Origin of the sequence: Cytobacillus sp. FSL R5-0569, from assembly GCF_038007265.1 — a bacterium.
GTDB classification, from domain to species: domain Bacteria; phylum Bacillota; class Bacilli; order Bacillales; family Cytobacillaceae; genus Cytobacillus; species Cytobacillus kochii.
The window spans coordinates 3863147-3918990 of the sequence record NZ_JBBOWW010000001.1 but is presented as its reverse complement, the minus strand read 5'-3'; the positions used below and the strand labels follow the sequence as shown (position 1 = coordinate 3918990).

At 37.7% G+C, this 55844-nt stretch carries 65 protein-coding genes, 24 tRNA genes, 2 rRNA genes, 1 pseudogene and 2 riboswitches (2 of these 94 running past the window's edge); of the genes and pseudogenes, 81 read left to right on the top strand and 11 right to left on the bottom strand.

Going from position 1 to position 55844, the window contains the following annotated elements; genetic code table 11:
• From MKX78_RS20040 to rodA, 29 genes are all read left to right on the top strand, one after another.
• Positions 1 to 2609: ribosomal RNA gene (locus MKX78_RS20040) — 23S ribosomal RNA — on the top strand; it begins 324 nt to the left of the window's first position.
• A gap of 270 nt (positions 2610 to 2879) precedes the next feature.
• Positions 2880 to 2996 (top strand): 5S ribosomal RNA (rrf, locus tag MKX78_RS20035).
• A gap of 30 nt (positions 2997 to 3026) precedes the next feature.
• Positions 3027 to 3101, top strand: a tRNA-Glu gene (locus MKX78_RS20030).
• 4 nt (positions 3102 to 3105) lie between these two features.
• A tRNA-Val gene (locus MKX78_RS20025) sits at positions 3106 to 3181 on the top strand.
• Positions 3182 to 3196: 15 nt separating this feature from the next.
• Positions 3197 to 3272 (top strand) — tRNA-Thr (locus tag MKX78_RS20020).
• A gap of 14 nt (positions 3273 to 3286) precedes the next feature.
• Positions 3287 to 3362, top strand: a tRNA-Lys gene (locus tag MKX78_RS20015).
• 9 nt (positions 3363 to 3371) lie between these two features.
• Positions 3372 to 3453, top strand: a tRNA-Leu gene (locus tag MKX78_RS20010).
• Positions 3454 to 3476: 23 nt separating this feature from the next.
• Positions 3477 to 3551, top strand: a tRNA-Gly gene (locus tag MKX78_RS20005).
• 3 nt (positions 3552 to 3554) lie between these two features.
• Positions 3555 to 3628: transfer RNA gene (locus MKX78_RS20000), tRNA-Arg, on the top strand.
• 8 nt (positions 3629 to 3636) lie between these two features.
• Positions 3637 to 3713 (top strand) — tRNA-Pro (locus MKX78_RS19995).
• A 13-nt stretch (positions 3714 to 3726) separates the two neighbouring features.
• Positions 3727 to 3802: transfer RNA gene (locus tag MKX78_RS19990), tRNA-Ala, on the top strand.
• Between the two features lie 26 nt (positions 3803 to 3828).
• Positions 3829 to 3902: transfer RNA gene (locus MKX78_RS19985), tRNA-Met, on the top strand.
• A 16-nt stretch (positions 3903 to 3918) separates the two neighbouring features.
• Positions 3919 to 4011: transfer RNA gene (locus MKX78_RS19980), tRNA-Ser, on the top strand.
• Between the two features lie 14 nt (positions 4012 to 4025).
• A tRNA-Met gene (locus tag MKX78_RS19975) sits at positions 4026 to 4099 on the top strand.
• 3 nt (positions 4100 to 4102) lie between these two features.
• A tRNA-Asp gene (locus MKX78_RS19970) sits at positions 4103 to 4179 on the top strand.
• 19 nt (positions 4180 to 4198) lie between these two features.
• A tRNA-Phe gene (locus MKX78_RS19965) sits at positions 4199 to 4274 on the top strand.
• A gap of 13 nt (positions 4275 to 4287) precedes the next feature.
• Positions 4288 to 4371, top strand: a tRNA-Tyr gene (locus MKX78_RS19960).
• Between the two features lie 3 nt (positions 4372 to 4374).
• A tRNA-Trp gene (locus MKX78_RS19955) sits at positions 4375 to 4448 on the top strand.
• A gap of 6 nt (positions 4449 to 4454) precedes the next feature.
• Positions 4455 to 4530, top strand: a tRNA-His gene (locus MKX78_RS19950).
• A 16-nt stretch (positions 4531 to 4546) separates the two neighbouring features.
• Positions 4547 to 4618 (top strand) — tRNA-Gln (locus tag MKX78_RS19945).
• A gap of 4 nt (positions 4619 to 4622) precedes the next feature.
• Positions 4623 to 4693, top strand: a tRNA-Cys gene (locus MKX78_RS19940).
• 4 nt (positions 4694 to 4697) lie between these two features.
• Positions 4698 to 4779, top strand: a tRNA-Leu gene (locus tag MKX78_RS19935).
• Between the two features lie 17 nt (positions 4780 to 4796).
• Positions 4797 to 4867 (top strand) — tRNA-Gly (locus MKX78_RS19930).
• A 7-nt stretch (positions 4868 to 4874) separates the two neighbouring features.
• Positions 4875 to 4951 (top strand) — tRNA-Ile (locus MKX78_RS19925).
• Between the two features lie 10 nt (positions 4952 to 4961).
• Positions 4962 to 5036 (top strand) — tRNA-Asn (locus tag MKX78_RS19920).
• A 15-nt stretch (positions 5037 to 5051) separates the two neighbouring features.
• Positions 5052 to 5125 (top strand) — tRNA-Arg (locus MKX78_RS19915).
• A gap of 303 nt (positions 5126 to 5428) precedes the next feature.
• The gene (locus tag MKX78_RS19910; RefSeq protein WP_180316934.1) at positions 5429 to 6184 is read left to right on the top strand and encodes a FixH family protein; all 756 of its coding nucleotides are present in this window, start codon (positions 5429 to 5431) and stop codon (positions 6182 to 6184) included.
• A gap of 196 nt (positions 6185 to 6380) precedes the next feature.
• Entirely contained in the window at positions 6381 to 7145 is a 765-nt protein-coding gene (locus MKX78_RS19905) for a DUF4931 domain-containing protein (protein ID WP_307318426.1), read from the top strand.
• A 131-nt stretch (positions 7146 to 7276) separates the two neighbouring features.
• The gene (gene rodA / locus MKX78_RS19900) at positions 7277 to 8449 is read left to right on the top strand and encodes a rod shape-determining protein RodA (RefSeq protein WP_095371977.1); all 1173 of its coding nucleotides are present in this window, start codon (positions 7277 to 7279) and stop codon (positions 8447 to 8449) included.
• Between the two features lie 42 nt (positions 8450 to 8491).
• Here the strand turns inward: rodA and MKX78_RS19895 are convergent, their stop codons facing one another.
• The 3 genes from MKX78_RS19895 to MKX78_RS19885 are packed head-to-tail and all read right to left on the bottom strand — an operon-like array spanning position 8492 to position 12158.
• Positions 8492 to 9562 (bottom strand): Ger(x)C family spore germination protein, encoded by a 1071-nt coding sequence (locus MKX78_RS19895; RefSeq protein WP_341052090.1) that lies wholly within the window; start codon positions 9560 to 9562, stop codon positions 8492 to 8494.
• On the bottom strand, positions 9559 to 10650 hold the full coding sequence (locus MKX78_RS19890) for a GerAB/ArcD/ProY family transporter (protein WP_307318418.1): 1092 nt from the start codon (positions 10648 to 10650) through the stop codon (positions 9559 to 9561). Before MKX78_RS19890 ends, MKX78_RS19895 begins: the two co-directional genes overlap by 4 nt.
• Before the next feature lie 26 nt (positions 10651 to 10676).
• Complete coding sequence (locus tag MKX78_RS19885; protein WP_307318415.1) at positions 10677 to 12158, bottom strand: spore germination protein; 1482 nt, start codon at positions 12156 to 12158, stop codon at positions 10677 to 10679.
• 106 nt (positions 12159 to 12264) lie between these two features.
• Between MKX78_RS19885 and MKX78_RS19880 the strand changes: the two genes are divergently transcribed.
• Entirely contained in the window at positions 12265 to 12531 is a 267-nt protein-coding gene (locus MKX78_RS19880) for a DUF2573 family protein (protein WP_224938102.1), read from the top strand.
• A gap of 65 nt (positions 12532 to 12596) precedes the next feature.
• Here the strand turns inward: MKX78_RS19880 and MKX78_RS19875 are convergent, their stop codons facing one another.
• Together MKX78_RS19875 and MKX78_RS19870 are read right to left on the bottom strand one after the other, a co-directional pair.
• Positions 12597 to 12881: a spore coat protein gene (locus tag MKX78_RS19875; protein WP_095373606.1), complete on the bottom strand. Its 285-nt coding sequence runs from the start codon at positions 12879 to 12881 to the stop codon at positions 12597 to 12599.
• A 70-nt stretch (positions 12882 to 12951) separates the two neighbouring features.
• Complete coding sequence (locus tag MKX78_RS19870) at positions 12952 to 13218, bottom strand: hypothetical protein (protein ID WP_095371981.1); 267 nt, start codon at positions 13216 to 13218, stop codon at positions 12952 to 12954.
• 221 nt (positions 13219 to 13439) lie between these two features.
• Here MKX78_RS19870 and MKX78_RS19865 point away from each other — a divergent pair, with 221 nt between their 5' ends.
• The 18 genes from MKX78_RS19865 to sufB all read left to right on the top strand — a co-directional run bounded on the left by MKX78_RS19865 (position 13440) and on the right by sufB (position 32495).
• Entirely contained in the window at positions 13440 to 15824 is a 2385-nt protein-coding gene (locus MKX78_RS19865) for a 3-hydroxyacyl-CoA dehydrogenase/enoyl-CoA hydratase family protein (RefSeq protein ID WP_341052084.1), read from the top strand.
• A gap of 57 nt (positions 15825 to 15881) precedes the next feature.
• Complete coding sequence (locus MKX78_RS19860) at positions 15882 to 17057, top strand: acetyl-CoA C-acetyltransferase (protein WP_095371983.1); 1176 nt, start codon at positions 15882 to 15884, stop codon at positions 17055 to 17057.
• A 213-nt stretch (positions 17058 to 17270) separates the two neighbouring features.
• A complete protein-coding gene (locus tag MKX78_RS19855; RefSeq protein WP_095371984.1) occupies positions 17271 to 19055 on the top strand; it encodes an acyl-CoA dehydrogenase family protein in 1785 nt (594 codons plus the stop codon).
• Positions 19056 to 19271: 216 nt separating this feature from the next.
• Positions 19272 to 19628: an arsenate reductase family protein gene (locus tag MKX78_RS19850; RefSeq protein WP_095371985.1), complete on the top strand. Its 357-nt coding sequence runs from the start codon at positions 19272 to 19274 to the stop codon at positions 19626 to 19628.
• 86 nt (positions 19629 to 19714) lie between these two features.
• Positions 19715 to 20098 carry a glycine cleavage system protein GcvH gene (gene gcvH / locus MKX78_RS19845; protein ID WP_095371986.1) on the top strand — a complete coding sequence of 128 codons (384 nt, stop codon included), beginning with the start codon at positions 19715 to 19717 and terminating at the stop codon, positions 20096 to 20098.
• 145 nt (positions 20099 to 20243) lie between these two features.
• Positions 20244 to 20606, top strand: coding sequence for a toprim domain-containing protein (locus tag MKX78_RS19840; RefSeq protein ID WP_411675025.1), 363 nt, complete (start codon positions 20244 to 20246; stop codon positions 20604 to 20606).
• A 4-nt stretch (positions 20607 to 20610) separates the two neighbouring features.
• On the top strand, positions 20611 to 20934 hold the full coding sequence (locus tag MKX78_RS19835) for a thioredoxin family protein (protein WP_095371988.1): 324 nt from the start codon (positions 20611 to 20613) through the stop codon (positions 20932 to 20934).
• A 271-nt stretch (positions 20935 to 21205) separates the two neighbouring features.
• Complete coding sequence (locus MKX78_RS19830) at positions 21206 to 21541, top strand: hypothetical protein (protein ID WP_095371989.1); 336 nt, start codon at positions 21206 to 21208, stop codon at positions 21539 to 21541.
• A gap of 88 nt (positions 21542 to 21629) precedes the next feature.
• A riboswitch (SAM riboswitch) is annotated at positions 21630 to 21735 on the top strand.
• 80 nt (positions 21736 to 21815) lie between these two features.
• Complete coding sequence (locus tag MKX78_RS19825) at positions 21816 to 23132, top strand: O-acetylhomoserine aminocarboxypropyltransferase/cysteine synthase family protein (RefSeq protein WP_095371990.1); 1317 nt, start codon at positions 21816 to 21818, stop codon at positions 23130 to 23132.
• An 87-nt stretch (positions 23133 to 23219) separates the two neighbouring features.
• Positions 23220 to 23324, top strand: a riboswitch (SAM riboswitch).
• A 113-nt stretch (positions 23325 to 23437) separates the two neighbouring features.
• A complete protein-coding gene (locus tag MKX78_RS19820; protein ID WP_095371991.1) occupies positions 23438 to 24463 on the top strand; it encodes a methionine ABC transporter ATP-binding protein in 1026 nt (341 codons plus the stop codon).
• The gene (locus tag MKX78_RS19815) at positions 24456 to 25124 is read left to right on the top strand and encodes a methionine ABC transporter permease (RefSeq protein ID WP_095371992.1); all 669 of its coding nucleotides are present in this window, start codon (positions 24456 to 24458) and stop codon (positions 25122 to 25124) included. The genes MKX78_RS19820 and MKX78_RS19815 overlap by 8 nt, the downstream gene beginning before the upstream one ends.
• A 12-nt stretch (positions 25125 to 25136) precedes the next feature.
• On the top strand, positions 25137 to 25970 hold the full coding sequence (locus MKX78_RS19810) for a MetQ/NlpA family ABC transporter substrate-binding protein (protein WP_341052082.1): 834 nt from the start codon (positions 25137 to 25139) through the stop codon (positions 25968 to 25970).
• Positions 25971 to 26677: 707 nt separating this feature from the next.
• The gene (locus tag MKX78_RS19805) at positions 26678 to 26818 is read left to right on the top strand and encodes a hypothetical protein (RefSeq protein ID WP_180316907.1); all 141 of its coding nucleotides are present in this window, start codon (positions 26678 to 26680) and stop codon (positions 26816 to 26818) included.
• A gap of 435 nt (positions 26819 to 27253) precedes the next feature.
• A complete protein-coding gene (gene sufC / locus MKX78_RS19800) occupies positions 27254 to 28036 on the top strand; it encodes a Fe-S cluster assembly ATPase SufC (RefSeq protein ID WP_095371994.1) in 783 nt (260 codons plus the stop codon).
• Positions 28037 to 28053: 17 nt separating this feature from the next.
• A complete protein-coding gene (gene sufD, locus MKX78_RS19795; protein WP_095371995.1) occupies positions 28054 to 29364 on the top strand; it encodes a Fe-S cluster assembly protein SufD in 1311 nt (436 codons plus the stop codon).
• Positions 29364 to 30593 carry a cysteine desulfurase gene (locus MKX78_RS19790; RefSeq protein ID WP_341052079.1) on the top strand — a complete coding sequence of 410 codons (1230 nt, stop codon included), beginning with the start codon at positions 29364 to 29366 and terminating at the stop codon, positions 30591 to 30593. The genes sufD and MKX78_RS19790 overlap by 1 nt, the downstream gene beginning before the upstream one ends.
• Entirely contained in the window at positions 30583 to 31026 is a 444-nt protein-coding gene (gene sufU / locus MKX78_RS19785; RefSeq protein WP_341052077.1) for a Fe-S cluster assembly sulfur transfer protein SufU, read from the top strand. The genes MKX78_RS19790 and sufU overlap by 11 nt, the downstream gene beginning before the upstream one ends.
• Positions 31027 to 31097: 71 nt before the next feature.
• Positions 31098 to 32495, top strand: a complete 1398-nt coding sequence (gene sufB / locus MKX78_RS19780; protein WP_095371998.1) for a Fe-S cluster assembly protein SufB — start codon at positions 31098 to 31100, stop codon at positions 32493 to 32495.
• 81 nt (positions 32496 to 32576) lie between these two features.
• Here sufB and MKX78_RS19775 read toward each other — a convergent pair whose 3' ends face one another.
• The 5 genes from MKX78_RS19775 to MKX78_RS19755 form a co-directional block, all read right to left on the bottom strand.
• Entirely contained in the window at positions 32577 to 33746 is a 1170-nt protein-coding gene (locus MKX78_RS19775; protein ID WP_341052074.1) for a tyrosine-type recombinase/integrase, read from the bottom strand.
• Between the two features lie 72 nt (positions 33747 to 33818).
• A complete protein-coding gene (locus MKX78_RS19770) occupies positions 33819 to 34202 on the bottom strand; it encodes a hypothetical protein (RefSeq protein ID WP_341052072.1) in 384 nt (127 codons plus the stop codon).
• Positions 34195 to 34809, bottom strand: a complete 615-nt coding sequence (locus tag MKX78_RS19765; RefSeq protein WP_341052069.1) for an ImmA/IrrE family metallo-endopeptidase — start codon at positions 34807 to 34809, stop codon at positions 34195 to 34197. Before MKX78_RS19765 ends, MKX78_RS19770 begins: the two co-directional genes overlap by 8 nt.
• A 70-nt stretch (positions 34810 to 34879) precedes the next feature.
• Positions 34880 to 35533: a hypothetical protein gene (locus tag MKX78_RS19760; protein ID WP_341052066.1), complete on the bottom strand. Its 654-nt coding sequence runs from the start codon at positions 35531 to 35533 to the stop codon at positions 34880 to 34882.
• Between the two features lie 135 nt (positions 35534 to 35668).
• Positions 35669 to 36022 (bottom strand): helix-turn-helix domain-containing protein, encoded by a 354-nt coding sequence (locus MKX78_RS19755; RefSeq protein ID WP_341052064.1) that lies wholly within the window; start codon positions 36020 to 36022, stop codon positions 35669 to 35671.
• A gap of 171 nt (positions 36023 to 36193) precedes the next feature.
• On the opposite strand from MKX78_RS19755, the gene MKX78_RS19750 reads away from it, so the two are divergent.
• From MKX78_RS19750 to MKX78_RS19670, 17 genes and pseudogenes are all read left to right on the top strand, one after another.
• Positions 36194 to 36418: a helix-turn-helix domain-containing protein gene (locus MKX78_RS19750; protein WP_341052062.1), complete on the top strand. Its 225-nt coding sequence runs from the start codon at positions 36194 to 36196 to the stop codon at positions 36416 to 36418.
• Between the two features lie 35 nt (positions 36419 to 36453).
• Entirely contained in the window at positions 36454 to 36750 is a 297-nt protein-coding gene (locus MKX78_RS19745; RefSeq protein ID WP_341052060.1) for a group-specific protein, read from the top strand.
• Positions 36750 to 37430, top strand: a complete 681-nt coding sequence (locus MKX78_RS19740; protein ID WP_341052058.1) for an ORF6C domain-containing protein — start codon at positions 36750 to 36752, stop codon at positions 37428 to 37430. Before MKX78_RS19745 ends, MKX78_RS19740 begins: the two co-directional genes overlap by 1 nt.
• 160 nt (positions 37431 to 37590) lie before the next feature.
• Entirely contained in the window at positions 37591 to 37857 is a 267-nt protein-coding gene (locus MKX78_RS19735; protein ID WP_340977565.1) for a helix-turn-helix domain-containing protein, read from the top strand.
• Positions 37858 to 38254: 397 nt separating this feature from the next.
• Complete coding sequence (locus tag MKX78_RS19730; protein WP_341052056.1) at positions 38255 to 38458, top strand: YqaI family protein; 204 nt, start codon at positions 38255 to 38257, stop codon at positions 38456 to 38458.
• A 95-nt stretch (positions 38459 to 38553) separates the two neighbouring features.
• Positions 38554 to 39498 carry a YqaJ viral recombinase family nuclease gene (locus MKX78_RS19725; protein ID WP_341052054.1) on the top strand — a complete coding sequence of 315 codons (945 nt, stop codon included), beginning with the start codon at positions 38554 to 38556 and terminating at the stop codon, positions 39496 to 39498.
• Between the two features lie 2 nt (positions 39499 to 39500).
• Positions 39501 to 40316: a recombinase RecT gene (locus MKX78_RS19720; protein WP_341052053.1), complete on the top strand. Its 816-nt coding sequence runs from the start codon at positions 39501 to 39503 to the stop codon at positions 40314 to 40316.
• Positions 40317 to 40487: 171 nt separating this feature from the next.
• Positions 40488 to 41393 carry a DnaD domain-containing protein gene (locus tag MKX78_RS19715; protein WP_341052051.1) on the top strand — a complete coding sequence of 302 codons (906 nt, stop codon included), beginning with the start codon at positions 40488 to 40490 and terminating at the stop codon, positions 41391 to 41393.
• A 4-nt stretch (positions 41394 to 41397) separates the two neighbouring features.
• Positions 41398 to 41601, top strand: coding sequence for a hypothetical protein (locus tag MKX78_RS19710; RefSeq protein ID WP_341052048.1), 204 nt, complete (start codon positions 41398 to 41400; stop codon positions 41599 to 41601).
• A 237-nt stretch (positions 41602 to 41838) separates the two neighbouring features.
• Positions 41839 to 42072: a hypothetical protein gene (locus tag MKX78_RS19705; protein WP_341052047.1), complete on the top strand. Its 234-nt coding sequence runs from the start codon at positions 41839 to 41841 to the stop codon at positions 42070 to 42072.
• Positions 42062 to 42304 (top strand): hypothetical protein, encoded by a 243-nt coding sequence (locus MKX78_RS19700; RefSeq protein WP_341052046.1) that lies wholly within the window; start codon positions 42062 to 42064, stop codon positions 42302 to 42304. Before MKX78_RS19705 ends, MKX78_RS19700 begins: the two co-directional genes overlap by 11 nt.
• An 89-nt stretch (positions 42305 to 42393) precedes the next feature.
• Entirely contained in the window at positions 42394 to 42606 is a 213-nt protein-coding gene (locus MKX78_RS19695) for a hypothetical protein (protein WP_328199942.1), read from the top strand.
• A complete protein-coding gene (locus MKX78_RS19690; protein WP_341052043.1) occupies positions 42606 to 43094 on the top strand; it encodes a dUTP diphosphatase in 489 nt (162 codons plus the stop codon). Before MKX78_RS19695 ends, MKX78_RS19690 begins: the two co-directional genes overlap by 1 nt.
• Positions 43094 to 43465 (top strand): annotated as a pseudogene (locus MKX78_RS19685) (DUF1064 domain-containing protein); the annotation flags it as partial. The gene MKX78_RS19690 and the pseudogene MKX78_RS19685, both read left to right, overlap by 1 nt.
• Before the next feature lie 5 nt (positions 43466 to 43470).
• Positions 43471 to 43653 (top strand): hypothetical protein, encoded by a 183-nt coding sequence (locus MKX78_RS19680; protein ID WP_328199940.1) that lies wholly within the window; start codon positions 43471 to 43473, stop codon positions 43651 to 43653.
• Between the two features lie 36 nt (positions 43654 to 43689).
• Positions 43690 to 44034, top strand: a complete 345-nt coding sequence (locus MKX78_RS19675; RefSeq protein ID WP_341052040.1) for a YopX family protein — start codon at positions 43690 to 43692, stop codon at positions 44032 to 44034.
• Between the two features lie 1145 nt (positions 44035 to 45179).
• Positions 45180 to 45416 carry a hypothetical protein gene (locus MKX78_RS19670; protein ID WP_322910557.1) on the top strand — a complete coding sequence of 79 codons (237 nt, stop codon included), beginning with the start codon at positions 45180 to 45182 and terminating at the stop codon, positions 45414 to 45416.
• Positions 45417 to 45524: 108 nt separating this feature from the next.
• Here MKX78_RS19670 and MKX78_RS19665 read toward each other — a convergent pair whose 3' ends face one another.
• Complete coding sequence (locus MKX78_RS19665) at positions 45525 to 45674, bottom strand: hypothetical protein (protein WP_322910556.1); 150 nt, start codon at positions 45672 to 45674, stop codon at positions 45525 to 45527.
• Positions 45675 to 46074: 400 nt separating this feature from the next.
• Between MKX78_RS19665 and MKX78_RS19660 the strand changes: the two genes are divergently transcribed.
• From MKX78_RS19660 to MKX78_RS19585, 16 genes are all read left to right on the top strand, one after another.
• The gene (locus MKX78_RS19660; protein WP_322910555.1) at positions 46075 to 46374 is read left to right on the top strand and encodes a hypothetical protein; all 300 of its coding nucleotides are present in this window, start codon (positions 46075 to 46077) and stop codon (positions 46372 to 46374) included.
• 215 nt (positions 46375 to 46589) lie between these two features.
• Positions 46590 to 47108: a hypothetical protein gene (locus MKX78_RS19655; RefSeq protein ID WP_322910554.1), complete on the top strand. Its 519-nt coding sequence runs from the start codon at positions 46590 to 46592 to the stop codon at positions 47106 to 47108.
• A gap of 73 nt (positions 47109 to 47181) precedes the next feature.
• A complete protein-coding gene (locus MKX78_RS19650; RefSeq protein ID WP_095371164.1) occupies positions 47182 to 47649 on the top strand; it encodes a sigma-70 family RNA polymerase sigma factor in 468 nt (155 codons plus the stop codon).
• Between the two features lie 137 nt (positions 47650 to 47786).
• Positions 47787 to 47930, top strand: a complete 144-nt coding sequence (locus tag MKX78_RS19645) for a hypothetical protein (protein ID WP_157733841.1) — start codon at positions 47787 to 47789, stop codon at positions 47928 to 47930.
• A 109-nt stretch (positions 47931 to 48039) separates the two neighbouring features.
• Positions 48040 to 48228, top strand: a complete 189-nt coding sequence (locus MKX78_RS19640; RefSeq protein ID WP_341050571.1) for a hypothetical protein — start codon at positions 48040 to 48042, stop codon at positions 48226 to 48228.
• A gap of 70 nt (positions 48229 to 48298) precedes the next feature.
• Positions 48299 to 48547 carry a hypothetical protein gene (locus MKX78_RS19635; RefSeq protein ID WP_341050573.1) on the top strand — a complete coding sequence of 83 codons (249 nt, stop codon included), beginning with the start codon at positions 48299 to 48301 and terminating at the stop codon, positions 48545 to 48547.
• 64 nt (positions 48548 to 48611) lie between these two features.
• A complete protein-coding gene (gene terS / locus MKX78_RS19630; RefSeq protein ID WP_341052037.1) occupies positions 48612 to 49331 on the top strand; it encodes a phage terminase small subunit in 720 nt (239 codons plus the stop codon).
• The gene (locus tag MKX78_RS19625; protein ID WP_341052035.1) at positions 49328 to 50632 is read left to right on the top strand and encodes a PBSX family phage terminase large subunit; all 1305 of its coding nucleotides are present in this window, start codon (positions 49328 to 49330) and stop codon (positions 50630 to 50632) included. Before terS ends, MKX78_RS19625 begins: the two co-directional genes overlap by 4 nt.
• Before the next feature lie 12 nt (positions 50633 to 50644).
• Positions 50645 to 52108 (top strand): phage portal protein, encoded by a 1464-nt coding sequence (locus MKX78_RS19620; protein ID WP_341052032.1) that lies wholly within the window; start codon positions 50645 to 50647, stop codon positions 52106 to 52108.
• Positions 52101 to 53018 (top strand): minor capsid protein, encoded by a 918-nt coding sequence (locus MKX78_RS19615; RefSeq protein WP_341052030.1) that lies wholly within the window; start codon positions 52101 to 52103, stop codon positions 53016 to 53018. Before MKX78_RS19620 ends, MKX78_RS19615 begins: the two co-directional genes overlap by 8 nt.
• A gap of 186 nt (positions 53019 to 53204) precedes the next feature.
• The gene (locus tag MKX78_RS19610; RefSeq protein ID WP_341052028.1) at positions 53205 to 53813 is read left to right on the top strand and encodes a DUF4355 domain-containing protein; all 609 of its coding nucleotides are present in this window, start codon (positions 53205 to 53207) and stop codon (positions 53811 to 53813) included.
• A gap of 16 nt (positions 53814 to 53829) precedes the next feature.
• Positions 53830 to 54750, top strand: a complete 921-nt coding sequence (locus MKX78_RS19605; RefSeq protein ID WP_341052027.1) for a phage major capsid protein — start codon at positions 53830 to 53832, stop codon at positions 54748 to 54750.
• A gap of 3 nt (positions 54751 to 54753) precedes the next feature.
• The gene (locus tag MKX78_RS19600; RefSeq protein WP_341052025.1) at positions 54754 to 54933 is read left to right on the top strand and encodes a hypothetical protein; all 180 of its coding nucleotides are present in this window, start codon (positions 54754 to 54756) and stop codon (positions 54931 to 54933) included.
• A 1-nt stretch (position 54934) separates the two neighbouring features.
• Positions 54935 to 55258, top strand: a complete 324-nt coding sequence (locus MKX78_RS19595; protein ID WP_341052022.1) for a phage head-tail connector protein — start codon at positions 54935 to 54937, stop codon at positions 55256 to 55258.
• Positions 55255 to 55560 carry a hypothetical protein gene (locus MKX78_RS19590; RefSeq protein ID WP_341052019.1) on the top strand — a complete coding sequence of 102 codons (306 nt, stop codon included), beginning with the start codon at positions 55255 to 55257 and terminating at the stop codon, positions 55558 to 55560. Before MKX78_RS19595 ends, MKX78_RS19590 begins: the two co-directional genes overlap by 4 nt.
• Positions 55553 to 55844: the 5' portion of an HK97-gp10 family putative phage morphogenesis protein gene (locus tag MKX78_RS19585; protein WP_341052018.1), read on the top strand. 65 nt of this gene lie beyond the right edge of the window; the window shows 292 of its 357 coding nt (coding positions 1-292); the start codon lies at positions 55553 to 55555; its stop codon lies beyond the right edge, outside the window. The genes MKX78_RS19590 and MKX78_RS19585 overlap by 8 nt, the downstream gene beginning before the upstream one ends.

Below are 55844 nucleotides of genomic sequence, written 5' to 3'. Positions count from 1 at the left end.
AGGAACGAGATAGACGAAGAGGTCTGGAAAGGCCCGCCATAGGAGGTAAAAGCCCTGTAGTTGAAACTTCGTTCCCTCCAGAGTGGATCCTGAGTACGGCGGGACACGAGAAATCCCGTCGGAAGCAGGGAGGACCATCTCCCAAGGCTAAATACTCCCTAGTGACCGATAGTGAACCAGTACCGTGAGGGAAAGGTGAAAAGCACCCCGGAAGGGGAGTGAAAGAGATCCTGAAACCGTGTGCCTACAAGTAGTTAGAGCCCGTTAATGGGTGATAGCGTGCCTTTTGTAGAATGAACCGGCGAGTTACGATTACATGCGAGGTTAAGTTGGACAGACGGAGCCGTAGCGAAAGCGAGTCTGAATAGGGCGAATGAGTATGTGGTCGTAGACCCGAAACCAGGTGATCTACCCATGTCCAGGGTGAAGTCCAGGTAACACTGGATGGAGGCCCGAACCCACGTACGTTGAAAAGTGCGGGGATGAGGTGTGGGTAGCGGAGAAATTCCAATCGAACTTGGAGATAGCTGGTTCTCTCCGAAATAGCTTTAGGGCTAGCCTCATGCGTAAGAATCTTGGAGGTAGAGCACTGTTTGGACTAGGGGCCCTCATCGGGTTACCGAATTCAGACAAACTCCGAATGCCAAAGATTTATCCATGGGAGTCAGACTGCGAGTGATAAGATCCGTAGTCAAGAGGGAAACAGCCCAGACCACCAGCTAAGGTCCCAAAGTATACGTTAAGTGGAAAAGGATGTGGAGTTGCTTAGACAACCAGGATGTTGGCTTAGAAGCAGCCACCATTTAAAGAGTGCGTAATAGCTCACTGGTCGAGTGACTCCGCGCCGAAAATGTACCGGGGCTAAACGTATCACCGAAGCTGTGGATTGAACATCGTTGATGTTCAGTGGTAGGAGAGCGTTCTAAGGGCGTTGAAGCTAGACCGTAAGGACTGGTGGAGCGCTTAGAAGTGAGAATGCCGGTATGAGTAGCGAAAGATGGGTGAGAATCCCATCCACCGAATGCCTAAGGTTTCCTGAGGAAGGCTCGTCCGCTCAGGGTTAGTCGGGACCTAAGCCGAGGCTGAAAAGCGTAGGCGATGGACAACAGGTTGATATTCCTGTACCACCGTATTCTGTTTGAGTGATGGGGGGACGCAGGAGGATAGGGTAAGCGCACTATTGGATGTGCGTCTAAGCAGTTAGAGGGACCATGAGGCAAATCCCATGGTCACATACCTTGAGCTGTGATAGCGAGGGAAATTTAGTACCGAAGTTCTTGATTCCACACTGCCAAGAAAAGCCTCTAGCGAGGAATAAGGTGCCCGTACCGCAAACCGACACAGGTAGGCGAGGAGAGAATCCTAAGGTGAGCGAGAGAACTCTCGTTAAGGAACTCGGCAAAATGACCCCGTAACTTCGGGAGAAGGGGTGCTCATTAGGGTGTTAAAGCCTTGATGAGCCGCAGTGAATAGGCCCAGGCGACTGTTTAGCAAAAACACAGGTCTCTGCGAAGCCGCAAGGCGAAGTATAGGGGCTGACGCCTGCCCGGTGCTGGAAGGTTAAGAGGAGAGGTTAGCTCACGCGAAGCTTTGAATCGAAGCCCCAGTAAACGGCGGCCGTAACTATAACGGTCCTAAGGTAGCGAAATTCCTTGTCGGGTAAGTTCCGACCCGCACGAAAGGCGTAACGATCTGGGCACTGTCTCAACGAGAGACTCGGTGAAATTATAGTACCTGTGAAGATGCAGGTTACCCGCGACAGGACGGAAAGACCCCGTGGAGCTTTACTGTAGCCTGATATTGAATTTTGGTACAGCTTGTACAGGATAGGTAGGAGCCTTAGAAGCCGGAGCGCTAGCTTCGGTGGAGGCGTCGGTGGGATACTACCCTGGCTGTATTGAAATTCTAACCCACATCCCTTATCGGGATGGGAGACAGTGTCAGGTGGGCAGTTTGACTGGGGCGGTCGCCTCCTAAAGAGTAACGGAGGCGCCCAAAGGTTCCCTCAGAATGGTTGGAAATCATTCGTAGAGTGTAAAGGCACAAGGGAGCTTGACTGCGAGACCTACAAGTCGAGCAGGGACGAAAGTCGGGCTTAGTGATCCGGTGGTTCCGCATGGAAGGGCCATCGCTCAACGGATAAAAGCTACCCCGGGGATAACAGGCTTATCTCCCCCAAGAGTCCACATCGACGGGGAGGTTTGGCACCTCGATGTCGGCTCATCGCATCCTGGGGCTGTAGTCGGTCCCAAGGGTTGGGCTGTTCGCCCATTAAAGCGGTACGCGAGCTGGGTTCAGAACGTCGTGAGACAGTTCGGTCCCTATCCGTCGTGGGCGCAGGAAATTTGAGAGGAGCTGTCCTTAGTACGAGAGGACCGGGATGGACGCACCGCTGGTGTACCAGTTGTCTTGCCAAAGGCATCGCTGGGTAGCTATGTGCGGAAGGGATAAGTGCTGAAAGCATCTAAGCATGAAGCCCCCCTCGAGATGAGATTTCCCATAGCGCAAGCTAGTAAGATCCCTGAAAGATGATCAGGTTGATAGGTTAGAGGTGGAAGTGTGGCGACACATGTAGCTGACTAATACTAATCGATCGAGGACTTAACCAAAAACGAAAAGCGAAAGCGCCTTGCACAGGTGCGACAAGCATAAGACAGATTTGACAGGAGGTTGTTCTTTAACCTCATGACAAATTTGACTTATGACCTCGAGCACCTAGGCGCTGTAGCTGGACAATACGAAATGCGGGCGGCTCCAAGCCGCCGCAGCTAGACAGCACTACGTAAGTAGTCGCATCAGCAACGCATAGGCGATTACTCATAAATATCTTCTTCAACATTACCTAGTTTTGAGGGAACGATTCCCTTACAATTTCATAGTCCGGTGGCGATAGCGAGAAGGTCACACCCGTTCCCATACCGAACACGGAAGTTAAGCTTCTCAGCGCCGATGGTAGTTAGGGGCTGTCCCCTTGTGAGAGTAGGACGCTGCCGGGCAAACTACCCCAATTTTTGGGGTTATTTTTTGGCCCCTTGGTCAAGCGGTTAAGACACCGCCCCTTCACGGCGGTAACACGGGTTCGAATCCCGTAGGGGTCACCATTTTGGAGGATTAGCTCAGCTGGGAGAGCATCTGCCTTACAAGCAGAGGGTCGGCGGTTCGATCCCGTCATCCTCCACCATTTTTGTGTTTATTTGCCGGCCTAGCTCAATTGGTAGAGCAACTGACTTGTAATCAGTAGGTTGGGGGTTCAAGTCCTCTGGCCGGCACCACTCGTCCTTTGTACGAGCCATTAGCTCAGTTGGTAGAGCATCTGACTTTTAATCAGAGGGTCGAAGGTTCGAGTCCTTCATGGCTCACCATTTATATTTGCGGGTGTGGCGGAATTGGCAGACGCACCAGACTTAGGATCTGGCGCCGCAAGGCGTGGGGGTTCGACTCCCTTCACCCGCATTAGTATTTTATAATGGATATTTGCGGAAGTAGTTCAGTGGTAGAACATCACCTTGCCAAGGTGAGGGTCGCGGGTTCGAATCCCGTCTTCCGCTCCATATGCGCCCGTAGCTCAATTGGATAGAGCGTTTGACTACGGATCAAAAGGTTAGGGGTTCGACTCCTCTCGGGCGCGTTTTATTTCGGGAAGTAGCTCAGCTTGGTAGAGCACTTGGTTTGGGACCAAGGGGTCGCAGGTTCGAATCCTGTCTTCCCGACCACGAATACTTTTTAGGGGCCTTAGCTCAGCTGGGAGAGCGCCTGCTTTGCACGCAGGAGGTCAGCGGTTCGATCCCGCTAGGCTCCACCAATTTAATTTTTAACAATATATTTTATGGCGGTGTAGCTCAGCTGGCTAGAGCGTACGGTTCATACCCGTGAGGTCGGGGGTTCGATCCCCTCCGCCGCTATTGCTTTTTTATTAATGGAGGAATACCCAAGTCTGGCTGAAGGGATCGGTCTTGAAAACCGACAGGGGTGTTAAAGCCCGCGGGGGTTCGAATCCCTCTTCCTCCGCCATTAATATTTATTATCGCGGGGTGGAGCAGTCCGGTAGCTCGTCGGGCTCATAACCCGAAGGTCGCAGGTTCAAATCCTGCCCCCGCAATCTGGTCCGGTAGTTCAGTTGGTTAGAATGCCTGCCTGTCACGCAGGAGGTCGCGGGTTCGAGTCCCGTCCGGACCGCCATTTACATATTTATTATTTTGGCTCAGTAGCTCAGTCGGTAGAGCAAAGGACTGAAAATCCTTGTGTCGGCGGTTCGATTCCGTCCTGAGCCACCATTTAGTCTTTTTTGGAGGGGTAGCGAAGTGGCTAAACGCGGCGGACTGTAAATCCGCTCCTTCGGGTTCGGCAGTTCGAATCTGCCCCCCTCCACCATCTAGGGGTATAGTTTAATGGTAAAACGAAGGTCTCCAAAACCTTTGATGTGGGTTCGATTCCTACTACCCCTGCCAATTATGGCGGTTGTGGCGAAGTGGTTAACGCATCGGATTGTGGTTCCGACATTCGTGGGTTCGATTCCCATCAGCCGCCCCATTTTTAAACATTTTATTGGGCTATAGCCAAGTGGTAAGGCAACGGATTTTGATTCCGTCATTCGTAGGTTCGAACCCTACTAGCCCAGTTATGGCAGCATAGCCAAGTGGTAAGGCAGAGGTCTGCAAAACCTTTATCCCCGGTTCAAATCCGGGTGTTGCCTTTATGCCGGTGTGGCGGAATTGGCAGACGCGCACGACTCAAAATCGTGTTCCTTCGGGAGTGTCGGTTCGACCCCGACCACCGGTATGTTGAAGTTCTTAAATGCGGGTGTAGTTTAGTGGTAAAACCTCAGCCTTCCAAGCTGATGATGAGGGTTCGATTCCCTTCACCCGCTTAAATAGGGGCCTATAGCTCAGCTGGTTAGAGCGCACGCCTGATAAGCGTGAGGTCGATGGTTCGAGTCCATTTAGGCCCACCATTTATATTATTCCGCAGTAGCTCAGTGGTAGAGCATTCGGCTGTTAACCGAACGGTCGTAGGTTCGAATCCTACCTGCGGAGCCATACATATTTTAGTTTGCGCCTTTAGCTCAGCTGGATAGAGCAACAGCCTTCTAAGCTGTGGGTCAGAGGTTCGAATCCTCTAAGGCGCGTCAAAGCTCTTAAATCTTCTATAAGGTTTATGAGCTTTTTTTGTATGATTAATTTTAAATTAAGCTTCTAGGCATCTAGTTGAAAGCTTTGTAGATAAGTACAAAAAAAAAGCTTCCATGAATGGAAGCTAAAAAGGGGGATTTACACTTGTAATAGAAGTTTCTCCAAATAAATCTTTTTTTATACCTATATTTTCTTTATTTTACATATTTCTCTCATTAACAAATTATTTCACTTTTCTAACACATATTATTAGTAATATAGATGAGAAAGATTAGATGTTTAAGAAAGAGGGGCTTTTTATGAAGAAGTGGATATCAACCTTTTCTGTAATTATGATTATTTTTCTTGCTGCTTGTGGAAATGCAGAGAATGATGCAAACTCTAGTGGTGGGGAAGGATCAGTTCCTGCTGCAATCGATGCCAGTATCTCGATACCAAGTCAGATTAAAAGGAACGAAGAAGTACGCTTGGAAGTTACTGTTACTCAGGGAGACGAGTCTGTGGAAGATGCAGATGAAGTAAAATTTGAATTGTGGGAAGATGGGAAAAAGGATAATGGTGAATTAATAGAAGCAGAACACGAGAATGATGGCAAGTACGTTGCATCCTATACATTTGAAAAAGATGCTATCTATCATATTCAGTCACATGTCACCGCAAGAAGTATGCACACTATGCCTAAAGTTAAAGTGGCGGTAGGCAGTGCTGAAATAGATAACGAAGAAGAAAATCAAGGCCACAGCGCACATGAGCATGATGGAAATGTAGCGATACATATAAGTCCTACTGCTGATATTAAGACGAATGAGGAAACTCCATTTGATATTCATATTACTAAAGAAGAACAAGGACTTGAAGAGGCAAATGTGAGGTTAGAAATCGTTCAGTCAATTGATGATCATCAGGTGGCATGGGTAGATGCAGTAGAGGAAACTAGTGGGATGTATACAGCAGCACATGCATTTACTGATAATGGAACATACAAGATTGTCGTTCATGTAGAAAATGATGAAGGATTACATGAACATAGTGAATTTGAGGTCATAGTAAATTAACAGTAGAAGAAAGATATTTGCATATGCAAATATCTTTTTTATCTTATTTAATAATGTACTTTTGTTTTCATGTTACGCAAGTGAAGTTGCCTTTAATATTGATGAATTTTATACTAATCATAATCAAACTTTCACACTATAAAGAAGAAGCCCTTTATAATAGAAGTAAGTAATTGAAATCAGGAGAGAATAACAAATGAAAAATACTCATTTATTTTTTAATACAAGCATTGGTAAACAGAAACCTAATAGTATAAGGAATAAAGAACAAGTGTGTCCGTTCTGTCAGAGAGAACAATTGACGAAGATTATAGCGGAGGATGGTCCGATCATTTGGTTGGAGAATAAATATCCCGTATTAGAAAATGCTCATCAAACGGTCTTAATCGAGACAGATCAGTGTGACACGGAACTTTCACAGTATGATGACAACCATTTAGTCAGATTGATTACATTTGGTTTAGACAATTGGTTAAGTATGGAGAAAAGTGATAAATATAAATCTGTGATTTTTTTCAAGAATCATGGTCCTCATTCAGGTGGAAGCATTGCTCATCCTCATATGCAAATTGTTGGTTTATATGATGTCGTGTATCAAAATAAGGTGCAGGCTGACGATTTTGTAGGAGAATTGATTGATCAACATGGTGATACTGAATTTTCTTTATCGAATAAACCTCGTATTGGTTTTTATGAATTTAATGTTAAATTAGGACAGAAAAAGGATATTGCAGCGTTTGCTAAATATATTCAAATGGCAACCAAATATATTCTGAGGGATTTTCCTTTTACATGTAACAGCTATAATCTATTTTTTTATCATTTCGAGAATGAAATATATGCAAAAATCGTCCCTCGATATGTAACAAGCCCTCTTTTTATCGGATATTTCTTGCCACAAGTACCTAATAACATCATGTGGATGGTAAAGGATATTCAAAGTAAATATGTACAATTATAATATGCATTTTTCTTTGTTACAAAAAAGAAATATACGTAGCTGTTGTGATTTTCATCTAAAAAAAATATAATGAAGTATTGTACACAGATTATTTTTAATGAAGAGCCTTTGTTTCATAAGGAGATTGATTAATGACTTCTAAACGAACGACAACATCGAGAATTGATTATACTTTAGTTCTTATTTTATTTTTATTGTTTTTAGTGAGCTGTATTTCTATATATAGTGCACAAACGACTGAACAATACGGTGAGAATTTTTTACTTAAACAAATTGTATGGTATGTAGTGGGAATAGGGATTATACTAGCTGTCATTACATTAGATGCTGAGCAATTAAAGAAAATTTCTTGGTATGCTTACGGTTTTGGACTATTGCTACTTGGATTTCTTGTTGTCGCACCTGAAAGTATTGCTCCTGTAATTAATGGAGCTAAATCATGGATACGGTTGCCTGGTCTTGGACAAATACAGCCCGCTGAGTTAGTAAAGGTTTTTCTCATATTAGCTCTAGCCAGGGTCATCGATGACCATCATCAAAAGACACAATTAAAAACTGTGAAAACAGATTTTTTCCTATTATTTAAAATGCTAATTGTTACTGGCTTCCCCTTGTTGCTCATCATGCAACAACCAGATTTGGGGACTTCCTTGGTAATTTTAGCGATTTTGCTCGGAATGGTTTTTATCTCAGGTATCACTTGGAAAATACTCGCGCCTATTGTAAGTGTAGGTGTAACTTTAGTTGTTGGTATTTTTTATTTTGTATTGTGGCATCCAGAGTTGTTGGAAAAATATTTGGGCGTGAAGGAATACCAATTGGGGCGAATTTATTCTTGGATCGATCCTTATAATTATCAAAGTTCTACAGGTTTTCAACTAACGCGCTCCTTACTTGCCATCGGTTCTGGTGAAACAACAGGAAAGGGCTACGGCACAAGGGAAGTTTACTTACCAGAAAGTCACACAGACTTTATTTTTAGTATCATAGGAGAAGAGTTCGGTTTTATTGGGGCAAGTGTGGTTGTTAGTTTATTTTTCTTATTGATTTATCATTTAACTAAAATAGGCATCAGTACAAGAACGCCATTCTATACATATGTTTGTGTAGGGGTAATTAGTTTAATAACTTTCCATGTCTTTCAAAATATCGGAATGACAATTGGTGTTTTACCGATTACAGGAATCCCACTACCGTTCATTAGTTATGGAGGAAGCTCACTAATGGGTAATATGCTTGCCATGGGACTAATTTTTTCAATTGGTTTTCATAGTAAACGGTATATGTTTTCCAGATCTTCCTAAGAAAGAGAAACCCGAGAATTTAAAATTCTCGGGTTAATGCTGTTAGATAGATGCACCAGTATCCAGTATGATCACCTTCGGATCAACTTTAATATTTAAGTCAGGATATCCCTCTTTCCATTCTTTATAATCAAAATTCCTTATTTTTGTGCTATAAACCTTACCTAGTCCGATTGGGTCGGCATCATCTTCTTGAAAAGACTTAATAAGCGCTGAACATTCATTTTTTATTTTTTTATTGATAAAATTCGTTATCTCTTTTATTTTTTTATCATCCATATTTTTTCCGGAATATTCTTTTATATTACCTTGGACTTTAATTTTGATAGTGATGTTTGTTGGATCTTTTTTATCTAATTTATATTTATGATTGGAATGTATACTTTTAATAGCCACTTTTTCACCATCCGGCAAGTCGATAGAGAAGTCACCTTTACTATAACGATCAACGAGTAATTTAAAATAAAATAATTTATCACTTGGGAGAATTCTATATGCAGCATGATCTTTAAATAATGATATGCCCGCAAGTTCGATTTCCTGTTCATTGATTTGTTTGATATGTGGTAAGAAGATATCCTTCCCTTCCTGATAAAAATCTCTCATAAATAAGGTTAAGTTCGTTTTAGGTAAATCTCCATAGTCAATATTATGTTCAATTAAGTCAGAAATAAAGGTTCCATTTCCTTGGGGGCCATATTCTCCTGTTAAAATTTCCTCCGTACTACTATCAGTGGTTGCGAAGTAGATACGTTTGCCAATGGAAGCATCTCGTTGATAGGCGTCCACATAAACAGTTAATCCACGTTCGGCAATGGCAATATTATATAATGTAAGCCTTAAACCTCCGACTACAATTGGATTGGGTGATTGCCGGTTTGCTTTATAGAGTGTCTCTCTCCTAAGATCACCGGTTGTTGTAACAGTTTTGTTCTCTACACTCATTTCTTTGTTGAATACTTCCATAAGAAAGGTTGTCTTTAACAAATGCTCATCACTCGTATCAGGGTCAAAGCCAGTTGCGACTGCGATATTGAGTTCATCTATAATTCTTTTCTGTACACATCCAGTTAGTAAGAACAGGCAGCATATTATACATATCCATTTCTTCATGTTTTCTTCACCTTCTTTATAATAAGGGATAAACAGTACAAAAAGGGAATATAAACAAATACAAAAGCAACAGACATCACTTCAACCACTTGATTAAACCTTTCAATGTCTAAGCCCTTCTCAAAAAAAGTAACGATAATGACAGAGATGACTGAAATCAGTATGGATCCTTTTCTTTGTTTTAATTTAGTGGCTCTTTTAAGTAACCTTGATGCGATCCAAAGGGAGAGACATATATTCGGTAGTAGTATTAAACACCAATTGGCGACACCAATATACTCGAACCGTTCAACAAATGGAAATTGCACCATTTGCCACATAGAAAGTGTAGCCCAAATCGTATTTTCTAATTGCTTTTTTGAGAAATAAGCAAAAGCAACTATCGCTAATATCGTATAAAATATTGTCGTGGTGGCGACTCCGATATGTGCCCACTTTTTCGACTTCTGCGGTTGGTTAATAAAAGGATAGATAAATAAAATTGCTTCAAATCCAACAGAAGTTAGTGACATATGATAGGAAGCTTGTAATAATTCGGTGATTTTATGTTGCCAAATCGGTAATAAGTGGGTGAAGTCAGCGTACTTTAGCGTAAAGGTGAATGTGAATACTAAATAGGCTGGTAAAATGGTTCCAAAAAAACAAACACCCACAACTGTCCTAAGTCCACCGTATACAATATATATTGATAGAAGTAAGAACAATACCGAGAACGCAAAATTATTTATATCCGGAAACATCCATATTTGAATAACTTCGATAAAATTCAATATAAAGGAAAGAAGGTAAGTGATATAAAATAAAACAAAGGCGAAGCTTGCCACTTTACTAATGAATCGCCCAAAAAGAAACTCATGAACGGTAATAATATCTCCATTAACCATTTCACATAATTTGTACATCATCCATAATACAATATGAATATAAACACCTAAAATGAGAATGGAAATCCATGCATCATATCCAGCATAGTCGGCAATAATTCTTTGATATCCTAGAATGCCAATGCCAATTTGCATAGAAATCATCACATAAAAAACGAGATAGGGAGATATTTTTAAGTTATTGGGAATCGTTTGGCTTTGCATATTAATCACCTCTACTAAGGCTAGGGTTATTCATCAATGTCTTTTGGGTTTTCAGCTTTCTTCTTATTGAATCGTTTCGGTTTTTGCGTTCTTAAAACATGTGGACGCCTGTACATTTTTTGTAAGGGTGCGCGAATAAGTGTATCCTTCATATCTGCTAATCTAAGCGGGTATATTGGCGCCAAAAAAGGTCTTCCTAGTGAGGTCAGGCGTAATAAGTGGGCAATGAGAATACAGAAACAAAAAAGAATTCCTAATACACCCCAAAATTGTGCAAACAGAAGAAAGGGAAAGCGTAAAACCCTAATTGTATTACCCATTTTATAAACAGGTGTTGTAAAGGAACCTAATGCACCTAATGCGACAAAGATTAACAGTACGTTACTAGTAAGACCGGCTTCAACAGATGCTGTACCAATAACAATACCGCCTACGATACCAATGGTTTGGCCGACTTTAGTAGGGAGCCGTGCCCCTGCCTCACGCAATAATTCAATCGTCAGCTCAAGAAATAATGCTTCGAGAATGGGGGGGAGCGGAATGGTTCTTCTTGATGTTACTAATATCCCTAATAAGTCTGGCGGTATGAGCTCGTATTGATATGTCATAGCTGCAACGTAAATCGGTGTAACCAGTACTGAAAAAACAACAGCAAAAAATCGCACTAAGCGAAAAAATGTAGCGACAATCCAATTGAGAAAATAGTCTTCGAAAGCGCTAAAAAATTCAATTAACGTCGTGGGCGCTATTAACACATGTGGTGAACCATCAACGATTATGGCGATTTTTCCTTCAGCAAGAATAGCAGCTACTCGATCAGGCCTCTCGGTGTCTAGTAATTGTGGAAATAGGGAATTGGAATTATCACTTAATAATTCAACAATATTAGAGCTATCAGAAATCGTGTCAATCTCAATATTTTTTATACGTTGTTTCACAGTATCAACATTGTCTTTATTAGTAATTCCTTCTATGTGTAAGACAGCTACTTTTGTTTTCGAAAGTTTACCAACAGTGTATTCTTGTGAAATTAATTCTTTGATAGGTAATCTCTTCCTAATCAAATTTAAGTTTTGACCAATAGCCTCAACAAACGCTTCCTTAGGTCCTATTACAGAAAACTCAATTTCAGGTTGACTGAGAGATCGAACAATTTCTTTCTGAGCGGCAATAAACCCAAAACGATTTTTATCAGAATCTAGTGTGACAAGTACATATCCATTTAATAACTTTTGTTCTATATCCCTTGGATTTTTTAAAATATGAATATCTGCAATGGGAACTATTCTATGCAAATCATCCAGTGATTCAAATTTTTTTGTTAAAAGTGCTGGTAAAGCACTTTCCTGGATAATTTGTTCATCTACTAAAGTCGCATAAAAATGAAAACCAAACCGTTCATTCGTTTTTTCATTAAAATAATAGGTAGACTGAAAATCAGTTGACTGCTTTAATAAAGATTTCCAATCATCATTTTTGATTTTTTTAAACTTATCCCATATGCTCAAAGGTATCACCGTCAATCAGAAGTATTAAATGCATCTAATCAGTATTGTTACCAAATTTGGTTGTGTTATGAATGATGATTAAAAAATGGTAAAGGAGAGATACAAGTTGGCTCACGATTTGGATCAGAAGATAGAAGCGCTAGTGGAAAAATACACGGAATTGTTATTAGGAGAAAGTGACGAAACATTGCAAGAAGAAGTAAAATCATGGATTATTTATTCATTTATTGCTAAACAAATGCCACCTTTAGTAAAACATTGGAATCAATTGTACCCTGAAGGTAAACAAGAAATGATGGAGCTAATTACAAAGATTAAAGATTTAAATGAAAAACAGCGGCTTCAACAAAAGCCTGATGAAAAAAAGGGATAAAAAATAAGAACAGATGATGACTGTCGGTCAACATCTGTTCCTATTTTATTCCTCACTTATCTTAGCTATTGGATGTTACCGTTTGTTCCATAGGGAAATTGTGTAGAGTAACCTTGGAATTGTTGGTAAGATTGTTGCAGATTTTGTTGATCTGCTGCATCAAGACTGTACCAACCTCTTTCAAACATGAGGTTATAAAGATGACGTTGTTCATTCTTTGTTTCAGTAAAAATACGCATAAAATCTTCATAAAGTGTTTGATTACTAACTTCATTTAAATAAATGCTATAAGAATCACTCATGTACTTTTCCATTGCGAGTAGGTCGTTTGTAAAATCACGATCATTCATTTGTGGTGTTTTGGCTATCTGTTTTTCAGGATTTTGTACTTTTTTTGAATTAGTCAACTGAGTTTCCTCCTTATTGCATATTATTAAACGGTTGTGTCGTATTAAGATGTTTCAAAACCTGCTCATAATGGCGTTGATGCATTTGTCCACATTGTTCAAAAACAGTTTTTAAAGCAGGGTCTTGACAATGTTCCGCATAGAAATGAGCTTTTTTCATTGCTAATAAATTCCAAGAAAGAATGTCATTAAAGTAAAGTGCATCTTTTGTTGATACCATAACTGGGGGTTGTTGCATAATTCCTTGTTGATTCGAGAAGTTTGTATTTTGTTGTTGCATCCCAATACCTCCATTTTGATGATTTTCTTCTAAAATAGTTTGTCAAATGCTGAAAAATTTATGCAGAAAGAAAAAAGTGAAAAAGAAATAAAAAATCTATAAGGAAAATGATTGATTAAATTTTGCAAATATTTTATTATTATAAGTATCAAAGGAATTTCCAAAATTTTTTACAGAAAAAATGAATGAGCATTCATTCAAAATCGAAGGAGGAAGAACAGTTGACCAAACAGATTAGAAAGGCTGCTGTTTTAGGCTCAGGTGTTATGGGCTCTGGAATAGCCGCACATTTAGCGAATATTGGTATACCAACACTTTTATTAGATATTGTTCCTCGCGAATTAAGTAAAGAAGAAGAGGTAAAGGGGATTACCCTTAAGGATAAACAGTTCAAAAATAAAATTGCCGAAAGTGGTAAGCAAAAACTATTAAAGCAAAAACCTGCACCGTTAACAGCGAAGAAAAATATTCATCTTATTGAGGCCGGTAACTTCGATGATGATATGGAGCGCTTGAAAGAAGTGGATTGGATTATTGAGGTGGTGGTAGAAAATCTCAGTGTGAAAAAAGACGTGTTTGCCCAAGTAGACAAATATCGTCGTCCTGGAACAATTGTCAGTTCTAATACATCTGGTATTTCCATCGAAGCAATGGCTGAAGGACGTTCTGAAGACTTTAAGAAGCATTTCCTAGGCACTCATTTCTTCAATCCACCACGTTACTTAAAACTATTGGAAGTGATTCCAACTAAGGAAACATCGCCTGAGGTACTTTCTTTTATGCAAACTTTTGGTGAGGATGTTTTAGGAAAAGGTGTTGTTATCGCAAAGGATACACCTAATTTTATTGCCAATAGAATCGGCACATACGGTCTCCTTGTAACAGTACAAGAAATGTTAAAGGGTGGGTTTACTGTTGGTGAAGTAGATTCAATTACGGGACCACTTATTGGTAGACCGAAAAGTGCGACTTTCCGTACATTGGACGTTGTTGGTTTAGATACGTTTGCCCATGTAGCTAAAAATGTCTATGACCAAGTAGAAGGTGAAGAAAAACAAGTATTCGATGTACCAGATTTTATTAATAAGATGTTAGACAAAGGCTGGTTAGGCAGTAAGACAGGACAAGGTTTTTTCTTAAAACAGGGGAAAGAAATTTTAGAGTTAAATCCTAAAACCTTGGAATACGGTCCTCGTAAAAAGTTGAAAACGGCAGCGGTAGAAATAGCTAAACAACAAAAAGGGACAGCAAACAAAATGAAAGCGCTTGTATACGCAGATGATCGCGCTGGAGAATTATTATGGAAGGTGTTATCACCAGCATTAGTTTATTCTGCGCAACTCCTAGGGGAAATTGCCGATGATATTCAATCCATTGATGATGCAATGAAATGGGGATTTGGTTGGAATATGGGCCCATTTGAAACATGGGATGCCATTGGTTTGGAACAATCAGTTAACAAAATGAAAGCGGAAGGATTAGACATTCCAGAATGGGTTGAGAAAATGATCGCTGATGGGCATACACAGTTCTATAAGGAAGAGAACGCGACAACTTATGTGTATGAAAATGGTGAGTATCAGCCGATTAAGTTAAATGCAAAAGTAATAAACTTAAAGCAATTAAAACAAAAACAAGGTGTGATTAAGAAAAATACTGGAGCAAGCTTAATCGACTTAGGCGATGGCGTCGCTATCTTAGAGTTCCATTCAAAGAGTAATGCGATTGGTTTAGACATTATTCAAATGATTAATTTCGCTATTGATGAAGTAGAGAAAAATTATAAAGGTCTTGTTATCTCCAATCAAGGAAAGAACTTCTGTGTCGGTGCAAATATCGGAATGATGTTAATGGAAGCTCAAGATGATAATTACTTCGAATTAGATATGGTTATCAAACAATTCCAAAATGCGATGACGAAAATCAAGTATAGTGCAAAACCAGTCGTAGTGGCCCCATTCGGTATGACACTTGGCGGAGGAGCGGAAGTAGCTTTAAGTGCGGCACATGTTCAAGCATCAAGTGAAACTTATATGGGCTTGGTGGAAGCAGGAGTTGGATTAATTCCAGGTGGTGCAGGGAACAAGTCACTATATTTGAAACATTTAGCAAGCATGCCTAAAGGAGTTCAGTTTGATCTACAGAACGTGGCCAATAAAGTCTTTGAAACAATTGCGATGGCAAAGGTATCTACATCAGGAGAAGAGGCGAGAGAAAATAACTTTTTGAATGCTTCGGATGCAATTAGTGTGAATGGAGATCACCTCATTTATGATGCTAAACAAGCGGTATTAGCATTGGCAAATGCAGGTTACCTTCCACCAGCAAAAGTGAAATTCCCAGTAGTTGGTGAAACAGGGTATGCCGCATTACTTTTAGGTGCTAATTCTATGCATTTATCTGGTTATATTTCAGAACATGATTTGAAAATCGCCAAAGCACTGGCATATGTCATTGCTGGGGGCAAAGTGCCTTTTGGTACAGAAGTGGATGAGCAATATATGTTAGACCTTGAAAGAGAAGCATTTTTAAAACTTATTGCAGAGCCAAAATCTCAACAACGAATGCAACACATGCTCTTAAAGGGTAAACCACTCCGTAACTAATTATAGATTGCTAGAGAGAATAAAAGATACCGAGAGTAGAAGGAGAGGGAAAAAGCAATGAAAGAAGCTGTAATTGTTGCAGGTGCTAGAACACCTGTCGGTAAAGCAAAAAAAGGCTCACTTGCCACTGTACGGCCAGATGATTTAGGTGCACTTGTTGTAAAAGAAACGTTGAAACGAGCTGGAAATTATGAAGGTAGTATAGATGATTTAATTATTGGTTGTGCCATGCCAGAAGCAGAGCAAGGTTTGAATATGGCCAGAAATATCGGTGCATTAGCTGGGCTTCCAGACTCGGTACCAGCAATCACAGTCAATCGCTATTGCTCATCAGGGTTGCAATCAATCGCTTATGGTGCCGAAAAAATCATGCTTGGTCACGCAGATACAGTGATCGCCGGTGGAGCTGAATCCATGAGTCTTGTACCTATGATGGGTCATGTTGTCCGTCCTAATTTAACTTTAGCCGAGACAGCTCCTGAATATTATATGAGTATGGGGCATACAGCAGAGCAAGTTGCTGGGAAATACGGCATTTCAAGAGAAGAACAAGATGCATTCGCTGTGCGTAGTCATCAAAAAGCAGCGAAAGCAATAAGTGAAGGTAAATTTGCTGATGAAATTACTCCGGTTGATGTAACACTCCGTCAAATTGGATCGGATAATAAAGTGAAAGAACGCACCTTCCAGTTTTTACAAGATGAAGGTGTACGGAGCGATTCAACAGTTGCAACTTTAGGGAAACTGAGACCAGCTTTTAATGTGAAAGGCTCAGTCACAGCGGGGAATTCATCACAAACAAGTGATGGTGCAGCAGCTGTAATGATTATGGACAGAGAGAAAGCAGATGCACAAGGACTGCAGCCTTTAGTGAAGTTTCGTTCTTTTGCTGTCGGAGGCGTGCCGCCAGAGGTTATGGGGATTGGGCCAATTGTAGCAATTCCTAAAGCTTTAAAACTAGCGGGGTTAGAGCTATCAGATGTCGGATTATTCGAACTAAATGAAGCTTTTGCTTCTCAATCCATTCAAGTCATTAGAGAATTAGGGTTGGATGAAGAAAAAGTGAATGTTAACGGGGGAGCTATTGCTTTAGGGCATCCACTTGGGTGTACTGGGGCTAAGCTAACACTATCATTAATTCATGAAATGAAGCGTAGAAACGAGCAATTTGGTGTTGTAACGATGTGCATTGGTGGCGGAATGGGTGCCGCAGGTGTGTTTGAACTTCTTTAAAAACGACTAAGTTCGTTTTTTAAACCAATAGTGTTATAGAGTGGAAGACACTCGACTCCTGCGGTTAATAGATCAAAGAAATCTGAGCCCTGAAAAAAGTGAGTGTCTGATGCGCAATGAACCGAAGTGAAAGTTCTATTTAACTACCTTTGAAAAAACAATGTTAACAAAAACTGCAAAAAGCATAAAGAATGAAGATGGAGGATGATGAACGTGTCAAATCAAACTGAAAAATTTATTAAAGGTGGAAGCTTTTTAATTGAAGATATTTCTTATGAAAATATGTACACACCAGAGGATTTTAGCGAAGAACAAATCATGATTGCGAAAACAACAGAAGATTATGTGACAAATGAAGTGGTCCCTCAAGTGGATTATTTAGAACAGCATGAATTCGATCGCTCTGTAAAACTATTGAAAAAAGCTGGTGACTTGGGCTTACTTGGTACAGATGTGCCAGAGGAATACGGTGGACTCGGTTTAGATAAGGTAAGTTCAGCACTTATCGCTGAAAAAATGTCACGTGTCGGTGGTTTCTCTATCTCACACGGTGCCCATGTAGGTATTGGTTCTCTTCCAATTGTATTGTTCGGGAATGAAGAGCAAAAGCAAAAATACTTACCGGTGCTTGCGACAGGCGAAAAATTAGCTGCCTATGCACTAACAGAACCAAGTTCAGGATCTGATGCATTAGGAGCAAAAACAACTGCTAAATTAAACGCAGAAGGCACACATTATTTATTAAATGGGGAAAAACAATGGATTACGAATGCTGGGTTTGCCGATGTGTTCGTTGTTTATGCCAAAATAAACGGTGACCAATTCACAGCTTTTATTGTTGAAAGAGAATATCCGGGTGTATCAACAGGTGCTGAAGAAAAGAAAATGGGTATTAAGAGCTCGTCTACAAGAACACTTATTTTAGAAGATGCACAAGTACCAGTTGAAAATGTACTAGGTGAAATTGGTCGTGGTCATGTCATTGCCTTTAACATTTTGAATATTGGTCGTTACAAACTTGGTGTAGGTGCAGTAGGTGGTTCTAAGCATGCCTTTAAATTAGGGGTAACTTACGCTAACCAACGTCAACAATTCAGTACGCCTATTTCTTCTTTTAATTTAACGAAGGAAAAATTCGGAACAATGGCAAGTAAAATTTATGCAGCTGAAAGCTCCGTTTACCGTACAGTGGGTCTATTTGATGACAGAATGAGTCAATTGAGTGATGAAGAAGTCAAAGACGGTAAAGAAGTAGCGAAGTCTATTGCTGAATATGCAATAGAATGCTCACTTAATAAGTTCTTCTCTACCGAAGTTCTAGATTATGTAGTTGATGAGGCAGTTCAATTACATGGTGGTTATGGCTTTATGGCAGAATATGAAGTAGAAAGAGCTTACCGTGATTCTAGAATCAATCGAATCTTCGAAGGAACAAACGAAATCAACCGTCTTTTAGTACCAGGAACGTATGTTAGAAAAGCAATGAAAGGTGAACTGCCTTTATTCGAAAAAGCAATGGCACTTCAAGAGGAATTGATGATGATGATGCCAGAAGAGCCAGGTTCTGAAGCATTAGAGCAAGAGAAATATCTTGTAAAGAACGCTAAGAAAATCGCATTACTTGCAGCAGGTTTATGTGCACAAAAATACGGAAAAGCTTTGGATAAAGAGCAAGAAGTTCTTGTGAATATTGCTGATCTGGTTTCTTACGCCTATTCTATGGAATCTACTGTTCTTCGTACTGAAAAAGCCATTGTAAAAGACGGAGTAGCAAAAGCTGAGCAAAAGCTATTATACACACAAATTTTCTGCCAAGAAGCATTTAATCAAATTGAGTTGATTGCGAAAGAAACTTTAGTAGGTGTGGAAGAAGGCGATACATTACGAATGATGCTTTCAGCGCTTAAGAAGTTTACGAGACATACTCCAACAAATGTAATTGCGAAAAAACGTCAAGCGGCTGAGAAAATTATTGAAGCTGAAAGGTTTGTAGTATAATATTTATCTTGAATAAAGTGAAGGAAAGTAACCTATTTACTTCCTCCATTTGCGAAGTTTATGACTTGAGGCTCAAGAACAAATTTGGGCCTCTTTGTTTTGTTTTTAATATGATAATAATTACAATTCTTCGTTATGAAAATAAAAAGAAATATGTTATGCTAATGAAACGATAGTATTCATGAATATAGGTATGATAAAATAGGTGGTGAAAACATGGCACTTACTTTCTATTGGTATCCTAAATGTGGTACTTGCCGAAAAGCGAAAAAATGGCTAGATGAACATGAAATAGCCTATGATGCAATACATATAGTGGAAAATCCTCCATCCCGCAAGGAATTAGAAGATCTTTACAAAAAGAGTGGGTTAGAGCTAAAAAAATTTTTCAACACAAGCGGTCAAAAGTATCGTGAGTTAGGATTAAAAGACCGAGTGAAAACGGCCTCAGAGTCGGAACTGTTAGATTTATTAGCATCGGATGGAATGTTAATTAAACGTCCATTAACAACGGATGGTACGAAAGTAACAGTCGGATTTAAAGAGCTAGAATTTGAACAAAATTGGCTGTAAATGGTGGATGCGCTTTATACGTTTTAAACGATCGTTTATTCGGTCATTAAAATAAACAATTTCCTAAATTAATGGAGGTATGAAACATGAGCACACCTAAAGAATTACGTTATTCAGAAGAACACGAGTGGGTAAAAACAGAAGGAGATAAAGTTCGTATTGGTATTACATACTTTGCTCAATCAGAACTTGGAGATATCGTATTTGTTGAGCTTCCAGAAGTAGGAGATGAAGTAACTGCTGATGAACCGTTTGGTAGCGTAGAATCTGTTAAAACAGTTTCTGAGTTATATGCACCAATTAGTGGTAAAATCGTTGAGATTAACGAAGAACTTAGCGATAGTCCAGAATTTGTGAATGAATCTCCTTACGAGAAAGCATGGATGATTGTTGTTGAGCCATCCGATGCAAGTGAAATTGACAAGCTAATGACAGCTGAACAATATGAAGAAATGACAAAAGAAGATTAATTGTAGTTAAATAAAGAAGGTCAAATCATTAAATGGTTTGACCTTTTTCTAAATTTCTATATAGACATACCAGATGAGTGCTGAAAAGTTTTCAAATGTAAAAAGGCTTACTATTATAAAATATATAAATGATATATATTAGGTGATGAGCATGCATATAGAACATGGCAATAAAGTGATTATTGTTGAAGGTAAATCTGACAAACGAAAAGTGAAAGGACTAATCAGAGAACCTGTAGAGATCTTATGTACAAATGGAACGATTGGCACTTCGAAGTTGGATGAATTAATTGATTATTTAATTGGGAAGGAAGTCTATATATTAGTCGATGCTGACGCATCAGGAGAAAAACTTCGTAAACAATTTAAGAGAGAGTTACCAGAGGCAGAGCATATCTATATTGATAAAATGTATCGTGAAGTCGAGGCGGCACCTGCGCATCATTTAGCTACAGCCTTAATAAGTGCAAATATAGATATATATACCGAGTATTTAGATAAAGGATGATAACATGATTGACTGGTCAAACAATGACTTAAATGATTTGATCGCAAGGAAGCAATCCGGCTTATTTTATTTATTTACTCCTATGTGTGGGACATGTCAAGTTGCCGGGAAAATGCTAACAATTACTGAGCAACTGTTGCAGAACCTTCCTATAGGTAAAGCCGACCTGAATTTTTTGCCAGCAGTGGCAGAAAAGTATGAAATTGAAAGTGTACCGTGTTTACTTGTGTTTAAAAAAGGAGAGTTAGTTGATAAGCTTTATGCTTTCCATTCAGTACCTTATTTACTTGAACAAATTCAATCATATGAATTACAGTCTCAATTTTAAAACCACTTATTGTTTAGGAATAAGTGGTTTTCTTATGCTTTTAATCAAGGGGGGTTGCGTAAATGTTTAATTACACCCCTCACTCATTCTAGGAAGATGAATCGATGGGATATTTCTTTTTTCTGTCGATAAGTCTAGCTTTTGACATATTTCTCGGGAAATAGGTTGTGAACATTGTTGGAAATAAATGTTCTGTCAGTTAAAGTCGATAGTTAGGAGAAGGAAATCATTTCTTGGAACAGAATTATAGAATATAAGACGCGGGCTGGGGGTGGTTTCAATAGAGGAACTCATTTATCATTTTAATCAATCTTTAAGAGTAAATGATCATATTTTAATGATGTTAAAGGAACCTATAAGGATTCGAGTAGAATTAGAACAAAATCTAATGTATTTGACATTAGACCGTAAAAGGCTGCTAATTAAACATACTCGCCCATTGAAAAATTATCATATAAACATTCAAACTACTGCTGACCACTTTCATTCTTTGCTTCAAGGGCGTACGAGTCTAAAGAAACAAGTGGATGAAAAGCATATCATCCTTAAGTCGACTTTTAGACAATTATTAAAATTAGATGCCATTTTCGTATTAAATCAAAAATAATCATAAATACATCAAATGTCCTAAAAAAAGATTGACTTCCCAAAAAAAGGTTGTTATTCTATCCTTAGAATAATTAGAAAATTAAATATTCTTATCGAGAGTGGTGGAGGGACTGGCCCTATGAAACCCGGCAACCGGTTGTTTGATACACGGTGCTAATTCCAGCAGAGCATAAAAGCTCTGGTAGATAAGAAGAGATGATAAACCCTCTTCTTTGTGAAGAGGGTTTTTGGTCGTCTTTTCTTTCCAATTTAAAAAAGAGGAGAGATGTAAAATGGCAGAAAAAGAAAAGCAACTTCGATTTGAAACAATTGGTGTTCATGGTGGGCTAAAACCTGATCCAGTAACAGGGGCAAGAGCGGTCCCAATCTATCAAAATAATGCTTATCAATTCCAGAATACAGAGCATGCGCAAGACTTATTTGGCTTAAAAGAAACAGGATATATTTATTCTCGTATTCATAATCCAACGGTTACTGTGTTTGAGGAAAGAGTTGCATTGTTAGAAGGGGGAACAGGCGCATTAGCATTAGCAAGCGGGCAAGCAGCCATTTACTTAGCTCTTCTTAATATTGTTCAAGCGGGTGATGAAATTGTAGCTGCCTCTAATTTATATGGAGGTACATATAATTTATTTACAGTCACTTTACCAAAGTACGGCATCAACGTTAGGCTTATCGATATTAATAATGAAGAGGAACTACGAGCAGCAATCAATGAGAAGACACGAGCTGTATTTGCCGAAACCATTGGTAACCCGAGTTTACAAGTACTAGATATTGAAACAGTTTCAAATATCGCCCATGAACATGGTGTGCCGTTAGTGGTTGATAACACATTTGCAACTCCTTATCTATGTCGGCCGATTGAGCATGGCGCAGATATTGTTGTTCATTCTGCTACGAAATGGTTACTTGGGAATGGGACGACAATGGGGGGGATCATTGTTGACGGTGGTAAATTTGATTGGAACTCAGAGAAGTATCCAGGATTAAGTCAGCCGGATACAAGCTATAACGATATAGTATATAGTGAGGCACTGGGCCCTGTAGCATATATTACTAAAGCGAGAGTGCAGCTTCTAAGAGATTTAGGTCCAGCACTAAGTGCACAAAGCGCCTTCCAATTTACGTTAGGTTTAGAAACGTTAACGGTTCGAATGAAAGAACATATTGCTAATACGAAAAAAATTGTGCAATATTTAAATAATCATCCTGCTGTTAATTGGGTACTTTATCCGGGCGATGACAACCATCCTAATAAAGAATTAGCAGACAAATATTTATCTAAAGGTGCAGGGGCAGTTGTCGTTTTTGGCATATCTGGTGGGCGTGAAGCAGGTGCGAAGGTTATTAATTCGGTTGAGCTGTTCGCACATGTAGCGAATGTAGGTGATGCAAAAAGTCTTATTATACATCCAGCAAGCACAACGCATCAACAACTTAATCAGGATGGGTTAAAACAAGCAGGTGTACCTGAAGACTTAATCCGATTATCAATTGGAATTGAAAATGTAGAAGATTTGATCGATGATCTTGAATCTGCTATTGAAGCGGCAACCGGTATTGCTTCATTAAATATAAGGGTCTAACAACTATTATTTCAGATTTGACACCTACTTCAATGACATGATACTATTACACAGGTACACAAAAAAATTCAATATATTCATAGTTTGCTCTTATTTAGAGAGGTGGAGGGAAGTGCCCTTTGAAGCCCGGCAACCGTCATTTAATTGAAATGGTGCCAATTCACTCAAAGCATTAGCTTTGAAAGATGAGAGAAAGGAATTTTCATAACAAGCCTTTCTGCTCATAAGCAGGAAGGCTTTTTTTATAAACAATGGATATGCTATAAATGTGTTGGTTTTTCTGGATTGAAGAGGTGAAGTATAAAATGATTTCAATAAAAGATGTAAAAAAGATTTTCTCAACGAAAAACGGGAAAGTAAATGCAGTAGACAATGTTAACCTCGAAATTAACGAGGGTGAAATATTCGGTGTAATCGGGTACAGTGGTGCGGGTAAAAGTACATTGATTCGTATGTTAAATGGACTTGAAATCCCGACTGAAGGCGTTGTATCTGTAGCTGGGAATGAAGTTTCTCGCATAAAAGGTGCTAGCTTAAGAAAGGCTAGACAAGAAATAAGCATGATTTTCCAACATTTTAATTTATTGTGGTCTCGAACAGTACGAGAAAACATTGCGTTTCCATTAGAAATTGCTGGTGTACCTAAGAAAGCGCGACTAGAGAGAGTTAATGAATTAATTAAATTGGTTGGACTAGATGGTCGAGAGGATGCCTATCCCTCGCAATTAAGCGGTGGACAAAAACAGCGAGTAGGTATTGCTAGAGCACTTGCCAATAATCCTAAAGTACTGTTATGTGATGAGGCGACAAGTGCTCTAGATCCGCAAACAACTGATAGTATTCTCGACTTACTTGTTGATATTAATGAACGTTTAGGGTTAACTATTGTGTTAATTACGCATGAAATGCATGTCATTCGCAAGATTTGCCACCGTGTGGCTGTCATGGAAGGTGGAAGAATTGTTGAAATTGGCGAAGTGCTAGATGTGTTCCAAAAGCCAAAAGAACCTATTACGAAGCGATTTGTTCAACAAGTGACCGAACCGGAAGAAACGAAGGAAACGATTACACATTTACTGAGTGCTTATCCAAATGGCCAAATTGTTCAACTTGGATTTGTAGGTGGTTCAGCGGAACAACCATTAATCACAAACTTAATTCGCCACTACAATGTAACAGTGAATGTATTACAAGGAAAGATATCCCAAACACAAAGTGGCTCTTACGGTACCTTATTTATTCATATAGATGGAGAGTCGGATGAGGTTACCCGCGCGATTGAATATATTCATTCGCAGAAGGTTGGCGTGGAGGTGATTTCCCATGCTTAATGAATGGCTACCAAATGTGGATTGGGAAAGAATGTGGGAAGCAACAAAAGAAACTTTATATATGACAAGTATTTCTGTTATAGCCACGTTTATTTTAGGAATTATTCTTGGATTACTTTTGTTCTTAACCTCTAAAGGTAATATATGGCAAAATCAGCTAGTTAATAAGATCATTGCGGCATTCGTCAATGTCTTTCGATCCATTCCGTTTTTAATCTTGATTGTGTTATTAATCCCTTTCACAAAAATGATTTTAGGGACAATGATTGGTGAAAATGCAGCATTACCAGCACTCATTATTGGTGCAGCACCTTTCTATGCAAGAATGGTGGAAATTGGCTTACGTGAAATTGATAAAGGTGTCATTGAAGCCTCTAAATCGATGGGTGCAAAAACAAGTACAATTATATGGAAAGTACTCATCCCTGAATCTATGCCAGCGCTTGTTTCGGGTATTACCGTTACAGCGATTGCGCTAGTCGGATATACGGCAATGGCAGGTGTCATAGGTGCAGGAGGATTAGGTAACCTTGCCTACTTAGAAGGTTTCCAAAGAAGTAGATATGACGTTGTATGGATTGCAACGATTATTATCTTAATTATCGTGTTTATCATCCAAATGATTGGTGATTTGATTACTTCCAAACTAGACAAACGATAGGAGAGCTAAAAAATGAAAAAATGGTTATCTGTTTTAATGATTGCAGCTGTTGCATTATTTATTGCTGCCTGTGGATCTTCAGATGAAGGTAGCGAAGGATCTGATGAAGGAACAAAAACATTAAAAATTGGGGCATCTAACGTACCGCATGCTGAAATCCTTAATGAAGCAAAACCTTTATTAGAAGAAAAAGGAATTGAGCTGGATATCACAACGTTCCAAGATTATATTGTACCGAACCAAGCGTTAGAGGGTGGCGATATTGATGCGAACTATTTCCAACATATCCCTTATTTAGAATCTCAAATGGCTGAAAATGATTATGATTTTGTTAATGCTGGTGGTGTTCATATCGAGCCAATTGGTGTTTATTCACAAGAATATGATAGCTTAGATGATCTTCCAGAAGGAGCAACAGTTATTATGAGTAGCTCTGTACCTGACCATGGTCGTATTTTGACAATGTTAGAAAAGGAAGGTTTGATTACACTAAAAGCTGATGTCGATAAAACGACAGCGACAATTGATGATATTGAGGAAAATACGAAAAATCTAAAGTTTGATACGGAGTATGAAGCAGCACTTCTTCCACAAATATATAATAATGGAGAAGGTGACGCAATTCTAATTAACTCTAACTATGCAATTGATGCTGGCTTAAATCCAGTGGAAGATGCAATTGCACTTGAAGAAAGTGATTCTCCATATGTGAATGTAATCGCAGTTAGAGCTGGGGATGAAGACAAAGAAGAAATAAAAGCACTACTAGAAGTATTACACTCTGAAGAAATCCAAAATTTCATTGAAGAACAATATGAAGGTGCAGTTGTACCTGTTACTGAATAATAGAAATTTATTAAAGAAGTCTACTTAGTTGTAGGCTTCTTTTTTTGGTAAGGCGATGTATAGGGGCTAACTAGTACAATTGATGCAAATAAAGGTAGATTAGACGGCTTTTGGAGAATCCTAAATTCGGTTTGATAGAAACAAGTAGTGAGGGAAATTCGTATTATTAAGAAAGAAAATAATAAATCAAGTGTACAAGCTTTTCCCCCATGATCGGGTTTCCGCGTTCATTAAGGTTAAGGATACGAAAAATTGCTAATAAAAGCGGCTTGCGCACGAGAGAGAAAAATGCAAAGATAGCAGAACAAAAACCGATTAGATCGTATATCAGAAGTGAAAATAGAAATCTTAATAAAAAACAAATAATAATTCTCTGTATATTGCTTAATCTTACAAAGGTGACCTTAACTGTTGATTAGAGGTGTTTTGCACAGACAAAATAGTCATTCCTAACTTTTGTATGAGTAAAGGTGAATATTTGTAAGTATTGACCCATGAATTTATGAATAAAAGAGGTGGATAAAACCAATCACGATAAATTCAGTAAAAAAGCGTATTTTCGTGTTTTATCGTGTTTGAGTCGGGTAAGTTTATAGTGTAGTATTTTTATTGTAATCATTATAACGCTTTAAACGGCGAAAATTTGAAAGGATTGATTCATTATTAGTCAGCTACAGCTGAATTACACAAGCGAAATGGAAAAGGCCATGCACGGAGCATATGGAGTAGGTTATGAAACGTATTGCCAAAGACAGGATGTAAGGATGCGCGTAGAAAAACAGCGTGAAAAAGATTACTTAAAGAGTCAAAGAATTGTTGCCGATATCGAACGTAAAGCACATGCTTAAATAAAGAGGAGAGCTGTCAGTTAGACGGCTCTTTTTGTATATAATAAATGAAAAATGAGATTTAATTACGTCAATGTTAAGTTGGCGTGAAACCATATATTGTGTAAAAATCTGGTTTCTTTTGTTTATATAATTGCTTATGAACAAGATGATTATGCCGATTTTAATTTGGACATAAATGCAAGTAGAAAAGAACTTAACAATAAGTCATATATAAATAGAAGAAAAATGAGTTATTTTCGCTAAATTTAGTGTAGAATAATGGATGGTGATAGGTTTACAACATATACATAGTGGAAATATCGTCTAATATGTGCAAAGAGTTGATATCACATTTAATTTGTTATAAGATTGTAATGAGAATAAAGTGAGAATTAAACTAGAAATGAGATTTGACTTAACAGTGCAAATCTTTTTTATTACGGAGGTATAAACATGGCATCTACATTAACAATTAAAGACCTTCATGTTGAAATTGAAGGAAAAGAGATTTTAAAAGGTGTTAACCTTGAGATAAAGGGTGGAGAAATCCACGCAATTATGGGTCCTAACGGAACAGGTAAATCAACATTATCTTCCGCAATTATGGGACATCCGAAATATGAAGTAACAAAAGGAAGTATTATTTTAGATGGTGAAGATGTACTTGAAATGGAAGTAGATGAGCGCGCGCGCGCAGGTCTATTCCTAGCAATGCAGTACCCAAGTGAAATCAGTGGCGTAACTAATGCAGATTTTTTACGTTCCGCAATTAATAGCCGTCGAGAAGAAGGCGAAGAGATTTCTCTAATGAAATTCATTCGTAAAATGGATAAAAACATGGAGTATCTTGAAATGGATACAGATATGGCCCAACGTTACTTAAACGAAGGCTTCTCTGGTGGGGAGAAAAAACGTAATGAAATCCTACAGATGATGATGATTGAGCCTAAAATTGCGATTCTTGATGAAATTGATTCTGGATTAGATATCGATGCATTGAAAGTCGTTTCTAAAGGGATTAATGAAATGCGCGGTGAGGAATTTGGTTGCTTAATTATTACTCACTATCAACGTCTATTAAACTACATCACGCCTGATCACGTGCATGTAATGATGCAAGGTCGTGTCGTTAAGTCTGGTGGACCAGAATTAGCACAAAGACTAGAAGCTGAAGGTTATGACTGGATTAAAAAAGAATTAGGTATTGAAGACGAATCAGTTGAGCAAGAAGCGTAAGAGTTAGGAGGATCACTATGTCAACAGAAATAAAGTTACCATTTGATAAAGAATACGTACATTCTTTTTCAAAAGATATGGGCGAGCCTGCATGGATGACAGATCTCCGTGTAAACGCACTGGAGAAAGCTGAAGATCTTCCAATGCCTAAGCCTGATAAAACAAATATTTCAAAATGGAATTTCACTCAATTTGATAAGCATATCGTGGGAAGTGAAGATTACTCTTCATTAACTGACTTGCCAGAAGAAGTAAGAAGCTTAATCAATTTAGAATCAGCTGACCAAAATTTATATATTCAGCGTAATAATCGTCCGGCATATATCTCTTTATCAAAGACAGTTCTAGATCAAGGTGTTATTTTCACCGACATCTTTACTGCTGCTAGAGAGCACGGAGATCTGTTACAAAAATATTATATGACAGATGGGGTAAAGGTTGACGAACATAAGTTAACAGCTTTACATGCTGCACTGATGAATGGTGGCGTATTTGTCTATATTCCTAAAAATGTAGAAATCAAAGAGCCACTACACTCTGTATTTATTCACGACGATCAAGAAGCAAACCTATTCAATCATGTATTATTGGTTGCTGAAGATAATAGTTCTGTTACTTATGTAGAAAACTACATTTCAACAATGGAAGAAAGCAAAGGCATTTTTAACATCATTTCCGAAGTTGTTGCTAATACAAATGCAAAAGTAACTTATGGAGCGGTAGACACTTTATCTGCTGGAACTACTGTATATGTGAATCGTCGCGGAGTTGCTGGCCGAGATGCACGTATTGAATGGGCATTAGGCTTAATGAATGATGGCGATACAGTATCTGATAATAAAACGAATTTAATCGGCGATGGTTCATATGGAGATATGAAAACAGTCGTTGTAGGTCGCGGGAAACAAACGCAAAACTTTACAACAAACATCGTACACTTTGGTAAAGCATCTGAAGGTTACATCTTAAAACATGGTGTAATGAAGGATGCAGCTACTTCCATCTTTAATGGAATTGGTAAAATTGAGCACGGAGCGACAAAGGCAAATGCAGAACAAGAATCTCGTGTATTAATGCTAAGCGAAAAAGCACGTGGAGATGCGAATCCAATTCTATTGATTGATGAAGATGATGTAACAGCTGGTCACGCAGCTTCTGTTGGTCGTGTCGACCCGTTACAATTATATTATTTGATGAGTCGTGGTATTTCACAAAAAGAAGCAGAACGCCTTGTTATTCATGGCTTCCTTGCTCCAGTAGTTAATGCTCTTCCTATCGAAGGGGTTAAAAAGCAATTAACAGCTGTGATCGAAGGGAAAGTTCAATAATGAATGCAAAAGAGATTCGCGAGCTATTTCCAATACTAAATCAAGAAGTCAATGGCCATCCATTAGTGTATTTAGATAGCGGTGCTACATCACAAAAACCAATTCAAGTGATTGAAGCGGTACAAAAATATTATCATAACGATAATTCAAATGTTCATAGAGGTGTACACACTTTAGGTACAAGGGCTACTGACGGCTATGAAGGCGCCAGAGAAAAAGTCCGCAAGTTTATCAGGGCAAGATCCACTGAAGAAATTATCTTTACTAGAGGAACAACGACTAGTATAAATAAAGTGGCTGCAAGCTATGCGAGAGCGAATCTTTCAGAAGGGGATGAGATTGTTATCTCCTATATGGAGCACCATAGTAATATTATTCCTTGGCAACAAGTGGCTAAGGAAACTGGTGCAACATTAAAATATTTACCATTACAAGAAGATGGAACAATTGCTCTGAGTGATGTTTCCGCTACAATTACAGACCAAACGAAAATTGTTTCTGTTACACTTGTATCTAACGTATTGGGTGTAATCAATCCTATTAAAGATATTGCCAAAATTGCTCATCAGCATGGAGCTGTAATGGTTGTTGATGCTGCACAAGGGGCACCGCATTTAAAAATTGATGTGCAAGATCTAGATTGTGATTTTCTTGCTTTTTCAGGACATAAAATGTGTGGACCTACTGGTATTGGTGTTCTTTATGGAAAGAAACAACTTTTAGAAAATATGGAGCCAGTTGAATTTGGTGGCGAAATGATTGATTTTGTCGGCTTATATGAGTCTACATGGAAAGAACTTCCGTGGAAGTTTGAAGGTGGCACACCAATCATTGCTGGAGCGATTGGACTAGGTGCAGCGATTGATTTCTTGGAAGAAATTGGTTTAGATCAAATTGAGGCTCATGAACATAAGCTTGCTGCTTATGCTTTAGAGAGACTTTCTGAAGTAGAAGGCATGAAAATTTTCGGTCCAAAAACAGCAGCAAATCGTGCAGGGATTGTTACATTTAATTTAGATGATGTTCACCCGCATGATGTGGCAACGGTATTAGACGCTGAAGGAATCGCTATTAGAGCGGGACATCATTGTGCACAGCCGTTAATGAAATGGTTGAAGCAATCAGCAACAGCTAGAGCAAGCTTCTATTTATATAACACAGAAGAAGATATTGATAAGCTTACAGCAGGGCTTATTAAAACGAAGGAGTATTTCAGCGATGTCTTTTAATAACTTAGATACCCTCTATCGCCAAGTGATTATGGATCACTACAAGAACCCTCGAAACAAAGGCGTGCTTGAAGATGATAGCTTAACAGTTAATATGAATAATCCGACTTGTGGAGATAGAATTCAGTTAACCTTAAAGCTCGAAGATGGGAAAGTCGCTGATGCCAAATTTGAAGGTGAAGGCTGTTCTATCTCAATGTCATCGGCATCTATGATGACACAGGCGATTAAGGGAAAAACAAAGGAAGAAGCAGTAAAGCTATCTCATATTTTTTCTGATATGATGCTTGGGAAAGATTATGACGACGATATCGATTTGGGTGATATTGAAGCACTTCAAGGTGTTTCCCAATTTCCGGCACGTATTAAGTGTGCGACACTAGCGTGGAAGGCGATGGAAAAGGGAATGAACGAGGAAGATGCAGCTAAGTAGTCATAGAGTTGTGACGTTAAAATAAATCATGGTGAAGGATTTTTCTAACCATAAGAATGGAGGAATACGAAATGGCAAAAAAAGCACCTGAAATCGGCGATTACAAGTATGGATTTGCCGATAAGGACATTTCCATTTTCCGGTCAAAACGCGGTTTAACTAAAGAAATCGTGCAAGAGATTTCTAAAATGAAGGAAGAGCCTCAATGGATGCTTGACTTCCGATTAAAATCTTTAGAGCACTTCTACAATATGCCAATGCCTCAATGGGGTGGCGATCTATCAGCACTAAACTTTGATGAGATTACGTATTATGTAAAACCATCTGAGAAAACAGAGCGTTCTTGGGATGAGGTACCTGAAGAAATCAAACAAACTTTTGATAAGTTAGGTATTCCAGAAGCGGAGCAAAAATATCTTGCTGGGGTTTCAGCTCAATACGAATCTGAGGTTGTTTACCATAATATGCAAGAGGATCTTGAGTCAAAAGGAATTGTCTTTAAAGATACAGATTCTGCCCTACGTGAAAACGAAGATATTTTCCGTGAGCACTGGGCAAAGGTAATCCCACCGACAGATAATAAATTCGCTGCATTAAACTCAGCCGTATGGTCTGGTGGTTCATTCATCTACGTTCCTAAAGGAATTAAAGTAGACACACCATTACAAGCTTACTTCCGTATTAACTCTGAGAATATGGGTCAGTTCGAGCGTACGTTAATCATTGTAGATGAAGGCGCACATGTACACTATGTTGAAGGTTGTACAGCACCTGTTTATACAACAAATTCACTGCATAGTGCCGTAGTTGAAATTATCATCAAAAAAGGCGCATATTGCCGTTATACAACAATTCAAAACTGGGCAAATAACGTGTTTAACCTCGTTACAAAACGTGCAGTTTGTGAAGAAAATGCAACAATGGAATGGATTGATGGTAACATCGGATCCAAACTAACGATGAAATATCCAGCCGTTATTCTTAAAGGTGAAGGCGCTCGTGGTATGACATTGTCCATCGCATTAGCAGGTAAAGGACAACACCAAGATGCAGGTGCGAAAATGCTACACTTAGCACCTAATACATCTTCGACAATTGTCTCTAAATCAATTGCTAAACAAGGTGGTAAAGTAACTTACCGTGGAATTGTTCAATTTGGACGTAAAGCAACTGGCGCACGTTCAAATATTGAATGTGATACATTAATTATGGATAATCAGTCAACTTCTGATACGATTCCTTATAATGAAATCATGAATGACAATATTTCATTAGAGCACGAAGCAAAGGTATCTAAAGTATCTGAAGAACAACTATTTTATCTAATGAGCAGAGGTATTTCTGAAGAAGAGGCAACAGAAATGATTGTTATGGGCTTCATCGAACCATTTACAAAAGAACTTCCAATGGAATATGCTGTTGAAATGAACCGTTTGATCAAGTTCGAGATGGAAGGTTCAATTGGATAAATGCTTAAAACCCTTATTATATAAGGGTTTTTTGTTTGAAATAAAAGAGAAAAAATCTGTTCGTGCCGATTTCGTGCCGATTCAGATTTTTTTCTCGTTTATTTTAGTGTATGACGCGAACTTTTTTAGTTCGTCTTCTTCTATTTTTTCAGTGATATCCAGATAGGTATCTGCAGTTGTTTTTATTGTTTTATGTCCAAGTCTTTTGGATACGAATTTAATGGTAGCTCCTGCTTCTAATAAAAGTACAGCATGTGTATGTCTGAAAACGTGCGTCCCTTTGTAGTCCACTCCAGCAAGTTTGCAATATTTCTGCATACCTTCTCTTATTATAGAGGGTGTGAGGTATCCACCACGAAAATTTTGAAAGATTACCCCTTCTTCGCTTTTATTAAACCCTTTTTTTCCTAAAATAAGTTCATTCTGTGTGAGCTTGAATTTTCTTAGTTCCTTCAATAAATCTTCTTCTAGACCAATCATTCTGTAGGATGCCGAGTTTTTTAATGTTGAGACCTGTATCTTGTTGTTATTATCTCTTCTTATTTGTCTTTCTATTTTCAATTTGTTACCTTCTAAATCTTTCCACTGTAAAGCTAGGGCTTCACTTATACGCAAACCAGTTTGGCTCAACAAATACATTAACATGTAATATACTTTGTAATCTGGATAGCGTTGATGTTTATAATCCTTCATAAATAGCAAAAGTTTATTAAGCTCTTCAAGAGTGAAGTATTTAACTTGTTTATGAATTGAATTATCATCCTGAACTGGTACTTTCAATTTATCGGCAGGATTTTTCTCTAACACTTCTAGTTCGTGGACAGCATAATGCAGTATTCCTTTCAAAACTGATAAGTATTTTAGACGCGCTCCATATGAATACGTCCCTTTGTCACTTTGAGAATCTCCAAATAGGTTAATCCATTTTTTGATTTCTGACCGACGCACCTTCATTATTTTCTTATCCCCAAAGTAAGGAAGTATATGTAAACGAACAATTACCTCAAGTTGTTCGAATGTTGATTCTTTCACATTTATTTTTTTATGATCATATAGCCATTCTTTTGCAACCTCTTTAAATAACATATTTCTATCGTTCAAGGATTGTCCATAGTAAATACGTTCTTCTACTTTACTGGCTTCAATTTCGGCTTCTTTTTTTGTTCTGAATGTACCAATACTAAATTCCTGTCCATCTTTCGAAACTCGTCCTTGCCACCTGCCACTACGCAACTTTCGGAAAGTAGCCAATTTGATCACTCCTTTAAAATCCATTTATATTTTAAGGGTTAAAAATAAGAATTCAACATCACCTTAAACAATTCAACTATTAGTTAAATGAAAGGTTTTCACTTTTTCATTAGGGATAGTACCTATAACTTCTAGTAAATCAGGTGCATAAATAATAAATTGTTCAATTATACTAGGGTCATGAATGTCTGGAGTTAATTTATGTTTGATAGATTTCAGATTGATTCCAATTCTATTTTTAATGTCTTTATTAACAATCAATTCAGAGAGAGAGATAGTACAGTTAATTAATGTTTCATCGAAATTAGTAAACTCTTTTGAGATAATTGGAGGCAATAAATCAAAGTGAAATACGTTTTTATTCCAATTTATTTCTCCTTTATAAGGTTTAATAATAAAATAAAATGGTTCTAAATTTCCATCAATATATTGATAGTCTAAAATTTGTTTAGGCACGTATTTTCATCCTTTCTTTTCTAGCTTTTAAGCTCAATGCTTTTTCAACTATTTTCATTGTTTCATTAGAGTACGGTGGAGCTTTAGGGTATCTTGATTCCATGTGTCTTCTGTGGTTTTCATCAGCATTAGCTTGAAATAATTGACTTCGAAAGTGTATTAATCTTTTTCTGGAGAATTCTTGGGTCACATTAAATGTTTTTGAAATAAAATCTACACCATCATTAATATTTGCATAGTTATTTACATCAAGACTTAATAGCATAAAAGTAGGTACACAAAAATGATACATAAAATTGTTAGCTTGGTATTCTTGCCTCATTCTGAATGACCTGCTTAAATTATGTTGAATGCCTACATGATTAATCACATGTGCAAGTTCATGAGCAAAGTCTTGCCATTGTTCAAATTGATCTTTCTTTTCATCCAAAATGATACTATACATTCCATCCCTGCAATTCATTATGCTTTTGTGTTCCCAATGGTGTACCCAAACATCAAGTTTCTCTGCAATTTTGTACATTTCTATCTCGCTAGGAGATTGAATTTCAAGAAATTTATAGAGTTTTTCGATATTTGTTTCTAAAGTTGTCATTTTATAATTCACTCAAATTACCTCCACGAAACGTATGTTCTATTTTTGTGTAAAAGAAAAGCCCATAAAGGGCAATTCTCATTTAATTGTTCACTTCGATCGTTTCTACTACATCTTCGCCTTTTGCATCAAAATTACTATCAACTGGCGCACCAATTCTTACCTCAATAGACTTGATATCACTAACATTTGATTTGTTTAAAATATATACGTTATGACCTTCGTGTTGGACCTGACCTAGGTATTCACCATCTATATGTTCTGATAAAAACATATCAGGCTCTAATTGTTCTTTAGTATCAGTAATAATAGTTGCTTGACCTAAGTAAAATGACATATCTTCTTCTGATGTATTTTCACCAGACATTTCAATTGTAATTGCTTGAACTGTATCACCAACACTCTTCTCGAACATTGTTGCAGCTGATTCAGATTTAATTTCAATTTCCTTTAGTTGTATAGCAGAAATTTCATAATTTAATGGTCCAGATGTTCCTGAAATATCAAGCTCTTTATTTGTGAAAGTGTTAGTTACTTTAGTATCGGCATCTTCTTGCACATCATCTGCCTCATCAGTTGATTTCTGCTCAGATTTATCTTCTTCTTTACTATCTTCGTTTTGATCAGCACCTGAAGTTGAGTCATCATCACTAACCTTAGTATTGTCTGATCCGCATGCTGCTAAAAATATTCCTAATCCTAAAATTAATGTTAAAAATAAGAATCTTTTTTTCATTAGAAATAATCCCCCTTATATATACTTAATGGATGAGATAACCATTAATTACAATCTTATATAAAAATATAAATCTTAAGTATATGAAACAATCAGCCTATAAAAATGGAAAAAATATAGAAGAAAATAAAAGTATTACTTTCTTCTTTGTTTTTGACCTGGTTTACGATCTCTTTCTCTCTCCAGTAGCCGTTCAAGTAATTTTACAGCTTCTTCGTCAGAAATATCGCCATCTCTTGCTGCGATTTGAGTGTTGGGGTCATTTAACATTTCTTTTGCTTTTAAGTGGTAATCTTCACCTTTAAGTAGATGGTCAGTTGATACTTCTAAAGCGTTTGAGATATTTATTATTTCTACATCAGTTAGCGGTCTAGTACCCTTTTCAATCCTATTCATTACACTAACATTTATGTTGACTTTATCAGCTAAATCTTTCTGTTTCCAGCCTTTTTTCTCTCTGAGCAAAACAATTCTTTCTCCGATATTCATTGTCTCACCATCTTTCTGTTTCAGCAACAATTTTAACATTTTTCTGTAACGGAAATGAATTAAATTTCTAAATAAGAAATTATTTTCTGTTTTTATGTTGACATTTCTATTTCAGCAATTTATTATTAAGTTATAAAGTTGCTGAAATAGAAATTTTATAGGAGGTATGTTATGAAGACACTAAATCTTCACTTTATAAAAAGCCAAAGACAATTGATGAATATATCTTTACAAGAAATGGCTGAAAACCTTGGCTTTAAGAACGCTTCAACATATTTGAAGTATGAAAATGGAACTTATGCCTTTAAAGCTGATCAACTACCAAGATTAGCATTAGCGCTTGGATGTAATATCACAGATTTTTTTGTTAATAAAATTGCTAAAACAGCAATTTAAAGGTAGTTAATATTAACCAATTGGTGGTGATTAGAGTGATTAAAATCCAACTGGATGAGCAACAATTGAAAGAAATATATCTTGATGAAATTAACAAACGTTTAAAAGAGATTGATGAAGAAATCTCTTTTTGGGACACAAAAGAGTTGAAGCGCCAGACAAATATGAGTTGGAACACCATTCAAGATAATTTTTTTCACGATCCTGATTTTCCAAAATTTAAATCAGGTCAGAAATGGTATTTCCCTGCATATGAGTGCAAAGTTTTTCTCAGAAACTGGGCTCTAAAACAACAAAAAAAATATAAATTTTTTAACAAGGAGGCTATGTAATGAAAGATTTAAAAATATTCAAAAGTAATTTATTCGAAGTAGCTGCAAAGATTGAGAACAACCAAATTTTATTCGATGCAGAACAAGTTGCTAAAAGTTTAGGTTTTGTTTCTAAGACGACCAAAAACGGTTTTACTTATGAAAATGTTAGGTGGTCACGAGTAAATAGTTTTCTGCCACTTGTGGCAGAAGTGAAAAAAGGTGATCTAATCCCTGAACCATTGGTTTACAAATTGGCATTCAAAGCTCAAAACGAAATAGCCGAAAAATTTCAAGATTGGCTAGCAATTGAAGTAATACCACAAATCAGAAAAACTGGTTCTTACTCAAACAAGGTTGTGCCATTAAACAACAAAGAGTCACTGATAGCCGCAATGAAGCTCTCTATAGAAACATCAGAAGAACTGGACCAAGTAAAAGGTGAAGTCAAAGAAATTCGCCACATGGTTGAAGAACAAATCACTCTCACAAGCGGTGAGCAAAGACGACTTCAAAAGGGCATTGCTATGAAAGTTTATGAAATCGAAAACGACCCTGAATGCAGACCGTTGCTTTTCAGAGAGATACATCGAGAAATCAAAGATCGCTTTGGCGTTGCTAGTTACAAAGACATCAAGAGAAAAGAGCTGCAAGCAGCTCTCAACTACATAGAACATTGGGTTCCTCGAAAAGTTTCTTGAATCAGAAACCATCCGGTGAAGCTGCCAGGCAAAAACCGGATGTGTTCCTTCATAAATATATTTTATTCGAAAACTAGAAATCTAGCAGTACATAATTCGGAACATGACAACTAGAAAACCGAACAAATTGTTCTAACTTGGAACAGAAGGAGGATAGAAGATGCATTACGGTTCTTTTCTTAAGAAATTGAGGGTTATCAAAGGCTATTCGCAAGAGGAAATGGCTGAAAAAATGCTTATGCCACGAACGACAATATCAAAAATTGAAAACAACAAAATGGAATTAAAATTATCTGATGCAGTTAGATGGGGGCAAGTGACGAATGCACCTGAAGCATTGGCGGCTATGTTATGCGGTGTAGATATCGCTTCATTAACGCAAATATTAACGATGTTAGTAGGAGGTTTTAGTAGATGGATATGGTGATTCTAACAATCATGTTTACATTTATCGCATTTTTCTTAGGAGTTATGTTTGGAGATTTTAATAGTAAAAACAAAAATGAGCAGTGAACGGCCAGGCTCACTACTCAACGACTCATATGAAATAACCAACTTAATTGTATCATTCATTCGGTGAGGAAACAAGAACTTTTGTTCCCACCGTGCAGGGTCAAAGTTTTTTATCTACCAACCACCCCATCCCCTTTACTTTGGCTCTGCACGGTGCGAATAAAGCGCCATGATCATTGACAATCGAACAGAAAGGAGCGAGCCATTTGAGTAAAAAAGAAACAATTGATGCTCTAATCAATAGACTCAAAAAAGACGGCATAAAAATTGACTGGTGTGTCAAATTCACAAATCTAAAGGAGGGTTGATTGATGGAGCATCCTGAGGTTACACAGTTACAAAGGACAGGCTATCCGAATTTGGTTGCACAGCCAGAACATGCCGGTATGGATTACTTTGGAGAAGAGATTCTCGAAGGTGATGAAATCGTTGAATATGACGGCGAGATTATCTTGGAGGGCAATCTTCAACGGTATTTATGCGAGGTGCTTGGCTTTGAGTTCAAAAGTGCATAAAAAAAGACTCCTGCGAGCAACAGGAGCCGATAAAACAACAATATTTAAAGTTATTTTAGCACAAAGCTTTGATAACGGTAAAGGGAGGATATCAAATGGCAGTTAGCAATGCAATATCAACAAAAGATATGAGCCGTTTTGAGTGGTTACAAGAACGTTCCAAAGGAATTGGCGGTAGTGATGCAAGTATTATCCTTGGACTAAACAAATACAAAACAGCTTTTGAGCTGTGGTTAGAAAAAACAGGTCAAGTCGAACTGACTGAAATTAGTAGCGAAGCAGCATACTGGGGCAATGAAATGGAGGAAGTGGTTGCTAAAGAGTTTGAGAAGAGAACTGAGAAAAAGGTTCGCCGCCGCAACTACATGTTTTCTCATCCTGATTATCACTTTATTAAGGCCAACATTGACCGCGAAGTTATGAAAGAGTCTGCCTTGCTAGAATGCAAGACTGCTAGTGCGTATTTAAAAGCTGAATGGGAGGGAGAAGAAATCCCTGCTGCGTATCTCGTACAAGTGCAGCATTATCTAGCTGTAACTGGTAAAGAGAAAGCATATATCGCGGTTCTAATCGGTGGAAATCACTTCACTTGGAAAGAGATCCAGCGAGACGATGAATTAATTCAGATGATTATTGATGCAGAGGTTAATTTTTGGGAGAAACATGTACTTGGCTTTGTTCCGCCAGAATTAGATGGTTCAAGTGCAGCTGAACAGTACCTCAAAGAGAAATACAACAAAGCAGAAGAGGGGAAAGAGATTGTTCTACCTTCTAATTATAAAGAAATGCTAATCAATTATGAGCAAATCAAGAACGATGAGAAACTCATTCAAACAGCTAAAAAGGATATTGAGAACAAGATTAAAGCCGAGTTGAAAGATGCAGAGGTGGGCCTTGTAGATACTCATATCATCACTTGGAAAAATGTCGTCTCTAATCGAGTAGATACAAAGGCATTAAAAGAAAAATTCCCTGACATCTACAAAGAAGTAATCAAACCATCTACATCACGCCGTTTTGGTATTAAGGAGTTGAATTAATTATGGCAACGAATGCAGCATTAAAAAATCAAATTGCTAGCAAACAGGATACAGCCCCTCAAAAGGTTGCTCCGCAAGCGTTGGGACTTAAAGGGTTATTAAATGCACCAACAATGAAAAAGAAATTCGAAGATGTGCTTGATAAAAAGGCCCCTCAGTTTATGTCATCACTTTTGAACCTCTATAACGGAGATTCTTACCTACAAAAAACTGATCCGATGACAGTAGTTACCTCTGCGATGGTTGCCGCAACTTTAGATTTACCGGTTGATAAAAATCTAGGGTATGCCTGGATAGTTCCATACAGTGGAAAAGCTCAATTTCAGCTTGGTTATAAGGGTTATATCCAGTTAGCCCTCCGTACAGGTCAATATAAAGGAATTAATGTTATCGAGGTAAGAGAAGGGGAGTTAGTTAAGTGGAATCGTCTTACTGAAGAATTGGAGCTTAATCTCGATGGTGCCACAAGTGACAAAGTTATTGGTTATTGCGGTTATTTCAAGTTGATCAATGGGTTTGAGAAAACAGTCTACTGGACCAGAGGAGAAATTGAAGCCCATAAAAAGAAATTTTCTAAAAGTGATTTCGGATGGAAAAAAGATTTTGATGCGATGGCTAAGAAAACGGTCTTAAGAAACATGCTTTCTAAATGGGGTATCTTGTCCGTTGAAATGCAGACAGCCGTTTCAAAAGATGAGCAAGTACCAGAAATGAAGGATATCACAGAAGAAGTAGATCAGCCAGATATTATCGATGCTGTACCGTCAGAAGAGAAACCTAGTGCAGATATAGATATTGAGTTTGATGTAAATGAATAACCAAACAAACGTAGTCCTTCCTGCTTGGATTTTCGAGCAGGCACAGGACAAAGAACAGTTGAAAATGCTTGTACTAAATTATATGCGAAAGTACCCGGATTATACCGTAAAACGAATCACTAAGCGATTTGCGGTTTGTGAGATTAATAGATAGTAAAAGGAGGTGATGTGATGAACGGATGGATAAAACTACACCGTAAATTGATGACCAGTAACATATTTCAAAACGAAAAGCTGCTGAAAGTCTTTATTTACTGTTTATTAAAAGCCACACATTCAGAACATCAACAGATTGTAGGAAAGCAAATCGTAGACTTAAAACCTGGTCAATTTGTATTTGGAAGGAAGAAAGCAGCACTCGAATTAAACATGAAAGAGTCTACAGTAAGAGACTACATTAAGCTTCTAAAAACCGACAGCGTTATCGACATCACCTCCACCAACAAATTTAGCGTTGTATCCATTGTTAATTGGGAGGTTTATCAAAAAGATTTAGATGTTAACGACAACAAAATGACAACAGACCGACAACAAAATGACAGCAAAATGACAGCAGAAGGACAGCAGAATGACACAAACAAGAATGTAAAGAATGGTAATAAGGAAAAGAATGAAAAGAAAGAAGATATTACTACTACAACAACAGACCACCCCACCAAGTTATTTGAGGAATCACTTTGCCGTTTATCACCAATCCAAATGGAATCTCTTAATCAGTGGATTGATGATTTTAAAGGCAATCAAGAAATTGTCAATGCAGCCATTAAACTAGCTGACAACAAAAACAAGCGTAATTTTAACTTTGTGAATTTCATCCTCAAGGAATGGCATAGTCACAACTTAATGGAGATTGATAGAGTACGAGCTTACGAGCGTGAAAAATTCAATAATAACAAAGTTAAGCCTTTCGCCCGTAAAGGCAAAGGTATTGTACGTACAGAAATGCTGCCAGATTGGTTTGAAGAGAATGAGCAACAATCTAAACCACAGCCTAGTGATCAACCAGCAGTCAATGACGGTGAACAGATGAGCGAATTCGAGCGCTTAATGGAGTTACGAAAAAATTCAGGGAGTTGAAGGAATGGGAAACCTTTATAAAGCTGCTGTAATGCAAAAGAAGTTAAAACGTGATTTTATTCTTGGAAAACTTAGAGCATTAAACGTCACAGCCAGTCAAGAAGGGCTTCCATTAGATGAACTAGATTATGAAGATTTGAAATACGAATATGTACTTGCTTCATTTAGACAAATAGATTCAGAGACAAGCAGTAACGCTTGGTTCTAAGGAGGAATATGAAATGACCATTCAAAATGTAAAACCAGTTTTAAATTGTCCGCGATGTAAGACAAAAGGATATCTACTCGCTCCATCAGGCAAATTGGTGTTAATGGAATGTGATGATACAAAGTGCGGCCAACAATGGCATACCTTCGCTAAGATTTGCCCGGAATGCAAAAAGCCTAATGGATACTTTGTCGAAGGACCATGTAGAAAATGCTATGCAGAGAAGTACATGTCGTCATGAAGAAACGTAACCCCGTTATTCAGAAAGCTTATGAACAAGGCAGAACTGAGGGCTTTGCGTTAGGTGAGGATATGGGAGAAATGAAAGGTATTGCTAAGACAACATCATTTTTCCGCGAGAAATTTCTTGAGTTAGAAAAAACGCCAGGTATAGGACCGAAAACCTTGGATCGGATTCGCAAGGCAATCGGTGAGAAGTATTTTGAAGCAGGTGAGCGTAATGGTTCTTAAAAACGCAACAAAACAAAGACAAAAAAGAATCATTGTTTTAGAGGATTTGGATTTTCTATGGGATGAGGATGAATTAGAAGAAGTTGCTCGCCTATGGAAGATTGGTCTAGACGTTAGAGTTATTGCTGGAAAGTTTAATAGGGATCCAGATGATATATTATTGGCGCTCATTCATTTAGCAAAAGAGGATAGGGTTTTCAGAAGAATTGGAGGTCTTACTCTTGGATTATAAGAAAGCCACACTAGGGCAGCTATATTACATATCACGACACACAGAATTAGCCCTAGAAGCTCTTAATGAGATTAATAGGAGGTTAACCTATGCAAGATATAATCATTCGACGTGCAAGGAAATATGAAGCTGAAAAGGCAATTCAGGACCATGTAAAAAGAGGATGCGAAATCATTTTTCCTCTAACTGAGTTCTCAAAGCAAGGTAAGACATTTGATCGTGATAGCTACAATCGTCATGTATTTGCTGGACATAATTATTCGTCAGTTTGGATGGCTAAATTAAGAAGGGTGGAAGGTTAATGTTAGATTTAATCGCAATGTACGAGGGGCAAAAGGCATTTAGAAACAGAATTGATTATAAAGGTTATGACCGTTTTGGAGAACTTATTCTTGCTCTACAAGTGGAGCTAGGGGAATGTGCGAATGAACTTCCGGAAGTATTCAAGTTTTGGGCACACAAAGAGAACAACATACAAGACGCGTTAATCGAATATGCTGACGGACTTCATTTCATTCTGGATATCGGTCACGAAATATTCTTCGAAGACTTTGACATGATCTACTTGTTGTCCGGAGCTGATAAGAAACGGCCAATAGCAACCCAGTTCAGATATATCTTTGCTCTAGTTGCGAAATTGGATAAGACGAAAAGCCGAATTACGTTTATAGAGTTGCTCTCAGAATATATCGGACTTGGTGAAATGATTGGCTTCTCTTTTGAACAGATCGAAGAAGCATTCTATGTGAAAGATGTCATTAACCACGAGAGGCAAAGTGAGGGTTATTAATGGGGGCAAGAAAATACAACAAGTACGGCAACCACAAACAAGTTGTCGATGGACATAAATTTGATAGCAAAGCAGAAGCAATGTATTATGGCCAATTAAAATGGTTGCTGCAAGCTAAACAGATTAAAGGGTTTAAGATGCAACCGAGATACCTTCTTCAAGAGGGATTTAAGAAAAACGGAAAGACCTACAGAAAGATTGAATATGTTGCTGATTTTGAAGTAGAAAAATTAGATGGAACAATAGAGATCATTGATATAAAAGGAACAGTCACCAAAGAATTTTCAATAAAAAGAAAACTGTTCGAGCGTCAATACATGGATTCTATTAAATTACTAAAATATGACCGAGATAGGGGATTCGTGGAGGTAAGTTAATGGCTAGAAGAATCGTAGAAACGAATGCAGTTAGCCTTGATCGAGAAAAGCTCCAGGTTGTTGTCATCTACGAGGAAGGCATATCGAAGCAGCAGATTAGAAATGAAAATCCATATAGCAAACGGCATGGGGTTATTTTCCCCAGTGCCGGGGCTTATGAGGTGAAGGGGTTAGATTACTGATTTTGTATTATGTTCACTAAATTTGGAGGGATGACCGTGCGTGAGATAAAGTTTCGTGCTTGGGATAAATCAAGAAAAGAAATGGAATACATCAATAATATGTATTGGTTTGAAGAAAATGGTGTTGATGATATCAACAACAATGTGTTTTTGGATTTCATGCAATACACAGGCTTAAAAGACAAGAACGGCAAGGAGATATATGAGGGGGATATACTCGCTTATCAAGGATTAGACGGTAGGAATCTAAATCTAGTTGTGAAATGGTCAGAACGTGATGCAACATTCCTGTTTGGTGGAGTTAGAACAGATTATGCAATCACAGGTGAAGTTATTGGAGACATTTACGAAAATCCAGAGTTAATCAATCAAGAAAAATAAAAAGAAGAGCCCAGGCAGTGGCTCTTCGAAGAAATGATAAAAAAAGAGAAATCCATCGTATCCATTATATACTATGTGAATTTCGGTTTAATGATTGGGTGTTTTAATCACCTTTTGAATTAATTAAGAAAAAACAGTTAGAGGTTTACAAGAAATCCAAAAATAAACATTATAAAAATAATATTTACGTACATGGTTGCTATGACTACGCCATAATGAATTTTTTTAAAAAAGAATAGTGAAAACGGAGCTGGAAATAATACGAGAACCAACAATACTATAATAGATTCATTTAAGTAAAGTAGGATAATCATCTCCTTCAAAAAATCAGTGTTTATAGTATTTCTTAATAATTAGAGGTTATGCAACACAAGATAGATTAAGTAAAAAAGAGCCGACTGACTTTGAAGAATTCTTTACACCTTTTCAATTATATGGATCGATATACTGCCACTTTTGAAATAAGTAAATTAAGGAAGCGCAGATAATACAATTAATAAAAATTACAATATGAAAGTGATCATCCATTTTATAAATCCCGAAATATTCATAAAGGTTCATTATTCCAAAAGAAAAGATTGCATCGCTTATAGTGTTAAGGGTGATATAAAGCCAAAAGTTACCGAATGTAAAGTATAAAAATATTGTGGGTAAGACTATGTATATTCCATAGATGAAAGGTGTTGTATTAGTTAAAGGGAAAATTGTTTCAACAACTTCAACCAGATTATATCTTTGATATAGCTGAAATAATATTGTCAAAAGCAAGGCACTCACTAATCCACCTGGAATGAAGGACTTCACCCTTTTGGTATCTAATAAAAGGAGAATAAACCAAGGCAAAATTAACATGGACCATAAAAAAATATGAGTTAGCATATAGACTATACCTCCAACAAAGGATAATAATAATCTAACCTCTAGCTCTTTAGCCTATTCATAAAAAAGCTAGGAAGGTTCGTCTGAAGTAAGAAAAACATTTAGTGAAATTATAAAATATGGAGTTTGCGTACGACAAGGAATTCTTATATGGCCATTTGAGAATTTTAGCCTTGTCCAATAATTAGCATATCCACAATTAGTAAAAGTATGTAGGCAATTTTAATTTACACGATAAGCAGGGAGTTAATTAAGGAGGAATAGAGATGGAACAAGTATACCTAAAGCAACTGATTGAACACTTGGAATCACAATTGGATGAACATGGTGATTTACCTGTGTGCTACTGCGATGATGCTTTAATTGGCAAGGAGACAGGATTACCTATACCATCAAAGATTTATTCATATAAATCATACGACCTCTTAAACAGTGATTCTTTAGATGTATTAGATGAGAATTTGTATGATGTTGATTTAGAGAAACCAATTATTAAAGCATAGTAAATTAAAGCAACTAAATGATAGATCAGTTTAGCAATTGAAAGGAGTAGGACAATATAGAAAGCCTACTTTTGTATAAAGAAGGCTTTTAGAACAACTAATAAGTGTTTATTCGGTATTATTTAATTTGCCTTTATAGTACAGGTAATCAACTTTGTTTTTTGTAGCCGTTAATTGGGAAGCTAATATTGCAGTATATATTGTTGTTAGAAGGACAGCTAATACACCAAGTCCTAATACAGAATCATTTTTTAACATAAAATTACACCTCCTTCTAAATTTATCTTTTCTAAATAAGAAGAATTTATACGAAGGATAATTAGTTGATTAGGAGGGGAAGAGGATGCATTGGGAATGTCGATATTGTTATTTTCCAACTACAGTGGAAGGCGATAGGGTTTGTTCATCATGTGGCGCAGAATGGGAAGCAGCAAAAATTCTAGTTGAAGATGATGATTAAGAAACAAAAGGTATGAGGAGTTAATTTCAATGAATTACACAATAGGCAGCACGCTGATCCACGAGGGTAATAGATTCACAGTTCAAGATATTACGCACCTTGACCAGTTGACCTTTCTCTTTTTCGCAGAGAGTCCTGCTCAGGGGGTTAGGGAAGATTTGATTAAGTGGAATGAAATTACATTAGAGGAGGACAATTATGCCAATAGTTGATATTGATAAAACAAAGCAATTGGAATTTGGATATGGTGATATTGAAGTGGCTGCAGGACTTTTGCAATCTGATGATACAGTCGGTACCGTGTTGTTTTGGAATAACGAGAAGAGAAATGAAATTGGTGCTTATCATGAGTACGGTGAAGATAAAGTTATGAGTGTAGAAGAAACACCAGTACGGATGCTCTTTACAAAAATTGAAAGTATAGATGTTGTTATTGATGCATTAGAGAAATCTAAACAAAAGATGCTATCTAAAGATAAACAAGTAAACACAAGATAGAGAAAGTTTACTACGAAAAGAAAGAGCCCATCCAAGCTCTCTCTAATCGTGTGACCATATTATGGAAGTGGGTAAGAAAATATACCTAAGTAGGCACTGCGGAAGATTTTTAATTCCTTACCCAATAATAATTTATCCATAATTAATAAAAGTATGCATGAAAAATAAATAATTTAACAAAAGAAGAAAATAGCTCATATAGAGGGGTTGATTAAATGAAGAATAGATATGAGACACTTGGCGAGACTACCGTCATCTTCATAAAACGTAGAAACGGTGATGTGTTCAACACATTTATTGATACTTCTGATCTGGAAAAAGTAGATAGTTTCCCAGGTAGTTGGTTTGTAAATTACAACAAAAAGACAGAATCCTATTATGTGATGGGCAACACAAAAAACAAAGAGGGGAAACCTGCTTTGATCGGCATGCATAGATATATTATGGACGCACCAACAGATAGATTTGTGGACCACGTAGACAGGAACACTTTAAACAATAAAAGAAATAATTTGAGAATAGTAACCTTGTCCGAAAACAACCAAAATACAAGGGTTCAAAAAAATAACACATCTGGTGCTAGAGGCGTCACTTGGGATAAAGATAAGAAAAAATGGAGAGCTACTGTCAAATATAGAGGGAAGGTTTATTATTTCGGTTATCACAGAACTGTAGAAGATGCTTCGCTAGCAGCTAAAGAAGGAAGAAAAAAACTTCTCCCTTTTGCAAATTAAAAGTCCCTGCAATGCAGAGACATGACCAGGAATCCCCGGCACCCAATTATATTTTAACATAGGGGGTTCCTGTATGAAAGAAGCTGCCAGCATTAAAAGAATCGAATCGTTGTTAAAAGATTATCATTGGATGAAAAAAGAAGTGGAGCGCCTTGAAAAAGTACTATTTGGATATTCTACACCTATGAAAAGTTGGGGTGTTGCTCAATATGGGATAGAGGCAACTTTGCCAAAAGGAAGCTCTGGAAAAAGCCAAGCGGAGTTAAATAACATGGATTTACGTGAAGAACGTTTATATAACAGGCTAGAGCGACTTAGAGAGAAAGTATATGTTATTGAGTTTGCTGCCGAATTATTGGAAGATGAACGCGATAAAGTCATTTATGATTGTATCCTAGATGGCATGTCATTCCGAGAGATATCTTATCATTTGTGTATATCTAGAAATCAGGTCAAAAAAGCCAAAGAAACCATATTGAACCATTTGAGCCAAAAAAGCCACTTTGTGCATTTGTTGAAACACGAAAAATCGGCATGCTAAAATGGAAGGCAGGACAGGGGAGGCAGTTAAACAAGCTGCTTCCTCTATTTTTGTGCGTTGCTCACCTTTCGGTGATTTTATAGGAGGATTTACCCCGTTTTATGGCGAATTATGTTATAAAAAGGGGAGGATTGCATATGGAGCAGGTGAAACAAGGATTGTGGATTTGTTCTAAATGTGAGGCAGTAATCACAGATTATAATGAGTACCATGACAATGATGGCGTTTGTGATGTGTGTTATTCCATTCCTATTAAAAAACGAAGGGGGCTTTTGAAATGAGAAAAGATCCAGGTGGAGGAAGAATTAAGAAGGACCCAGGTGGTGGCGGCTATCATTCAGATCTAGGTGTAGGAGGTCATCATATTGACCCAGGTTGTGGAGGTATATGATGCTCAATACTATCTTAAGAGACCCTAAGCCAGGAGGACACCATTCTGACCCTCCACGAGGTGGACATCACCAAGACCCAGGTGGTGGAGGATGGAAAAGGAACCCGAAACCAGGAAGTGATTGGCTAGCTTGGATTTCTTGTTTAATTGATCCAGGAGGCGGTGGCAGACAATGGGGAATAAAGTAGGTGGGTAATTAATTTTATTATCAGGAGGATTTACGTTTTGTTCAGATGCAACTAGAAAGGGAGAATAAAAATGAGTGGTTTTAAAGTTAAGGTGTATGCTTCAAATTCACCGAAGGATACTGTGAATGGGCAAAGTTTTAATTTGCCAATAATTCCGAGGGTCGGGGATTATATTGATGTAAAGTATAAACCTGATCCAATAAAGCGCCCTTTGAATAGTGTTGCAGGGGTTTTTGAGGTGAAAAACGTATTCATCCATGAGGCAGACTCAACATATGACGCTCACATCCATGTATTAATTGAAGAAGAGATAGAATAAAATTTAGACCTCAAATCGAGGTCTTTTTTCTTTGTAAAAAAAGACAGGAGGTAGGTGCCATGTAATGAATTGGGAGGAAATAAGGAAAGAATTTGAGACATCAAAAATTACATTAAAGGCGCTTGCTGATAAGCATGATATAAAAATTGGTACTTTGAAGAGCAGAAAAAGCCGTGAAGGATGGTCGAGAGATCCCACTAAAAAGGATGCAACCCAAAAGAAGAAGGTTGCAACCCAATTAACAAAAGATGCAACAAGAAAAAGAAGTGGAAATCCCAATCCTCAAAACCAATTCACGAAACGGAACAAGGCAGCAGAGAAACACGGATTTTTCTCCAAGTTCCTTCCTGCTGAGACATTAGAAATCATGGAGCAAATGGAAGAACGTTCACCTGCTGATTTGATTTATGACCAGATACAGATTCAATATGCTGCTATCATAAGAGCACAAAAGATAATGTATGTAGAGGATAAAGACGAGATCATAAAAGTGCTCAAAAAGAAAAAGGATTCCGATTTTGCAGAAGAACGTGAATGGGAATATCAATTTGCTTGGGACCGTCATGCTACATTTATAAATGCCCAATCTAGAGCTATGAGTGAGCTTCGGTCTTTAATTAAACAATTTGATGAAATGGCGCATATAGACGATGAACGCAGGCTTAAATTAGACCTGATGAAGGCACAAATTGATAAAACTAGAGCTGATGCAGAAAAAGCTAGTAACAATGATTCTGACAAGCCAATAGAAATTTTAATCAAGAGAAAAGGTGATGGAACATGATTGAAAAAGAGGTCAATCCACACTTTGAAGATTTTCTCTTTGACTGGAATCAAAAGTTTCAATTTCTTGTGGGTGGATACGGATCATCAAAATCTTATCACGTCGCTTTGAAGGTTATTCTCAAATTACTTTCTGAAAAACGTACAGCTCTTGTCGTTAGGGAAGTATATGAGACTATCAGGGAATCTTGTTTCTCGCTGTTCGAGGAAATCCTTATTGAGCTGGAAATCGACGATAGGGTTAAAGCTGTGACTTCTCCAATGCAAATACGTTTTCCGAATGGCAGCAAAATCATATTTAAAGGAATGGACAAACCGCAGAAACTCAAATCCATTCATAATGTATCGCTAATTTGGCTTGAAGAGTGTTCAGAAATCAAATATGAGGGATTTAAAGAGTTGATTGGTCGTTTAAGACACCCAACTTTGCCACTTCATATGATTCTCTCAACAAATCCTGTAGATGAGGGAAACTGGACGTATTCACATTTCTTTATCAAAAATAAAGGCCAAGAAGATGAGGTTATATTTCTTGATGATGAGGATTTATATGAGAAAAGGGCACTGGTTGTCGATGATACCTACTACCATCATTCAACAGCTGATGATAATTTGTTCTTGCCAGCTAGTTATGTGGAAGAACTAGAAAAAACAAAAATATATGATTTAGACCTTTACCGAGTTGCAAGGAAAGGTCGTTTTGGCGTGTCTGGAACTAAGGTTTTACCTAAGTTTGAAAGCAGGCCACACAACGAGGTTATGGATGCTATTAATGATATCTATAAACCTATTTACCGGGCAGGAATGGACTTTGGTTTTGAAGAGTCATCTAACGCACTCCTTCGTATGGCTATCGATGACAGAGAGAAAATTCTCTATATCTATTGGGAGTATTACAGCAAAGGTAAGGATGACCCAGAAATTGCGGATGACTTAGCTGGATTTGCTCAAACAAAAGAGCTAGTCAGGGGTGATAGTGCTGAACCGAAAACTATTTTTTATCTTAAAAAGCGTGGTATTAATATTAAACCGGCTAAGAAATTTCAAGGCTCGAGGTTACAGAATACGAAGAAGGTAAAAAGATTTCACAAAATCGTTTGCTCAGACCAATGTAAAAACACAATTCGTGAATTAAAAAGCCTAACTTACAAAAAAGACAAACAAGGAAATACAATTTATGACGAATTCAACATCGACCCACATACATTCAGTGCTATTTGGTATGGATTAGATGATTATGAAGTGGTTGATTTGAAGAACCACAAAGAAACATACAAAGCCCTACAATCATTGGGTCTGTAAAGGAGGGATACTATGGCAAAAGTGAATGATTTTGAACAAGCAAAGGATATTCAATATGGAGTAGTCAGTAAGCAACGTTTTCCCGACTCTGCAAATACTCATTACACTTTTCCGAGTGTTGATGATTTATTAAGTGATGCTGATCAGATAGCTGAAATGGTGCAACACCATATGTCCTACCAAAAGCCACGCCTACTAACATTGAGAAATTACTTCAAAGGAAATAACACCACAATTCTAACTGGGAAAAGGCGAAAAGAGGAACATGTAGCAGATAACCGCGCCACTCATAATTTTGCTAAATACGTGAGCCAATTTGTCCAAGGTTACATGGTAGGCATTCCGTTGAAAACAACTTACCCAGAGGAAACGATTAATGAAAAGTTGAGGGATATGAACCGAGCAAATGATGCAGATGAACATAATAGTGAATTGATTTTAGATCAATCTATTTATGGTCGAGCATATGAGATTCTTTACCGCAGTCAAGACGATCAGATTAAATTCACTACATTGGATGCTGTTTCTACTTTTGTTGTATACGACGATACAGTTGAAATGCTACCTATAGCTGGTATTCGTTACATGGATAATCAATTTCGTGATAACGAGACGATTGTATATGTCTATACAGACAAAAAGATTTATATTTTCAAAGGTAATCAGAACCTAGACAATATAAAGCTTGATAGAGAGCAAGAACACTCATTTGATGGTGTGCCAATCATTGAATATAGCAATAATAAATTTCGCCAAGGCGACTTTGAAGATGTCCTTAATTTGATTGATCTATATGATTCTGCTCAAAGTGATTTAGCCAATTATAGTCAAGATTTAAATGATGCCATGCTTAAGATAGTGGGAAATCTAGAGATAGATGCAGAAGAAGCTAAGGATATGAAGGAAAAAAATATCTTACTTCTCCGTACCGAAGCCAACTCAACTGGCTCATCAATACAGGCTGACGCGGGTTATATCTACAAACAATATGATGTTGCTGGGTCAGAAGCATACAAGGACCGTATTGCTAATGACATTCATATGTTTACCGCCACTCCTAATATGAATGATGAAAACTTCGGTGGTGTTCAGAGTGGTGAAGCGATGAAATATAAACTCTTCCTACTTGAACAAAAAAGAGCCACAAAGGAAAGGTTGTTTAAAAAGTCTTTGCGTGATCGTTACCGACTGATTAATAACATCATGAGAGTCGCGGCAGAAGGTGAATTTGATGTAAATAATTTAACTATCACATTCACTGAAAATCTCCCTGAAAACATTGCTAAAGAAATGGAATGGTTCACTGGTGCAGGCGGCCGTCTTTCTAACGAAACTATGCTCAGTATGCTGACATTTATCGAAAATCCTCAAGAAGAAATCGAGAAAATCGAAGAAGAGGACAAAAATAGTCCTTTAAGCCAGCCGGTGTATGATTTCGAAGCAAATGAGCAAGAAGAAGTGAGCAATAATGAGTAGTTACTGGCGAGATAGAGAACTGGAACATATTGAAAAGCTAATCAAAAATGAATCAACCATCGCCAAAAAGATTAAACGAAATCAACTCAACGCAATGGCAGAGATTCAGAGACTCATAGAGAGTTTCTATGGCCGTTACGCATCTTCCGAAGGTATTTCTATGGAGGAAGCGAGAAAACGTATAGGAAAGCTCGATATGGAGCGATACGAACGATTAGCAAAGCAATATGTCAAAGAAAAGAACTTTACGAAGAAGGCAAATGAAGAAATGCGATTGTATAATGCGTCGATGCGTATTAATCGTCTTCAACTACTCCTTTTAGAAATCCAGTTAGAAGTAATTGCATCTACCAGCTCAGAGGAAAGATTACTCTATGAGGAAATGACAAAGGTTGCAAAGGCAGAATATGCAAGACAAGCAGGTATATTAGGTGAGTCATTGAATCGAAATGCTAAATCAATAGCTTCAATCGTGGATTCTTCCTTTTTGAACGCTACCTGGTCAGATAGGTTGTGGTCCAATCAAACAGCGCTTCGCACAGAATTAGAGAAATTACTTAATAGGGGGATTGTACAAGGTGTCAACTCAAGAGTATTAGCTAGAGACTTGAGAAAGGTATTTAACTCAAGTATCAGCAACTCTGAGCGTCTCATGCGCACCGAAATGGCGAGAGTACAAGGTGATGTTTTTAAGGACAGTATGAACCAAGGTGATTTTGATGCATACGAGTATATCGCTGAACCATCTGCCTGCCCTATATGCAAATCCTTAGATGGTAAAGTGTTTAACCTTAAAGATATGAAAGTTGGAGTAAATATGTACCCTATGCATCCGAATTGTAAATGCGCTACTGCAGCTGCTATGGATCGTGATGCTTGGGATGCTGATTTGAGGAGTAGAGGATTATAAGTTTGACCTAAGTAAGTCATTAAAAGGCTATGAAACTCACAAAATCAATCGTACATGGACATTTAGAAACTAAATAGAGTATTTGTATGGGAAAGTCGTAGATGGGCTAAAAAAGCGTGTCTGGGGCTTATTTTTATGCAAAGAAATAAGAAGTAACAATGTGTATGTGGGATAGGAGGATGCATAATGAATTTACCAATTAACGTTTTAAATAAATCATTCTTATTAAAGCTGAATTTACAAAACTTCGCTGATGATCCGCAAGGCGGAGGGCAGGACGAACCACCAGCTGATTCAGAAAAACTTGAATTAACTGCGGATGAATTACAGAAGAAAATTGAAGCTGAATCAGATCGTAAACTAGCTAGTGCTTTGCAGAAGAAGCGTGGAGAGTGGGAAAGTGAATTACAAACTAAAATTGATGATGCACTAAAAGAAAAAGATCGCCTTTCTAAGCTGTCTGATAAAGAGCGCAAAGATGAGGAATTATCACAGCGTGAAAAAGACATCGCGAAACGATTAGCAGAAATTGAAAGAAAAGAATTGAAGGCAGATGCTATTGCTGATCTCACTCAAAAAGAATTACCTACTTCGTTTGCTGATTTTCTTTTAGCAGAAAATGCTGAATCAACACTTAAAAACATCAATGATTTTAAAACAGCATTTGATGAAGCTGTAAATGCAGCAGTTAAAGAGAAGTTACGTCAGGACCCACCGCCAGCCGGCAGTGGAGTTTCTGGAAATAAAGGTGTAAGCGTTAAGGATATCGCAAGCCAACACCGACTTATAAAATAATTAGGAGGAATTTATAATGCCAACATTTAATCCAGACAACGTTTTATTACAAGATGCTAAATCAGGTGCTATCCCATCAGAACAAGGAACTTTAGTTATGAAAGATATCATTTCAAACTCTGTTATGATGCAATTGGCTCAATATGAAGAAATGACTAAACAAGAAAAAGAATTTACTTACCTAGCTGAAGGAGTAGGTGCTTACTGGGTGGGTGAAGGTGAAGTTATCCAAACTTCTAAACCACAATGGTTAAAAGCTAAAATGGTCGCTAAAAAACTAGGTGTAATCGTTCCAGTATCACGTGAGTTTTTGCAATATACACTATCTCAGTTTTTTACAGAGGTACGACCACTGATTGCTGAAGCATTTTATAAAAAATTCGATGAGGCGACTATTCTAAATGTAGATAACCCATTCCCTCAATCTGTTGAAGAATCTGTCATTACAGCGAGCCACGTTGTTACAGGTGATATTAACGGGGATACTTTTTACGAGTTAACAGACCATGTGAATGATGCAGGGTTTGACGTAAATGCGTTTATTTCTAAAAAACAAAATAAATCATTGTTACGTAAAGTCGTAGACGGATTCACACAAGCTGACGGAACAATCACGGATCCAATCCGTTTATATGACCGAAACTCAAACACATTAGATGGCTCTCCTGTTGCTGATTTAGAATCAACATCAATGGAGAAAGGAGAGCTATATGCTGGTAACTTCAATTACGTTCGTTACGGTATCCCTTACAATCTAAATTACGCTATCTCAGAAGAAGCGCAACTTTCTTCTATCGTTGATGAAAATGGAGAACCAATCAATCTATTCGAACGTGAATTAATCGCTATTCGTGCCACTATGGATGTTGGTTTTATGGTCCTTAAAGATGATGCCTTTGCTAAAATCGAGCCAACTACTGCTCCTGAGGGTGCGTAATCTGTGTCAAAATATATTGTTGTAAAAGATTTTACTGATTTAGAAGATGGTAACTATGTTTATACAGAGGGTGATAAATTCCCTCGAAAAGGGAAATGCAAAAAGGCTCGAATAGAGGAATTATTATCAACTACCAATAAGCGTGGAGAGATTCTTATAAAAGAAATCGAAGAAGGCGATTAATATGTTAAATAACATCAAAATTCTTCTCGGTATCAAGGACAATCTGCAAGATGATGTCCTTGATGTCCTTATAAAAAATGTTCAAAGTCATTTGACGGTTCTTTTGGGGAAGCAAATACCAGAGGAGCTATCTTTTATCGTGCAAGAGATCGTCATTCGTCGTTTTAATCGTATTGGTACAGAGGGTATGAAATCAGAATCCGTTGAAGGTCATTCTATTGCGTTTTATGACCTTAAAGATGAGTTTGTACCTTATGCTGATATAATCGATTCTTATAAGGAGACGGTGGATGAGCCGAAAAGGGGTAGGGTGATGTTCTTTTGAGATTTGATGATCGAATTACTTTTGTCAAAGAGCAAGAATCTTATTATGACCCTGTGGAAGGTGAATGGATTGAAGGGGAGTTAATTAAAGAAACTTTGCCTTGCAATCTTTCTAATTTAGGTATCACCCGTACTGCAGAGTTATTTGGTTCTATCGATAAAAGCGTAACTGTAGCAAGGTTACAAGTGCCTTTCGGTGGTCCGATTGATTATGTATTAATAAACGAACAAAAATATCAAATTAAGCGCCGTTCCGATTACAGGAAGGGTGTTTTTTATTTAGAGGGTATTGCAAATGGCTAGATCGAGTTCATTTTCAGTTACTGGTATTCGCCAATTACGAGGGAAACTCAAAAGAAATGCTAGTCTCCAAGATATCAAGAATATTATTCGATTGAATGGGTCTGAGTTGGATAGAGGTATGAAGCGAAATGCTAACTTCGTAAAGGGATATTCTATTGGTGACACTAAACGATCTATCAAATTTAGTATTCAAAACAACGGATTTACTGCGAAAGTTGCGCCAACAACCAACTATAGTCCATATCTCGAATACGGAACAAGATATATGAGCGCCCAGCCATTTG

Coding starts and splice junctions, on each gene's coding strand:
- MKX78_RS19910 (WP_180316934.1), top strand. CDS start 5,429: ATGAAGAAGTGGATATCAACCTTTTCTGTAATTATGATTATTTTTCTT.
- MKX78_RS19905 (WP_307318426.1), top strand. CDS start 6,381: ATGAAAAATACTCATTTATTTTTTAATACAAGCATTGGTAAACAGAAA.
- rodA (WP_095371977.1), top strand. CDS start 7,277: ATGACTTCTAAACGAACGACAACATCGAGAATTGATTATACTTTAGTT.
- MKX78_RS19895 (WP_341052090.1), bottom strand. CDS start 9,562: ATGAAGAAATGGATATGTATAATATGCTGCCTGTTCTTACTAACTGGA.
- MKX78_RS19890 (WP_307318418.1), bottom strand. CDS start 10,650: ATGCAAAGCCAAACGATTCCCAATAACTTAAAAATATCTCCCTATCTC.
- MKX78_RS19875 (WP_095373606.1), bottom strand. CDS start 12,881: ATGAATGATCGTGATTTTACAAACGACCTACTCGCAATGGAAAAGTAC.
- MKX78_RS19870 (WP_095371981.1), bottom strand. CDS start 13,218: ATGCAACAACAAAATACAAACTTCTCGAATCAACAAGGAATTATGCAA.
- MKX78_RS19860 (WP_095371983.1), top strand. CDS start 15,882: ATGAAAGAAGCTGTAATTGTTGCAGGTGCTAGAACACCTGTCGGTAAA.
- MKX78_RS19850 (WP_095371985.1), top strand. CDS start 19,272: ATGGCACTTACTTTCTATTGGTATCCTAAATGTGGTACTTGCCGAAAA.
- gcvH (WP_095371986.1), top strand. CDS start 19,715: ATGAGCACACCTAAAGAATTACGTTATTCAGAAGAACACGAGTGGGTA.
- MKX78_RS19840 (WP_411675025.1), top strand. CDS start 20,244: ATGAGCATGCATATAGAACATGGCAATAAAGTGATTATTGTTGAAGGT.
- MKX78_RS19835 (WP_095371988.1), top strand. CDS start 20,611: ATGATTGACTGGTCAAACAATGACTTAAATGATTTGATCGCAAGGAAG.
- MKX78_RS19825 (WP_095371990.1), top strand. CDS start 21,816: ATGGCAGAAAAAGAAAAGCAACTTCGATTTGAAACAATTGGTGTTCAT.
- MKX78_RS19820 (WP_095371991.1), top strand. CDS start 23,438: ATGATTTCAATAAAAGATGTAAAAAAGATTTTCTCAACGAAAAACGGG.
- MKX78_RS19815 (WP_095371992.1), top strand. CDS start 24,456: ATGCTTAATGAATGGCTACCAAATGTGGATTGGGAAAGAATGTGGGAA.
- MKX78_RS19810 (WP_341052082.1), top strand. CDS start 25,137: ATGAAAAAATGGTTATCTGTTTTAATGATTGCAGCTGTTGCATTATTT.
- MKX78_RS19805 (WP_180316907.1), top strand. CDS start 26,678: ATGCACGGAGCATATGGAGTAGGTTATGAAACGTATTGCCAAAGACAG.
- sufC (WP_095371994.1), top strand. CDS start 27,254: ATGGCATCTACATTAACAATTAAAGACCTTCATGTTGAAATTGAAGGA.
- sufD (WP_095371995.1), top strand. CDS start 28,054: ATGTCAACAGAAATAAAGTTACCATTTGATAAAGAATACGTACATTCT.
- MKX78_RS19790 (WP_341052079.1), top strand. CDS start 29,364: ATGAATGCAAAAGAGATTCGCGAGCTATTTCCAATACTAAATCAAGAA.
- sufU (WP_341052077.1), top strand. CDS start 30,583: ATGTCTTTTAATAACTTAGATACCCTCTATCGCCAAGTGATTATGGAT.
- sufB (WP_095371998.1), top strand. CDS start 31,098: ATGGCAAAAAAAGCACCTGAAATCGGCGATTACAAGTATGGATTTGCC.
- MKX78_RS19760 (WP_341052066.1), bottom strand. CDS start 35,533: ATGAAAAAAAGATTCTTATTTTTAACATTAATTTTAGGATTAGGAATA.
- MKX78_RS19755 (WP_341052064.1), bottom strand. CDS start 36,022: ATGAATATCGGAGAAAGAATTGTTTTGCTCAGAGAGAAAAAAGGCTGG.
- MKX78_RS19750 (WP_341052062.1), top strand. CDS start 36,194: ATGAAGACACTAAATCTTCACTTTATAAAAAGCCAAAGACAATTGATG.
- MKX78_RS19740 (WP_341052058.1), top strand. CDS start 36,750: ATGAAAGATTTAAAAATATTCAAAAGTAATTTATTCGAAGTAGCTGCA.
- MKX78_RS19735 (WP_340977565.1), top strand. CDS start 37,591: ATGCATTACGGTTCTTTTCTTAAGAAATTGAGGGTTATCAAAGGCTAT.
- MKX78_RS19730 (WP_341052056.1), top strand. CDS start 38,255: ATGGAGCATCCTGAGGTTACACAGTTACAAAGGACAGGCTATCCGAAT.
- MKX78_RS19725 (WP_341052054.1), top strand. CDS start 38,554: ATGGCAGTTAGCAATGCAATATCAACAAAAGATATGAGCCGTTTTGAG.
- MKX78_RS19720 (WP_341052053.1), top strand. CDS start 39,501: ATGGCAACGAATGCAGCATTAAAAAATCAAATTGCTAGCAAACAGGAT.
- MKX78_RS19715 (WP_341052051.1), top strand. CDS start 40,488: ATGAACGGATGGATAAAACTACACCGTAAATTGATGACCAGTAACATA.
- MKX78_RS19710 (WP_341052048.1), top strand. CDS start 41,398: ATGGGAAACCTTTATAAAGCTGCTGTAATGCAAAAGAAGTTAAAACGT.
- MKX78_RS19705 (WP_341052047.1), top strand. CDS start 41,839: ATGAAGAAACGTAACCCCGTTATTCAGAAAGCTTATGAACAAGGCAGA.
- MKX78_RS19700 (WP_341052046.1), top strand. CDS start 42,062: ATGGTTCTTAAAAACGCAACAAAACAAAGACAAAAAAGAATCATTGTT.
- MKX78_RS19695 (WP_328199942.1), top strand. CDS start 42,394: ATGCAAGATATAATCATTCGACGTGCAAGGAAATATGAAGCTGAAAAG.
- MKX78_RS19690 (WP_341052043.1), top strand. CDS start 42,606: ATGTTAGATTTAATCGCAATGTACGAGGGGCAAAAGGCATTTAGAAAC.
- MKX78_RS19680 (WP_328199940.1), top strand. CDS start 43,471: ATGGCTAGAAGAATCGTAGAAACGAATGCAGTTAGCCTTGATCGAGAA.
- MKX78_RS19670 (WP_322910557.1), top strand. CDS start 45,180: ATGGAACAAGTATACCTAAAGCAACTGATTGAACACTTGGAATCACAA.
- MKX78_RS19665 (WP_322910556.1), bottom strand. CDS start 45,674: ATGTTAAAAAATGATTCTGTATTAGGACTTGGTGTATTAGCTGTCCTT.
- MKX78_RS19660 (WP_322910555.1), top strand. CDS start 46,075: ATGCCAATAGTTGATATTGATAAAACAAAGCAATTGGAATTTGGATAT.
- MKX78_RS19655 (WP_322910554.1), top strand. CDS start 46,590: ATGAAGAATAGATATGAGACACTTGGCGAGACTACCGTCATCTTCATA.
- MKX78_RS19650 (WP_095371164.1), top strand. CDS start 47,182: ATGAAAGAAGCTGCCAGCATTAAAAGAATCGAATCGTTGTTAAAAGAT.
- MKX78_RS19645 (WP_157733841.1), top strand. CDS start 47,787: ATGGAGCAGGTGAAACAAGGATTGTGGATTTGTTCTAAATGTGAGGCA.
- MKX78_RS19640 (WP_341050571.1), top strand. CDS start 48,040: ATGCTCAATACTATCTTAAGAGACCCTAAGCCAGGAGGACACCATTCT.
- MKX78_RS19635 (WP_341050573.1), top strand. CDS start 48,299: ATGAGTGGTTTTAAAGTTAAGGTGTATGCTTCAAATTCACCGAAGGAT.
- terS (WP_341052037.1), top strand. CDS start 48,612: ATGAATTGGGAGGAAATAAGGAAAGAATTTGAGACATCAAAAATTACA.
- MKX78_RS19625 (WP_341052035.1), top strand. CDS start 49,328: ATGATTGAAAAAGAGGTCAATCCACACTTTGAAGATTTTCTCTTTGAC.
- MKX78_RS19620 (WP_341052032.1), top strand. CDS start 50,645: ATGGCAAAAGTGAATGATTTTGAACAAGCAAAGGATATTCAATATGGA.
- MKX78_RS19615 (WP_341052030.1), top strand. CDS start 52,101: ATGAGTAGTTACTGGCGAGATAGAGAACTGGAACATATTGAAAAGCTA.
- MKX78_RS19610 (WP_341052028.1), top strand. CDS start 53,205: ATGAATTTACCAATTAACGTTTTAAATAAATCATTCTTATTAAAGCTG.
- MKX78_RS19605 (WP_341052027.1), top strand. CDS start 53,830: ATGCCAACATTTAATCCAGACAACGTTTTATTACAAGATGCTAAATCA.
- MKX78_RS19595 (WP_341052022.1), top strand. CDS start 54,935: ATGTTAAATAACATCAAAATTCTTCTCGGTATCAAGGACAATCTGCAA.